Below are 43105 nucleotides of genomic sequence, written 5' to 3'. Positions count from 1 at the left end.
CAGCACCCCAGGGTTTTCCCCACCCCCCCAACCCGCGTATCATCCCCTCACACAAATCTGAATATCCCCACGCCTGCTTCAGACCAAAGGTCTTGCGTTCCCAGCGTGCATAGCAGCTTCAGATAACCAGACGATCATCAGTGTCATAAAACGACCTGCCAGATTCATGGCCAGGCCAGGCATGCCGGCTGTCCGACGGATGGGACGGTGCCCGATGAGATTTGAAGGAATAGGTTTTGATTAAGCGTAGAAAGGTTGCAATCGTTGGCTGTTCGTACCGCTTCCCTGGATCTTCCAATGCCAGCTTCTGGCAAAACCTGATGGAGGGGCGCGACCTGGTCACCCAGGTCGACCCTTCTCGGTGGGAGAAATCTGAGTTTCTGCACCCGGACAAGGCCAACCCTGCGACCAGCTACACCTTCGCCGCGGGCACTTTGGGCGACATCAGCGCGTTCGACGCGGGGTTCTTCAATATTTCGCCGCGTGAAGCGGGGATGATGGACCCCCAGCAGCGCATGCTGCTGGAAATGTGCTGGGAAACCTTCGAAAACGCCGGGGTCAAGCCGTCAAGCCTGCGCGGCAGCAACTGTGGCGTGTACCTGGGCATCGCCGGTGTCGAGCAGTCCTACCGGCTGGTCGAAGACCTGGCGTCGATCGATGGTGCAACCGCCACCGGCAACACCATGAGCATTGCCGCCAACCGCCTGTCGTTCTTCTACGACCTGCGTGGGCCGAGCATGGCCATCGATACCGCCTGTTCCTCTTCGCTGGTGGCCTTCCACCAGGCGTGCCAGGCCATCCTCAGCGGTGATGTCGACCAGGCGCTGACCGGCGGCATCAGCCTGCACATGCACCCGTTCGGCTTCATGATCTTTGCCAAGGCAACCATGTTGTCGCGCACCGGGCGCTGCCAGTCGTTCGATGAGAATGGCGATGGCTATGCGCGTTCGGAAGGCGGTGGGTTGTTCCTGCTCAAGGACTACGACCAGGCCGTGGCCGATGGCAATACGATTTTGGCCGTGGTCGCGGCCAGTGCGGTGAACACCGACGGGCGCAAGTCCAGCCTGACCCTGCCCAACGCCGAAGCCCAGGCTGCGCTGCTCAAGCAGACCTACGCCAAGGCGGGCATCAGCCCCGACCAGCTCGATTACCTGGAAGCCCATGGTACCGGTACCTCGGTCGGTGACCCGATCGAAACCCGTGCCATCGGTGAAGCACTGGCCCAGGCGCGTGGCAATGGCAACCCGTTGCCGATTGGCTCGGTCAAAAGCAACCTTGGCCACCTGGAAGCCGCGTCCGGTGTGGCGGGCCTGATGAAGGCGCTCAACTGCCTGACCGAACGCACCGTGCCGGCCACCATCGGGGTCAAGGCGCTTAACCCGAATATCGCGTTCGGCGACCTGAACCTGCAGGTGGTCACCGAGCCGCTGCCGCTCAAGCCTGAAGGCCAACTGACGGTCGGCGTCAACTCGTTCGGCTTTGGCGGTGCCAACGCGCACGTCATCCTGCAGAGCCCCGAGCCGCAGGCTGCGCCGGCTAAAGCTGCCGAGGCGCGACGCGTACCGTTGCTGCTCAGCGGCAAGACCGAACAAGGCCTGCGCGCCACCGCCGAGCGCTTTGCCGCGTACCTGGCCGCCCACCCGGAGCTGGATTATTACGACGTGGCCTATCAGGCCATGTACCGCCGGGACGCTCACAGCCATCGCCTGCTGCTGGTCAGCGACAATGCCGCCGAAGCCGCCCAGGCCCTGGACGACTATGCCCAGGACCCAACCCTCAGTGAACTGAGCGCGGTGCTCGAAGCCGGCCAGGCACTGGAAGCCGCCTCGGCGCCGGTGTTCGTCTACTCCGGTAACGGCTCGCAGTGGCAAGGCATGGGCCGGGCGATGCTCGGTCAACCGCTGTTTGCTGCTGCGGTGGATGAAGTGGATGCGTTGTTCCAGCCACTGGCGGGCTATTCGTTGCGCGCCGAGCTGCTGGGTGACAACGGCGAAGGCCGTTATGCCCGCACCGAAATCGCCCAGCCGGCGCTGTTTGCCTTGCAAGTGGCGGTGACCCGTGTGCTGGCCGCCGAAGGCATCCACCCTGTCGCGGTGATCGGCCATAGCGTCGGCGAAGTGGCCGCGGCCTGGGCCAGTGGTGCCCTGAGCCTGGAAGACGCCACCCAAGTGATCTACCACCGCAGCCGCCTGCAAGGGCTGACCCGCGGTACCGGGCAGATGACCGCCGTGGGCCTGTCGGGTGAAGCCGCTGGCGAGCTGATCACTGAACTGAAGCTGGACGGCCGCCTGGTCGTCGCCGGTGAAAACAGTGCCCGTGGCGCCACCCTGGCAGGTGAGGTCGACGCCCTGACGCTGCTGGAAGAAACCCTTGCCGAGCGCCAGGTGTTCGCCCGCCGCCTGGACCTGGACTACGCCTTCCACTCGCCAGCAATGAACCCGATTGAACAGGCCGTCATCGACGACCTGGCGCACATCCGCCCGCGCGCCACGCAGATCCCGTTCTACTCCACGGTGGTCGGCGGCGAGCTGGATGGCGAGCGCCTGGGCAACCACTACTGGTGGCAGAACATCCGCTTCCCGGTGCTGTTCCAGGGCGCCTTGGACGCGCTGGTGCGCAACGGCCATAACCTGTTCGTCGAGATCGGCCCGCACGCGATTCTGCGCAGCTACGTCACCGATGTGCTGAACCAGTGCGAGCAGCCTGGCCAAGTGGTCGGCACGCTCAAGCGCAACGACCACAGCCCGCTGCTGCTGGAGCGCACCGTGGCCCGCCTGCTGATTGCCGGCGTCGAGCCGCAGTGGGCAACGCGCTTCCCGGTTGCCGGGCGCCAGGTACGCCTGCCGAACTATGCCTGGCAGCGTGATCACTTCAGCTTGCCGGTGAGTGCCGAGTCGCACAGCCCCTTGAACCGCAAGCGCGTGCACCCGTTGCTGGGTTACCCCGTCGTCGACCAGCCGCTGACCTGGGAAAACCGCCTGGACACGCAACTGTTCCCGACCCTGGCCGACCACAAAGTGGGCGAGTCGGTGCTGTTCCCCGGTGCCGGTTTCACCGAGTTGGCCCTGGCGGCGGCGCAGTTGCACCAGCCAGGTGAGTTCGTTGACATCGAAGAGCTGGAAATCCACAACCCGCTGCTGCTGAGCAGCGAGGGCAGCAAAAAAGTCCGCGTGCACATCGAAGAGGCCGACGGCACGCTGCGCATCATTTCGCGCAATCTGGCGCAGCATGAAGACTGGGTGCAGCACGTGGTCGCGCGCCTGCCGGGCGAAGCCCGTGGGGTCATGCTGGACACCCGTGCGCCGGCGCTGCCACAGCGCCCGGCGGACTTCAGCGGCGAGCAGCACCTGGCACTGACCTGTGCGGTTGGCCTGAACTACGGCCCGGCCTACCAGACCGTCGCCGCGGCTTGGGTAGAAGAAGACCGGGTGCTGGCGCAACTGGCCGTGCCTGCCGCCATCGAGCACGAACTGGACGCGCTGCACCTGCACCCGGCGCTGCTGGACGGTGCCTTCCAGCTGATTACCGAACTGCTGGCCAGCCGCCCGGGCCGCAACAACGGGCTGGCCTTCATCCCCGTCAAGCTGGGGCGTATCGCCTTCAGCACGGCAGGTGCTGTGCCGGTGCTGGCCGAAGTACGCCAGCGCAAGCGCACCGCGCATTCGCTGTTGGTCGATTTCACCCTGTTCGATGCCAGCGGCGCTGCCGTGCTGGCGATCAAGGATGCGCGCATGCGCGCCGTGCGCCTGCAGTACGACCGCAGTGGCGATATCAAGCGCCTCGGCCACGTCGGCCTGGCGGCACCGGGCAATGCCGTTGCCGTGCAACGCCACGCCGTGGCCGGTACGCCGGTGGCCGACGCGCTGCACAGCCTGGCCGACGAGCCGGCGCAGTTGCGCTACCTCAATGAAGTCGAACCGCTGCTGGATGTGCTGTGTGCCAGCTTTGTGCTCGACCTGGTCGAGCAGGCCGGTGGCCAGCTGAGCGCCGAACAGGTCGCGCTGTGGTCCCAGGGCCAGGGCGATTACCTGGCAACCCTGCTGCGCCATGCCGAGCAGGACGGCAGTGTGCTGCACAACGCCGATGGCAGCTGGCAGTTGGTCGGCAGCGACGAGCGCCCGTCGTCGGAGGCCATCTGGCAGGAACTGTTCCAGAGCTACCCCGAGTACTTCCAGATCATTCATTCGGTGGGGCGTATTGGCCGCCACCTGCCGACCTTGCTGACGGGCGAGCAAACGCTCGAAAGCCTGTTGCCGCGCGAAACCAGCGGCAGCAGCCTGGCGCGCCTGGTGCTCGGTGCGGCCGGCCAGCAGCGCCTGCTCACCGGTATCAGCCAAACTTTGGCCTTGCGCCTTGAGCAATTGCCTGCCGGGCAGCGCCTGCGTGTGCTGGAAATCGGCTTTGGCGGCGCATCGTTTGCCGAGCTGTTGTACGCAGGGCTCGACTTCGACCGCATCGATTATGTCTACGCTGTGGCCGAGCCCGAGCTGCAGCAACGCCTGCATGACGATTGCCCTGCGCTGAGCGTGCTGAGCCTGGAGCAATTGGCCGACGCCGGCCGCTTTGACTGGGCACTGGTGCCGACCGACCTCGCCGCACTTGGCGCAGTGGGCGATGCCTTGCGCCAGGCCAGCGCGCAGCTTAACCCCCATGGCCAACTGGCGCTGCTGGGGCAATACCCGGCGCGTTGGGCTGACTTTGTCTTCGGTGGCGAGCCTGACTGGTGGCTGGCTGGCCCGCAGCACGCGCTTTCGCGTCAGCAGGCCCCGGCCTTCTGGAGCCATGAACTGCAACGCCACGGCCTTGGCCCGCTGCACACCGTCGATGCCTTGCCTGGCAGCGCGTGCGGTAGCTACGTGCTGCTGGCCGACAAGCCTGCGGGCGCTGTGCACGCCTCGGCAGAGGTGCCTGTGCAACACTGGGCGTTGCTTGCCGAAGCCGGGCAGGGCGCTGCCGAGTGCTTGGCTGCGCAACTGCGTGCCCAAGGCCAGCTCGTCAGCCTGCTGCTGCCTGGCGATGCGCAGGCGCTGGCTGCCCAGCTCAGCGCGTTGGACCAGGCGCCAGCGCATGTGCTGCACCTGGCAGGCTTCGACAGCGCCGCCGGCCTAGACAGCCAGGCTGAGCGCTGCCTGCAGGCAGCCGCACTGGTACAGGCCTGCGAAGCCCTGGCGTTGGCGCCGCAATGCTGGCTGCTGACCCGCGGCGCTGCCGAACACCTGTACGGCACCGACACCGCCGCCGACGTCGCGGCCATCGCTGACGCGGCGTTCTGGGGCTTTGGCCGCACCCTGGCCAACGAATCGGTCAATTGCCGCATTCGCCTGCTGGACCTGGCCCACGCGGCACCGATCGACCACGTGCTGCCCTCGTTGCTGCACGCCGACAGCGAAACCGAGTTGGCGCTGGACGCCGAAGGCCGCCGCTATGTGCCGCGCCTGCGTGTATTGGCAGACCAGCCCGCCAGCGCCGACAGCGCAGCGCAGTGGGTGTGCCTGGGCTTCGACCTGCCTGGCCAGCTTCGTAACCTGCGTTGGGAGCTGCGCGAGCCGCGCCAACCGGCGGCGGACGAGCTGGACATCGCCGTACGGGCCACCGGCCTGAACTTCCGCGACGTGATGTTCGCCCTCGGCCTGCTGTCTGATGAGGCGATCGAGAACGGCTTCTCTGGCCCAACCCTGGGCTTCGAGTTTGCCGGTGTGGTGCAAGGCAAGGGCGCTGACGTGCTTGGCGATTTCGCCCCGGGCGACCGCGTGGTGGGCTTTGGCCCGTGCAGCTTCGCCAACCGCCTGGTGACCAACGCCAACGCCGTGGCACGCATCCCAGAGGGCATGTCGTTCGAAGCGGCAGCGACCATTCCGAGCACCTTCTTCACCGTGTACTACGCGCTGCACCACCTGGCACGCGTAGAGCCGGGTGAGAAAGTGCTGATCCACGGCGCAGCGGGCGGCGTGGGCATCGCAGCGATCCAGATCGCCAAGTGGCTGGGTGCCGAGATCCACGCCACCGCCGGCAGCGACGAGAAGCGCGACTTCCTGCGCCTGCTGGGCGTGGACAACGTCTACGACTCGCGTTCGCTGGCCTATGCCGACCAGGTACTGGCCGCAACCGGCGGGCGTGGCGTCGATGTGGTGCTGAACTCGCTGGCAGGGGAGGCGATCAACCGCAACCTGCGTGTGCTGAAGCCGTTTGGCCGCTTCCTCGAACTGGGCAAGCGCGACTTCTACCAGAACACCCGCATCGGCTTGCGCCCGTTCCGCAACAACATCAGCTACTTCGGCATCGACGCCGACCAGCTGATGAGCGAACGCCCGCAACTGACCCGTCGCCTGTTCGCCGAAATGATGGCGCTGTTTGCCCAAGGCATCCTGCACCCGCTGCCATTCCGCGAGTTCGACGCCAACCAGGTGGTCGAAGCCTACCGCTACATGCAGCAGGCGCGGCAGATCGGCAAGGTCGTGATCACCTACGCCAACCCGATCGAACGCACGGTCGATACCCGCGATCAACCGCTGCGTAACGTGCAATTGGCAGCCGATGCCAGTTACCTGGTCACCGGTGGCCTGGGTGGCTTCGGCCTGCGCACGGCGCAATGGTTGATCGACAAGGGCGCCCGCCATCTGGTGTTGCTGGGCCGCCGTGGCCCGGCCAGTGCCGAGGCCCAGCCGCAGCTGGCGCTGTGGCAGGCTCAAGGTATCGATGTGCAGGCAGTGGCTTGCGATATCACGGATGCCGGCCAGCTGCGCGCGGTGTTCGAGCGCATCGCAGCCAGCCCATGGCCGCTGCGAGGCCTGGTGCATGCGGCGACAGTGATCGACGACAGCCTGATCCGCAACCTTGATGGCGACCAGCTGCGTCGCGTGCTTGAGCCCAAGGCCAAGGGCGCGCAGTACCTGCATGAACTGACCCAAGCGTTGCCGCTGGACTTCTTCGTGATGTTCTCGTCGGCCACCACCCTGTTCGGCAACCCCGGCCAGGCTAACTACGTCGCCGCCAACCACTGGCTCGAAGCCTTGGCGCGCCACCGTCGTGCCCAAGGGCTGGCGGCCACTGCAGTGCTGTGGGGCGCGATTGACGACGTCGGCTTCCTGGCCCGCAACAGCCAGATCAAGGATGCCCTGCAAAGCCGCATGGGCGGTGCTGCCCTGCGCGCCGAGGCGGCCTTGGCGCAGCTCGAAGCCATGCTGCTGAGCGGTGACAACGGCCAAGGCGTGCTCGAGCTGGACTTCAAAGCCCTGTCGCGCTTCCTGCCGACCGCCACCTCGCCACGCTTCAGCGAACTGGCCCGTGCCCACGGCGGTGACCAGGAAGACGACAACGGCGGTGAAGACATCCAGCGTATGCTGGCCGAGCTTGACGATGCCGAATTGCTCGAGCGCTTTGCCGAGATGCTCAAGCACGAGGTGTGCGAGATTCTGCGCCTGCCGCCCGCGCGCCTGGATGCACAGCGCCCGCTGCAGGAACTGGGGCTGGACTCGCTGATGAGTGTCGAGTTGGTGGTGGCGTTGGAAGAGCGCTTCGGCATTCGCCTGCCGGTCATGGAACTCAGTGACAGTTCCAGCATCGATAAGCTCAGCGTGCGCTTGCTTGAGCTGTTGCGCGGTGAAGCCGGCACTGGCGAAGACCAGCTGGCGCAAAACGTGCTCGCCCGTCATGGCAGCGAACTCAGCGCCGAACAAGTGGCTGAACTGAATGCAGAACTGGCCGAGACCAGTGTGGCACCTAACCGATTGATTGACTAAGAGCTCAGATGACAGCCAAAACCCCGACCGGCCTTGGTGGCGACGCCAAGCAACGCCTGATCCAGCAAGCCCTTGCGCGGCGCCGTAACACAGGCGCCGAAGGCGCGGAAGGTGCCACCCTGGAGCAGGTGCAGCAGGCTGCATTGAAGGTGCCTGAAGCGTTTTACCGTTTCGACCAGCACCCGGGTTACCAGCACCTGCGGGTGATGCAACAAACCGCGCAGCGGCTGGGGCTGAGCAACCCGTTTTTCCGCTTGCACCAAGGCACCGCCGGCGCGCAAACCCAGATTGGCGAGCGTGAGTACCTGAACTTCGCCAGTTACAACTACCTGGGGTATTCCGGCCACCCCAACGTTGCCGAGGCGGCCAAGGCGGCGATCGACCGCTACGGCACCTCGGTGTCTGCCAGCCGCCCGGTATCGGGTGATCGCCCGCTGCACCGTGAGCTGGAGCAGGGGTTGGCCAGGCTGTACGAGGTGGACGACGCCGTGGTGATGGTCAGCGGCCATGCCACCAACGTCACCACCATCGGCTACCTGTTCGGGCCGCGCGACTTGGTGGTGCATGACGAGCTGATTCATAACAGCGTCCTGCAGGGCATTCAGTTGTCCGGTGCACGGCGTTTGAGCTTTGCGCATAACGACTGGCAGGCGCTGGACCGCCTGTTGAGCGAGCAGCGCCAGCACTTTGAGCGGGTGCTGGTGGTGGTCGAAGGCATCTACAGCATGGACGGCGACTACCCTGAGCTGCCCCGGTTCGTCGACATCAAGCGCAAGCACAAAGCGTTTCTGATGGTGGATGAAGCGCATTCGCTGGGCGTGATGGGGGCCACGGGTAAAGGTATCCGTGAGCACTTTGGCCTGGCGGGTGATGACGTCGACATCTGGATGGGCACCTTGAGCAAGACCTTGGCCAGTTGCGGCGGGTATATCGCTGGCAGCACGGCGCTGATCGAGCACCTTAAGTTTCTGGCCCCGGGCTTTTTGTACAGCGTCGGCATGCCGCCGGCTGTCGCAGCGTCGGCCTTGGCGGCGTTGCAGCTGCTGGCGGCGGATAACGGGCGGGTTGCCCAGGTGCAGGCGCGGGGCGAGTTGTTCTTGCGCCTGGCGCGTGAAGCGGGCCTGGACACCGCCACCAGCACGGGGCTTGCGGTGATCCCGGTGATTACCGGCAGTTCGTTCAAGGCGGGGCGGTTGTCCAGTGCCCTGTTCGAGCGGGGCATCAATGCCCAGCCCATCGTCTACCCGGCCGTGCCGGAGCAGGCGGCGCGGGTGCGCTTCTTTGTCTCGTGCGAGCATACGCCCGAGCAGATCCAGCACACCGTGGCGGTGGTCGCTGAAGAGATGGCGCGGCTGGGGTGATGGGGTAAGGTCTGAGGGGCTGCTTGGCAGCCCTTTTGGCGTGCTATCAATGAGCCATCAATGATAGCTGGAATCTGGCCACTGCAAAGCGGCTAATCATATTAAATCGAAGCAAGAAAAGCCGAACTTACTTCGAGCGCTCTAGTGTTAAACATCTAAATAATTCCTCTTTAAAGCGACGCGAAAAAGTGTCTGTGTAAAGTTTGTGTAACGCCTGCAACTTTAAAAAATACGACTATCGTGATCATTAACCGGGCCACCCCCTGGGCCCGTCGTGTATCCGATGGAGTACTTATGAGCAGAGTGACTCTTGCTGCTGTTGTATCGGTGTGCGTCTGCGCCGTGCCAACCGTTTGCGATGCGACTTCTCACACTGCACCGGCTTTTGCGTTTGGCTTACAGGGAAGCTACACCGAACAGGAATTCACCGGGCACGGTAAAACCGACACGGAACATATGCCAGAAGCCGGCGCATTCATTAACTTCGGCAATAAAATGACGTCAACCGACGGGTTCATTTATCAGGCAGAACTCAGCGGCCTCTATAGCAAGCACCAGAACCAGAAGGTCAAGGACGCGCAGGCCGACCTCGACTTGGGCTGGCGTATTGCGCTGGCTGAGCGCCATTCCGTCGACCTGCTGGTGGGCGGCGGTTACAAATGGAACCGCCTGCAGCCGAACAACCGCAAGTACGACATCGACCTCACCAACCGCACGCCTTTTGCCAAGGTGGCGTTGGGTTACAACTACCGGTTCAATACCGCGACCCTACGTTTCGAAGCTGGCGTGCGTAAGCTGATCAATGGTGATTCGCAATTGGAAATCCATGGCATCAGCAACGAGAAAGTGGACTTGAAAGACGGCACTCACCCATTTGCCGAAATGAGCCTGCTGTTTAATCAGGATGGCGTGGTACCGGTGATTGCCTCGTTGTATTACAGCCGCTTTGAATATGAGTTGGACGGGCAGTTTGTAATGACCTCAACGGATACGCAGGTGCAGGATGAATACGGTATAAAACTCGGCGTCAGTTTTTAATCTTGCACAAACAAGGGCTTCCGTCAGGCGCAGCCACTTGTAGGAGCAGCCTTGTGCTGCGAAGAGGCCGGTGCTAGCACAATCAATCTTCGTTGCTGCCACTGGCCTCTTCGCAGCACAAGGCTGCTCCTACAGGTCCGTGCTGACCGACGGGATAACTGAGCACACGCAAAGGCTTTCGCCAGGCGCAGCCACTTGTAGGAGCAGCCTTGCGCTGCGAAGAGGCCGGTGCCAGCACAATCAATCTTCGTTGCTGCCACTGGCGTCTTCGCAGCGCAAGGCTGCTCCTACAGGTGTCTGTGCTGACCGAAGGAATAACTGAGCACACGCAAAGGCTTTCGCCAGGCGCAGCCACTTGTAGGAGCAGCCTTGCGCTGCGAAGAGGCCGGTGCCAGCACAATCAATCTTCGCTGCTGCCACTGGCGTCTTCGCAGCACAAGGCTGCTCCTACCGGTCCGTGCTGACCGACGGGATAACCGCCTCAAATATGCGGCGGCTCATAGGCATTCAGCTGCTCCACAAACCGCCAATGGCTCTTCTTGTCAAACCCCATCCAGCGCTTCAGGCGGATGTCCCAGCGCATGTGATGGTTGGCAATCCACGGCAGGGCAAACAGGTGCGCCCCGCGCCAAGGGATGAACGGGTTGCGCCGCAAGCTGGCGTAAATTTCTACTCGGTGGCTGGCCTGGTGGCTGGCGCAGCGGGCGTGGAAGCCGGATGTATCGGCCACCACCAAGGTATTGGCGGGCACCGCAAAGCGGCGCGGCTGCGGCAGGCCCAGGGCAGCGAGGTCGGGGGTGTCGATACGGAACGAGCCCTCGCGGTGCATCTGTTCGGTCGAGCGGGCAGCGCCCAGGCTTTGCTGATACTCCCAGGCCAGGCGCTCGGGCGTCAGGCGGTGCGACCCCGGCACATAGCTGAACGGCCCCTGGTCGTCGGCCACGTCATCCAGGAATAACCACGCCTTGGCGGTGGGGTGGAAGGTGTCTGCGTGCAGGCGGGTTTGCGGGTCTTGGTCGGCATTGGCAGCATCGATGATGATCGACTGCAGCTGATAGGTAATGCCGCCCGTGTTGGACGATGCATAGGCAATCAGGTCCCGTACCCCACGGTCTGCCACAAACGCCGCACTGGCTGGGTTGCTGGCCAGCACATCCTGGTCAAGGCTGACCCGGCGGGTAACCGCACGCCCTTGGCGCATCTCCCAACCCGTGCTGCGCAAGGCACCCAACTCTGCGCGCAACGCCGCGAACTGCTCAGCGGGCAGGGCGTTTTCGCGAATGAAAAACCCGTTTTCCTCAAAATGCGCACGCTCGCCGGCATCCAGGCGCGGTGCCAGGGCCTGGCGACGGTAGCTGGCCATGGCCATCGCCAATTGGCGACGCTGCACATGCAGGCCAAGGGCGTTGAGCCGCGCACTGCCGAGCACCGGGTTGTTCTCGAACGATTTCGCGTGGGTGGCCAGTTGCATGCAATGCCAGGGGAGCGCCGCATAGCGGCCGATGTCCTTGATCGATACGGGCATGTTCTAGTCCTTTGATGGGGCCAGTGGCCGGCCGCAGCCGAGCATGGTCCGGGAGTAATTGAGCAGCGGCGCCACGCGCCGGTGTTCGGCCAACCGCGCAGGGCGCGGCATCGACAGGCAAGCGAGGGCGTGCCAGGCATCGCAGGGCAAGTCTTGCTGAACGTCGGCATAGCTCGCATAGCGCATCAAGGCGCCGGCTACCAACTGGTCCAGGGTCAGGCGCCGGGTGCGGCGCGGCAGCGGCTGGTGGTCGTGGGTCAACCCCCAGCCGGCATAGAACGGTGTGCCGTAAGTCACCACCGGCACGCCGCGCAGCAGCGCTTCGAAGCCAGCGGTGGAGCTCAAGGTGTGCAGCGCATCGACCTGGCCGTAGAGGCTGGCGATATCGACACCGCCCAACACCTGGTCGGCCAGGCCCGTCAGTAGCGCCGGGGCAACCTGGCCCTGGCGCTTGCCGGCCTCAACGTCCGGGTGGGGTTTGTAGATGATCCAGGCGTCCGGCAACTGCGCGCGCACCCGTTGCAGCAGGCGCAGGTTGCAGCCTGCGCCGCCGCCACTGCACAGCGCCGAAGCGTCATCTTCGACCTGGCCGACCACCAGCACCCGTGTTTGGCCCGGTTGGCCTAGCAACGGCGGAATCGGCCCGCTGCGCAGGTTGAACTTGCTGGTGCCGCTGGCGACGATCTGCGCCCTTAACTGCGCGGCTTCGGCCAGGCTGGCGTCATCGAAGTCGGTATTGAGCAGCAGCCATTCCAGGTCACTGTCCGACGCGGCGTCATAGTGAATGCCGCCACGGTCCAGCACCAACGACAGGGCCGGGCTGTTACTCACCCCCAACCCCGTGGACCGCATGAAGCCGTCCTCGACCCGCCAGATCGGCACCCCCTGCTGGCGGGCGCGTTCAGCCAGGCTGGCGGGCTCCCGCGCCGCCCACACCAGCAGCCGGCCGTTTTCTGCCGCCACCTGCTGCACCAGTTGCGGGCTATCCACGGTAAAGCGCAGCTGGCCCCAGCGGCTGGCAAAGAAGCGGCGAATGTTGTGCTGCTTGTGGCGCTTGACCCCCAGCACCGTGGTAGGCCCGGCAAATTCAGTGTCGCGTGCCTTTTTGCGCGCCAGCTGGCGAGCGACGGTCAGCGCATCGGTCAGCTGGCCGGTGAGCGGGTCGACATAGCGGCAATAACGGATGTACGCCGCCGCCACCAATTGCTCCAGGCTCGGCCGCGCCTGGCGGCGGGGGATGGGCATGCGGTCGTCGGTCAGGCCCCAGCCAGCGTAAAACGGCAGCCCGAAGCAGGTCACCGCCACGCCCTGAATCAACGCCTCGAGCCCAGCCTGGCTGGTGCCCACATACACCCGCTGCGCCCGCTTGGCCAACGACGCCCACGCCACTGGCCGTGCCTCCAGCGGCACGCCCCGGGCTTGCGCTGCGGCCAGCAGGCAGCTGGGTTTCTGCCCGCCCAGGCAGTCCGGGTGAATACGCACCCGCACATCGGCATCAGGGTGCTCGGCCAAGGCGACATCGAGCATGCGCACGTAGTCCGCTTCGCACAAACCGCCACCGGGGATTGAATAGTCGCCCGCCGTCTGGTCAACCACCAGCACCAACGGCCGCTCACGGCCCAGCGGGTCGTCTGCGGGCAGGTCCTGGGCATTGTTGTACTTGCCGATGCCCGTGCTGCGCATCAGCGAGATCAGCGCGTGCGCGCACTCCAACTCGTGCTCGGTCAGCGCCTCAGGCTGTTGCAGGATGTTCTCGAGCAGCGAAGGCCGGTCTGCCAGGTAGTGAATGCCTATCGGGTCGACCACCATCGACATCGGCGTGTCGCCTTCGATGCCCAGCGACGAAGACCGTAAAAAACCGTCCTCCAGCGCGATATAAGGCAGCCCCCAGCGCTGGCACAACACGCGCGCCTGCGCAGAAGACTGCTTGTAGCCGATGCCGGCAATCGCCTTGAGCCCCTTCGGCGCCTTGCTACCCCGGCGCCACAGCCAGAAGGGCGGGCCCTCGGGCCCAAGAAACTGCGGCAGGTGCAGCACCTTCCAGGCAACCCACTGCGACATGATGCCGACCCAACCCGGGCCGTCCACCAGTGCTTGCAAGGCCACCGCTGCCGGCGCTTCAATACGGTTCATGGCACCCCCCGCCACATGCCACGCACCGGCGGGAACGGCACCCAACGCTTGCGGCGCAGGGCAAAGCCATTGTGCAGGTACAGCCGTTTGGCCCGCGGGTTGTTCAGCGGCACTTCTAGTTCGACCTCGGTAAAGCCTAGCTTGGCCGCATGCGCACAGCACGCCTGCACCAACGCCGCCCCCATGCCTTGCTGGCGAGCCGCCTTGCTCACGCGCAGCCCATACAACAAGAACGGGTAACGCCACTCGCGCAGCTCGCTCAGGCAAAACCCGGCAAAGCGCACCCAGCCACTGATTAGCCCGAACTCGCGAATGAACGGCCGCCAGTGCAGCGCAAATGGCCCACGCCCGTCATGCTTCAAGGCGGCAAAGCCCAGCGCCTGCTCGCCCTCGAAGGCCAGCAGCACGCGGTCCCAGTGGATGGCCCCGCCCAGCAGGCGATAGCGGCTAGCAGGGTTACCGATCAGAAACGCCAGCGAACCGCGCCCCTGGGTCAGCAACTGGGCCAAGGCAGGGTCTGCGGCACGCTCCGGCGCCAGATCCGATCCCAGAACGATGCGCACCACGTCGTCAGGCTACCCCAGCCACGGCACTGTGCGCCGCCTGGCCCTGTGCGGGCGCCTGGGCGTGTGCCAGCAGTGCGCTGGACAGCTTGTGCACAGCGATGGGGCACGCTTGGCTGCCAGGCTGGCGCCGGTTGGACCAGATCAGGTAGTCGGTGTCGCCGGCCGGCGCGCCGACCGCCTGGTAAACCTCGGGCAGGATCGGTACATGGTCACCAAAGAAGCACAGCAGCGCTTCGTTGGGCTGGCTCAGTAGCGTTTCGCGCAGCATGCCAAGCATGCGATCGGCATTGCCGATATGCCGCAGGTAAGGCGCCAGGTCTTGCATGCCCGGTTGCAACGGGCGGTCGAACCAGGCCGGCAGCTCGTGCTCGGCCACGCTTTCCAGGTGCAGCGGCCCGTGGTTTTCCATGGTGACCGCGTGGATGAACAACGGCTGAGTACGCCCAGGCGCCTCCAGCAGTTCGCGAATCTTCTGCGCAACCGCGCAATCGCCAATGAAAGGCCCGGCCTTTTGCGACGCGTCGAATGCGCGCACATCGATGAACTCATCGAAGCCCAACGCCGGCAGCACTTTATTGCGGCCGTAGAACCCACCGTCATACGGGTGAATGCACACCGTGCGATAGCCCAGCGCCTTCAGCCGCGAAGCGATGCTCGGCAAGCCCCGGCGCGCCAGTACGCGATAAGGGTTGAAACGGTGCACGCCAAGCCGCTCGGACGGGATGCCCGTGAGGTAGGCGAACTCGGTACGTACCGTGTTGGCCCCCCACGCCGCCACCTGCAGCTTGCCGCGCGCAAGCGCCTGGCTGGCCAGCACGTCATACTCGCCCAGCACCTCAGCCCGCACGCCAGGCCACAAGCCACGCACATCAAAGAACGACTCGCTCTGCACCGACACCAAGTCCGCCAGCCCATTCCCTGTGGGAGCGGGTTTACCCGCGAATGCACCAGCCGCCCTGACACTACCCTCACAGTCAACCGGCGACCCCACCCCACCCCCATCCCCTGTGGGAGCGGGTTTACCCGCGAATGCGCCAGCCGCCCTGACACTACCCTCACAAGCAAACGGCGACCCCAACCCAGCCTGATCAACCGGTGCCCGCGCCGCCCAAAAATACCGCCACAAACTAGCCGCCAACCCCCAGCCCCGCACATCGCGCTCGGCATCAAAGCTCGGCACCACCCGACGATGCCCCAACCGCAGCAATCCCAGGCCAATCACCACCGGCAGCAACGCCTCAACCCGCGCCCCCGGCACCTCGAAGCGCAAGCCCGCCCACAGGTAAACCAGAAACCCGACCGCCAGCACTGCCGCCTTGCCAAACCCAAAGAACGGCAAATACAACCGCGGAAACTTCACCGCATCGCTGAAGTACTCGAAATCCGCACACACAAACGGTTCGCGCAGCGAGTGGTACTTCGAGTTACTCACCAGCACGATCAGCACCCACAGCAACAGCAGGTTCACGCCACTGAACAGCGGCCGCGCGGTCAGCGCATACAGCAACCCAAACCCCACGCACCACAAACCCACATGCAGCATCCAGCAGTCAGCCGGGCGGCGCAGGGCAGGGCGGGGTATCAACAAGCGTTCGACCAGCACGGTCAGCATCAGGCCGATCAACGCAACCGGCAGCAGAGAAACATCAATCACTGTACTTCAGCCCACGCAGGATCATCGAAGAAAGCCACTGCGGGATCAGCCCCAGCAGCCAGGTGCCCAGGTTGAGCGGGAACGGAAAACTGATACGCGCCTGGTTAGCAGCCAGCCCACGCTTGATGCGCTTGGCCGCTTTTTCGGCGGTCCACAAAAACGGCTTGGGCCCCGGCATTTCGAAGCACATCTTCGACTCCACGTAGCCCGGCACGATCACATTCACCTTCACCCCTTCCGGCGCCAGCCAATCGCGGATCGCTTCGCCATACACCCGAATCGCCGCCTTGCTGGCACTGTAGGTTGGCGTCACCGGCAACCCACGCCAGCCCGCCAGCGAGCTGAACAGCGCAATCTGCCCATGGCCCCGGCTGCGCATGGCCGGCAGCGCCGCTTCCACGGTGGCCAGCGCCGCCATCACATTCACCTCGAGCAACGCCCGGCTGTCGTCCCAGCACTCGGCCTCGCCATTGGCGCCCACTGCCGTGTTAAGCCCGGCACCGACCAGCACCAAGTCTGGCTGATGCGCCTCGCTGACCCGCCGCACCATCGCCCGCAGGCCATCCAGGTCGCGCACGTCGATGGCTTCCAGCAGTACCTCGGCGCCCAAGGCGCGGCACTGCTCGGCCATCTCATCCAGGCGGTCCAGGCGCCGGCCTTGCAGAATCAGCGTCACGCCCGGCGCGGCATAGGCAGGCGCCAGCGCGCCGCCGATGCCGCCGGTGGCGCCGGTGATGAGGATGCAGCGGGGTGAAGCGGTGTGGTTCATAGGTATTTTTCGATTCTTGAAGTTTTCGCCATCAGCACTTCGAGGCAATTGGTGACCGCCATGTCGATGCCGCAGCCGGTGTAGAAACCGCCGTTGACCTGGGTGGTGTGGATGACTGTGTTGCGAAAACGCTGGAACAACGTGTTGTCGGGCGCCTCGGGGTTCTGCCAGAAGTCGTCCAGTCCGCCTTGGTGCGTCAGGCCCGGTATGGCATATATCGGCTCGGCCAGTGTACAGGTCGGGCGATGGTGCAGCAGCGCCGAAGCCCCCGCCGTGCTGTTAACGGTGATCATCCCGGTGATGTGCGAGAGCAGGGTGGGCATATGCCCGCTTTCGAGATAATCGACGCGTTCGGCCACATCGTATTTGCGGGCCAATTTCTCGGTGACCTTGCGGTAGTTGATCAGCCCAGGCGTCAGCGGGTGGTTCTTGACCAGCAGGCGTGCATCGAACGGTGCGTTGAGCGAGAACGAGTCGATGACGTGCTCGATCACCTCAGTCATGTTCTGAAAGGGCGAGTGGTCGCGAATTTGCGCGTCGCTATCCAGTTGCAAGGGCAATAGGAAGGTGGGGTGACGCTCGCGTGCCACCTCTGCGACCAAGGCATCATCGTGCACGCGGGCACGCAGCAGGCGAATGCCCTGGCGGATGAATCCCGCGTATTCCACTGCAGCGTTGAAGGGTGCGTGGGTGCGATAGCGCGGGTAACACAGCGCGTTCAGTGCCCCACCGGCGTGGTACAGCACATCATGGGTGGCGCGGGCAGCGAATGACAGCTTGAACGCATTACCGTTCTGGTAGCGCGGTATGTGCTTGCCTACATCGCGGTACCACTGCGGATCACGTGGCAGGCGTGAATTGTTGTTCACGCCATCACGCTCCAAGGTCACCCAGTAGGGTCGGAAATAGCCTTCTTCGAATACATGCACGCGGATGCCCAACAATCGCGCCAGTTTTACCGCTGGGCGGTGCACCGGACGGCAGTCGCCGAACAGGACCAGGTCAGTGATGTCGAGCCGGCGAAACGTATCGGCATACCAGGCGTCCATGTCCTCTGCGCGGTGCGGGCAAGTCAGCTGCCCACCGCTAGGTCCATAGAAGGTATCGCCAACGTTGTAGCGCACGCTGTGCACACGCTGGCCGATATCGCGCAGGCCTTTCGCCAGGCGGCTGAAAAAGGGCGAACTAACCCCCTGCAGAAACAGAAAATGGTTAGAGGGGGCGCGCAGCAGCGGACCACGCGTCGCCCTTGCATTCAGTTGGTCGGGCGCTTCATGCCCAACAAACTGCTCAAGCGTCGAATCAAGTCCTGCCATCGGGAGGTTGCTCCAGGCTGCGGTATCGCGTGCCAGTTTTGTAATTCGTAAAGGGTCTGTTCAGCAGTGGTGAACCGATTGGTGACCAGGCTTACATAGGTGGGGTAGAGCAGCAGTGTGCCGGCTACCAGCTCATCCAGCGTCAACTGGCGGCTACGCCGCGCCTGCACTTGTGGCTGCAGGTCCAGATCGCGGGTCAGCCCCCACCCGGCATAAAAAGGTTGGCCGTAGGTGGTAACCGGTACCCCACGCAGCAAGGCTTCGAAGCCGGACTGCGAGGTCAGTACATGCAATTCGTCGACCACTTCCAGCAACTGCTGCAGAGGCGTATCGCCGATCACTTCGTCGCACCAGTGCACGGTCTGTGCTTCGTCATCGCCGCGGGCTCGGGTACCAGCAAGCACTTCCGGATGAGGCTTGTACAGAATCCAGGCTTCGGGGTTTTGCTTGCGTACAGTGCGCAGCAGCTGCAGGTTGTTGCGGATACGGTTGCCGCCGAAGCGAATCGATGCGTCGCCCTCGACTTGGCCGGCGACCAGAATTATTCGCTTAGCGTGCGCAGGACGATCCCAGCTGCCCCCCGGCAGGTTGTATTTGGTCAGCCCAGCAGCGCAGATGGCCTGACGCAATGCTTCCGCGCGAGCTATCAGACGCGGGGTGAACGGTTCGTTGGCCAAAATTCGCTCCAGCCTGGAAGGCCGGGTAGCGTCGTAATAAATGCCGATGTCGTCGATCACCCACGACAACGGGCGAGCTTTACCTGCACCTAGGCCGACCGAACGCAGAAAGCCATCTTCTACCCTGTTGACCGGCAGCGGGTGGGTGCTAAGTTCTGCGTCGTGCTTGCAACCCCAGGAGACCACCGGCAAGTTTTCTGCCAGCCGCTGCTTTGGCTTGACGAAGCGGATGGCCGCACCGTTGAAGAACAGGTTTGCCAGTGGCTCCTTCCAGCGACTGAAACCTAGCATTTGCACGCTACCTGGCAGCACGCTGCGATGACGCCGCTGCAGGCCCAGCCAGCTGATCAGCACTTCTGGCGTGCATGGTTCGCCCCGCTCAGGGCATACATAGCGGGGGTAATCCACCAGGCTGGCGTGGATCAACTGAGCCAACGTTACGGATCTACGTCGCGAGGGTGCCGGCAAGCGGTCATCAGTAAGGCCCCAGCCTGCATAAAAAGGCATGCCCCAGGTGTGTACCGGCACATTCCAAAGCAGGGCATCGAAGCCCAGTTGCGATGTCATCACGAACACCGCACGCATGCGCGGCAGCAGATCGGCCGGGTGGATGTTGCGTGTCAGCACCAATACCCGAGGATTACTAGCTAGTTCCGCTAGGTCGAAATGTCCAGCCTTACGACCGGCCACTACGTCGGGATGTACCTTGAGCACGATGGTGCTGTGCGGGTAGCGCGCTAACGCTGTATCGAGCATTGCCCGGAAATCGCCCACCCCCGCGCCCTGTAGTGAGGCATCACCACAAGTCTGGTCTGCTACCAGTACGCAATCTGTCGGCAGGTCTGGCTGTTCAATACGTGCGTCATTGTACTTGGAGACCCGTTGTTGCTGCCAAAGGGTGCGCAGCTCCAGAGCCCGCTGGGTTGCTTCAGTGCTGAGGGGGGTGGCAATCAATTGTTCCAGCCGTGATGGCTGAGTGGCGTCGTAGTACACACCGACATTGTCGACTATCAGCGACAGCGGAGGCTCATCGGCACCCAGGCCTACGGAACGAAGAAAGCCATCCTCCAGAGTCAGTACAGGCTTGCCTGCTTTGTTCGCCTCGGCCATTGCTTTGATGGCGCTCGGCTTGCGACCCCAAGCCATTACCCAATCAGCAAGCTCGACATCGCGCACAGCTCCGTTTTGCAGCGCGAAGTCGGGCAGCAATGCAGGCAACGTAGTGATGCGCTGGGCTCCCTTTGACAGGACCAGCAGGCGAGGGCGGGGCGAAGCGTCGTCCATAAACGTGGAGCGGCATCCATTCAGCAAAGGGGCGGCAGGGGCCAGTAGCCCTGCAGGTCCGGTGGAAACAAAGGATGGCGAATATTAATACAAATTCAGTTTGGTAGGCGCGCCGCTGGTAAAAAATCGCAAAAAGAAATTAGACAATCTGCGCAAAATGCTGACGTATAGCATCAAAATGATATCTATTCGTAGCAGACTCCTCGGTTCAAGGTGGTGATATCTAGCGGGGGGTTAGGTCTCTCATATCTGTGGGCAAGCTTACAAATTGGCCGATCAGCAAACCCTAGGCTTGCCTAAAGGCCCTCAATTAGCCCCAGCAAATATGCGTATTTTTCTCTCAGGAGTGCCATTCGATCACGATCTCTGTATTCCCCAATTGTCTCAGGACGCAGGCAATGGAATAGCGCTGTGAGCAGAAACACGTAGCGGAGGTTCTCTAGGGCTTGCTCAATGTTAAATCGGCCCGGCAGCGCGGTGCGATAGGTGTCGATAAACTCCGCCTGTGCGGCCAGGAACACCTTCATCTCTTTGCGCCGGAACAAGCTGCCTAGATAGGCCCCACCGTCGAAGCCCAGTCGGCCGACTTTCACCTCGCTCCAGTCGATCAGGTGCAGTTGCCCCTGGTCGACGAAAAGGTTCTTACGCAGATAATCCATGTGGCTGATGCAGCGTGGGCTGTGACGAGCTTTAGCCGCCATTTTTTGAGTCAGCGGGACGAAGGCTTTGAAGCGTTCTGCTAAGCCGCCAAATCGTTCATCTTGAATTCCAAGCTCCTCAAGGGCTGGCAAGCAGCGGACAAAATTGAAGCGAGGGCGGAGCAGGAACCATGGTCTGAAGAAGTCCATACTCCAATACAAGGGAGCTTTGGCAAGAGGCTGAGATTGCAGGTAGTCATGACTCAGGGTCTCAAGCTCGGCTATCCCGTACGCCAATTGCTTGGAAATTGCGTGCATACGCGGAGGCTTGCCGCACACAAACTCGGTGAAAATCAAGCTTTCCCACGGTGTTTCGATTACGCCTAGGCAGGCGGGGTATTGGAAGTGCGTGCTTCCCACTAACATTCCAGTGGCACGATGAAACCGCGCCTCCTGGCTTCCGATGAACGCCATCTTGCGGATTGACTTTTCCACAATCTCCACGGGTTGCCCTGTGCAAGGGTCCAACAGGCGGTGGTGGCGTACGTAGTTAACGAACGATGCATTCGCGCCCAAAACCTCGGTCGTGATCTCCAGTCTTCTTTTGTCCCATTGGGGAACAAGGGCATGGAGATGGCGCTCGAGTGAGGTGCGTTGCCAGCGGTACAGCGTCTTGCTGTTTACGTGCGAGTGTGTAGGAGGATTCATAACATCCATGTTGGCAACGCCATACGTCCAAATTCAAGCATTCAAAGGGTCTATGCTGCTGTATGAGAGGCACTTTCACAACGAAAAGTTGCAACAAGGCATTGATTTGGAAGGTATCGGGCTAGGACGTGAGCTGTAGGAGGGCTATTCAGGTCCGTTAAATTTCCCACGTTGACTGCTGCACCGAGCAACCTAGGTAGAGATTTCGGCCTTTCATGCAGCAATGGTCATCCCACCCATTCAGTTTCGGAATTTCTACCTCCTGTAGCGGAACCGTAAGTGAAGGAAAAAGTCTCAAGGTCGGTTTTTTAGGTCCGGTCAGTCAAGTTTCGGCTTAGGTCTTGGGTGCTTCCGGAGGCCGATATCACAGGGCCGAAGACACGCGAAAGCGCCAAATTCAATAGGGGAGCATTGGTTCAGTGGTGGTAGCTCTATGATATCACTGAGGGGGTGGGTAGCTCATCGTTAACTGTCAAGTTAGAGGCTACGCCGGTCAGATTGCTTGTGGATTACCGCCCCTATGCTTTGCTTCCCGTTCCAAAAACCTTAACATTCGCGGCTTCGCACATATTCAGCTGTCGTCAGGGACGAAAATGAATCACCTCAGCATCGCCAAAGAAGCTCTCATTGCCCAGGCCCAAGCCGTTACTCATTTGGCAGACCGCCTCGACGGCGAGTTCCAGAGTGCCGTTGAACTAATCCTCGGCTGCCAAGGCCGCACCGTCGTGTGTGGTATGGGCAAGTCCGGTTTGATCGGCCAGAAGATGGTCGCCACCTTCGCCTCCACGGGCACACCCAGCTTCTTCCTACACCCAGCCGAAGCTTTCCACGGCGACCTGGGCATGCTCAAACCCATCGATGTGCTGATTCTCATCAGCTATAGCGGCGAGACCGAAGAGCTGATCAAGCTGATCCCAAGCCTGAAGTCATTTGGTAACAAGATCATCGCTATGACTGGGAATGGCAAGTCAACGCTCGCCAAACATGCAGATATCTGGCTCGACATATCGGTTGAGCGCGAAGTCTGCCCGAACAACCTAGCTCCCACCACTTCTACCCTGGCAACCATGGCTATGGGCGATGCGTTGGCAGTAGCGCTTATCGAAGCTATCCAATTCAAGCCAATGGACTTCGCTCGCTACCACCCCGGTGGCAGCTTGGGCCGTAAGCTGCTAACTCGTGTTTGCGATGTCATGCACTCTCCAGCTCCGGTCGTTACTCCTTCTACCAGCTTCCATGATTGTTTGTTGGTCATGACTCGTAGCCGTCTGGGCATGACAGTTGTAATGGACAATGAAAAATTGGTTGGCATCGTCACTGACGGGGATTTGCGTCGAGCACTGCTGGAGGATGAAAGCATTACTCAATCCTCTGTTGATCAATTCATGACTGCTAGCCCGCACACCATTCGCGAGGATTCGCAGCTTTCAGAGGCTGAGGCCTACATGCTGGATAATAAAATCCGGGCATTGGCTGTGACTGACGCGGAAGGGGCAGTTGTCGGTGTCGTAGAGATTTTTGATTAAAGTGACTTCTGTGAAAAAGCCGGTATGCGATGCATGCCGGCTTTTTTTTGTGCGAGGATAAATGGCTGGCTAGCTTTTCGCCTAATGGAGTGTGGTTAAATTAGTCTGATCCTTAGGGGCTATACTCACGCTAACTTGTTGGCTTTTGATGGGGTGACTCGATGAGAAGTAGCAATGTTTATGTGTTTCTATCTCAACTGGTTTTCCTTTGTATTTGCTCTACCGGTTTGAGGGTTGCGGTCGCAAATGAAGAGGGTTCAGCTTGTAAATTGCCAGGGGGAGGGGTGTTGCGTGGCGAAGTTAAACTTGAAAGAGGGTGCACTTATAATGAGTCGGTTAACATAGTTTCCTCTAATGTGAGACTTGACTGTGATGGTGCGACACTGGATGGTTTGGGTAGGCTAAAATATGGGATAACGATTTCGAGCGAAGGTAAGCACTTAAGTGGTGTTTCTGTATTGAATTGTAATGTGAGAAACTTTGTAGTAAATGGGGTTGCTGTTCGTTCTGGTGTGCCAGACTTTAAGCGCTCAGGCAATCGTGAGATGAATTACAATATCAGTCCGAGTGATATAAGTTTGTCTCACTTGCATGTTGATAGTAGTGGTGGTGTGGGGGTTTATCTCTACAGTTATGTCACAAATGTGACGCTGCGAGAGTCGGTGGTTAGTGGGTCAAGAGGGGTTGGTGTGTACCTAGAGCATAGCTCTAAGAATATTAAATTAATAAATAATACCATTAAAAACAATGGTGTGATGGGTGGGCCGGGAACCGGGCAGAGAGAGGGTGTTGCTGTAGATTCTTCTGCAAATAATCTGATCCAGGGGAATACCTTTGTTGGTAATTCCGCTGGAGGTATTTTTCTCTACAAGAATTGCGGGGAAAACTTCAGTAAAGGGATGGCAGTTCTTCGTTGGCAGTCCAGTAACAATAATGTAATTAAATCTAATGTTTTTGTTGGTGAGGATGTAGGGGTTTGGATCGCGTCGCGCCAAGGGAGAGATTTGTCTCATAGAGATTGTGGGGATGACTCGCTAGACGGCAGCGGTAAGTATTACCGAGATTATGCGAATCACAATACTGTGGAAGGAAATAAATTCTGTGGTGGCAGAGCCAGTGTGAAGGTTGATGGGGATTTTAATTTGGTGAAAGGAAATAGATCAAATATTCGGGGTGATAATTTTATTGTGCAGTCGGTGAATATGACAACACGTATCACTGGAAAACAAAGTGAAGGTAATGTGATTGAGGATAATGTCTACGAAGTTTGTGACTGATCGGTTTCTTTCTTGGTGGCGTTTTTTGTGTTGGTTCTTATTGGGACGAAATTCGAGTGGTCAGAGGGGTATTTGGGATGCAACTGGTGCTGCTCAATAAGGAGGGGCCGGTAGGGGGCAGATATCATTGTAGGGGAGGAGTCATTCGCACCCAGTTGCGTGAACTGTAAGCCAATGTTTGTGGGCTTTACTAAGCTATTAATCAAGCGGCAGGCATATATGAGGCCTGCCGCTTAATATCCTACTGCGCCATTTTTGCCATGACGTTTGCGTAGCCTTCTGCGGTACCTAATACTGCCTCTTTGTTCTGGGCAAACAATATGGCGTCAGCGACTTCTCGGAATGCGCCGGTGCCGCCGAGTTTGATTAAGGTCTCTGTGGCTGCGGCTTTAACGTAGCTCGGCGCATCGGCTACGGCAAAGGAGACTCCGCAAACGGCAAATGCCGGGAGGTCAATGCTGTCGTCACCGATACATGCAGTTTGCGCTGCAGTTACACCGGCTTCTGCCATTAGTTGCTGGCAGGCTTTCTTCTTGTCTTTCACGCCAAACTGGCAAAGCGTGATCCCTAAGTCAGCAACACGCTTACGTAATGTTGCAGAGTCTCGTCCTGAAAGTACAGCAACTCTTACCCCGCTTTCTTCGAGTAAACGCATCCCCATACCGTCTCGTACATGGAAACGTTTTATACATTCTCCGCTAGCATCATAGTAAATGCCACCATCCGTGAGTACTCCATCTACATCAGTGATTACTAATTTAATCTCACCTAGTGTGGGCTTGGCTGGGAGTGGAAGGCCAGCAATTATTGCTCGCACTTGCTCTAAGCACTCAGGTGTATCAACGCCGGGTCCAGTAGGCTCCACCTCATAGGCACGGATACAATAACCAGCTGAAAGTAGTCGCAGCTGTTCTAGCTTTTCAGCATGCTCCATCATGGGTTGACTCAATTTGGAGTAATCAGCTAAGACCTCTCTGCGGTAGGCGTATACGCCTACGTGCTTCAAATAACTCGCACTTTCACCGTCGCGCGCATAGGGAATGAGGGAGCGGCTAAAATAAAGAGCATTTCCATTAGATGCGAGTACAACTTTAACAGTGTTAGGGTTTTCTGCTTCGTCTGAACCGATTGAGTGGCAAAGGGTGCCAATATTCACACCCTTGTTGGTTAGCATTCCTGATGCCAGTTTTTCAATGTCAGATGGGCGTACGAGTGGTTCGTCGCCTTGCAGGTTTATATATATATCTGCATCGATTTCGCCCATGACTTCGGCGAGTCGATCAGTGCCTGATGGGTGGTCGGGCGAGGTCATTACGCACTTGCCTCCAAATGCGCGCACAGCAGTTGCTACGCGTTCGTCGTCGGTAGCAACAACCACTATGTGTGCATTTGAAACCTCTTCGGCGCGTTCATAAACATGCTGCACCATCGGCTTACCGGCAATGTCTGCTAGAGGCTTGCCTGGCAGACGGGTAGAACCATACCGCGCCGGAATGACGATCGCGACCCGTTGTTCGCAAATTGCCATGTTCACAATCCTTGTTACGTTAAGTCGAACTTACGAAATTGTCAGTGGTGCAAAAGATTTTACTAGATCGTCCAGAGCTTTAATCTGTGCAAGGAAAGGTTCGAGTTTTGCCAGTGGCAGCGCGCTCGGGCCATCACATTTAGCTTTATCGGGATTGGGATGCGCCTCAAGGAACAATCCTGCTAGGCCAACACCCATGCCTGCACGTGCGAGGTCGACAACTTGTTCACGGCGCCCGCCAGACGCAGCACCCGATGGATCACGGTTCTGCAAGGCATGAGTAACATCGAAGATAATCGGCAGATCATCACAAGTACGCTTCATAACGCCAAAGCCCAGCATATCTACGACCAAATTGTCATAACCCATGCAGGAGCCACGGTCGCACAAAATCAACTGGTCGTTTCCAGCTTCTTTGAATTTATGAACGATGTTTTGCACCTGTGATGGGCTGAGGAACTGCGGTTTTTTTATATTGACTGGCTTGCCTGTTTTTGCAAGGGCTACAACTAAGTCGGTCTGACGGGCTAAAAAGGCGGGCAGCTGAAGTACGTCGACTACTTCGGCAACCGGCGCTGCTTGATAGATCTCATGGACGTCCGTGATAATTGGTACGCCAAATTCAGCTTTAACCTTCTCAAAAATTCGCAGGCCTTCTTCCATGCCTGGGCCACGATAGGAATGGATGGACGAGCGGTTGGCCTTGTCGAAACTGGCTTTGAATACGTAGGGAATACCCAGTTTTTCGGTTACCCGGACATACTCTGCGCAAGCGGTCAGTGCAAGGTCTTCAGACTCCAAGACATTGATCCCGCCGAAGAGGACGAACGGCGAGGAGTTAGAGCATTCGATAGAAGAGGTCAGTTTCAAGATATCAGTCCATTATGTGTTGAATACTTCGGTAGCTACTTTAATGTTTTTTTCTCTTTCGGTCTATATTCATGTGTATTCAAAATCAGCATAATTATGTGTTTTTTGTTGATTTTTTGGTGATTTTGGTGTATTTGTGGTGGTCGATTGCAATCCGATTTTGCTCGCGGGCTGCCTATGGATTGTAGACTTTTACTAGGTGTGGCGTCGCAAGGCTGGCGTGGTCATCGACGTTGAAAAAGATTGTATTGGTGGGGGCTGAGTGTGTCGACAGAGCTGGAAGTTGATCTGGAATATAAGAAAGTCGTTGCGGAACACATTAAGGTTATTAAGGGCGAGGAAGTCGTCTATATAGACCGAGGCAAGGGTAAGGATAAGCTTTTGGTTGGCTTGGCAACCTTAATGAATAAGGGGGTCTATGCGGGTGTTAAGAGTTACTATAAGGACTTTCCTGGCGATGTGCTTTGCTTGATTGATCCGGATAACACTTACTACTTGCGAGGTGATCGTGGCTTGCATGTAAGAAGTGTAGTGTCCGAGATTGTGAAAGACTATAAGCCGGAGAATGTGGTGTTCTGCGGTGCATCTATGGCGGGTTTTGCTGCTATAGATTTGGCGTTATTTTTTGATGCTAACGCGGTAGTGAATAATCCTCAGGTCAACCTTGATAGTACTTATGAAACTGCTTGGCCCAAGCTGCGGGAAGTCATAGATCAAATTGAACAAAAGTATAATATTGATGATCTTTCTTTTCGCTCTAGATCGTCGGTAATTGGTGCGGCTTTTGGTCAGCATCCGATGGATCTTGTTAATAGAGATGCATTGTTTAGTCTCTGTGCACGAACTCCTGGGGTGGGGTTGATTTTTGGGAATTCCCATGATGTTGAGCATAAATATTATTATCAGGGGATTAATGGCTTTCTGAAAATGGTGAGTATGGTGTTTTCTCATCGAGAGCTAATGATGGGAATACACTCAAAGTTTCCGAGAGCTTGAGTGAAAGAAAAAAGGGGCTGCGATTGCAGCCCCTTTTTTTATGCTACTGGGTAGAAATATTCGTCTACGTAGTACTCGTTTGGGCCAAGGTTTTTTGGCTTTTTTGCCGTTTTAGACGGAGTAATTACAATTTTCAAAGTGTCGTTATCAGCTGAGGTGTGATCATTACTGCTCGAAATGTATAGTTCTGCTTTAGTGGACTTTGCAAAGTGGCTCTGAATTAGCTCGTTTGTAAATACTGGACGAGTATTACCATTGAGCCAAAGTCTTGCCTCTGGCTCCAGGGTGTTACAGATGAATATTTTTTTGGCGCCAATGATGGCTTGGTTAAAGGATTTATGTTGTTGCATGTAGCGTGCAGCGAGCTGCGGTGGCTTTGGCTCGGGAAGCGAGCTGTTCACTATAATTCCATTCTTAAGCAGCGTATTCGCCAGCATGCTCTTGTTCGACTCCGAGTCGTTGAGTCGAATTAGGCTATTGTTGAACAGCTGGTGTACTAATGCTTCAGTGCGCAGGGCGGTACCCGATTTGTCGAAGTCAGAGTCAATTATCTTCCTGACCGCCACTTCGATATGATCTCTATGGAATGCGTCAAGGGTGATTCCCTTGCCTGAGTACACGCTGTGACCAAGTGCGATTGTAGGTTTGCCAAGCAGAATTGACTCAAGGCCAACAGTGGAGTTGATCACTACGTTTGCAACGGCATGCTTTAACATCGTGTGAAGATGCAGGGAGTTATCGAAAACGACTCCTGGGTGCAGTGCCTTGAGCTCTTCAGGAGTCAGAGAGTATTCAGGGTGCGGCCTGCATATAACTTTCAGCCCTGTATGATTTGCTACTTGCTTCAAATCCTCGATAACATCCGCCATTTTTTTATAGATTGGCGAGTTTATGATGATGTTGGAGTCACCTTCGATTTGCATCGGGAAGAAGATGAATTTGGCCCTTGATGGAAGCCCGATCTTCCGATTCACCTCTTCACTCGTCAGTTCGCGATCGAGATTCTTGCCGACAATAGTCTTACCTTGAGTCGAAAAATCTTTGATGTATGCGCGTGCAATCTTGCGTTCTTCGTCGGTAATGAGGGGGAGATAACTGCCAGCAATATAACTCTTGAAGTTCACACCCTGCGGATCAAATACCAAGGTGTCCGGCAGTAGGCCGCGCTCAACATGGAAAACCGGCACATTGGCGATTTTTGCAGCAACCTTCATCAGGAAAATGAAGTGGGGGCCGTTGCCATTCCAGCCAACCAAGAAATCTGGCGCCGTTTTGGAAATTCGACGAAGTATCGAGTCAAGAATAAGGATCGCGTGAGCGATCACGTCAATCACTTTCTTTCCTTCGAAATGTTCAGGGAACATATCTCTGTAAGTCGTGATTTCGTCGCTAATATTCACGCCTTTGAGGGTGATTTCAATGCGATCACTTGCCTCGAATTGCTTGCGCAGTTCGGCTTTTATTTCTTCTCTTTTCTTCTTCTCCAGGTCGGGCCTGGTAGGGTGTGCTAGGTAGCCTTCCGAAAGAAAGCGGTTGCATCGGGCCGAATCCATGGTGACAAATTCGGAATAGATACCCAGCTTCTTAAAACTTTCGGCAAGCGAGAGCTTATAGCCAATAAGGTAGTCAGCGTCTGAGCTGTAGATAAGTGCTTTGGTTCGTTTGGTGTTTGCACCCACTGCGGCTGCTATGTGTTTCGCAGTGCTGGTTGCAATGATTTCTGGACGATATGTGAAATCATTGTTAATGATTGCGTTGTAGCTGCGTGCAGCAGTAGTCCGACTGTAGTAGGTTTTAGCTAGCATGTATGCGTTATGCGAAATCTTCTTTCGCAATTCAGCATCTTTAAGCAAGTCGATTACGGCTTTAGCAAACTCGGCATTGTCGTCTTTAATAAAGCAATTTGTGCCGTCTTTCCCTTCAATGCCGTCCATTGAAAAGGCGGTGGCTACTATCGGCATGCCATGCGAAAACGCTTCGATATTTTTGACCTTCATTCCCGCGCCGCTCATGATCGGGGAAACCACGATCTTGGATTGAGCGTACGTTTTAGTCAGGTCGTCAACGCGGCCAAGATAAACGATGTTATCGTTCTTCAGGGCTTTCACGGATGCGATATTGCTGACTTCGCCTGCGATCGCAAGTTTAACCTTGGGGAAGGCTTTGCGTACGGCGGGGAAGGAGTGCCGAATGAAGTGCTTGATGCCCTCAGAGTTAAACGGTGACGCCGAGCCTACGAACAAAATGTCATAGATTTCCTTGCCAGTAACGTGTTCTGTCTGGAAATCGTTAAAAGCTGGTAGCGTCAGGATCTTCTGGTTGGGCAGTCGTTTCTGAATTTCCCGGGTTTCATTCGGATTGATCGAAATGATGAAGTCGTAGGTGGAGAGAAGCTTGAACTCGTCCTGCTCAAAGCTGACCAAGTCGACTTTCTTTTTATAGGTTCCGCTTTGGATAGCGGCCGAGATAATGCTAGTTTGAATGTCGTGAGTGTCGACAATTCTCACGCCTTTGTATGAGCGCGGAATGGCCCGGTCGAGCTTTACATAGTTAACGAGGACGTGCGTCGGGCGCAGTTGAGCGACCATCTGGTGGACAAGCTTCTTGTATGCGTCCGGGCATGCATCAATATTTGAAACCTGATTCTTATCTGACAGCTTAGCCAGCTTTTGAAGTAGGCTTGGTTTTGCGTCTTTGTTGAAGCGCGGGTGACGGCGAACCTCTACTTCCCGAATGTTCGGGTAGTGCGCTTTCAGTTCTTGCTGGACGTGCGCAGATGTTCTGGCTTCTTGGTTGAAGTTCAGGACAGCAAGAGATACATCGTGACCCTCCGCGAGGAGCACCTTGATGGTCTGGTCAATGCGGCTCTGATTACCTTTAAATACCGGATACGGGATCTCTGGCGTCAGGATAAGAATGTGTTTTTTCTGATCCATTTCAGTGGCTTGCTGGTTCATTGTTCAGTACTTTGCATCAAGATTTGTTGGGGGGCGCGGCCGTATCTGTCTTCAAAACGAACAATGTCGTCTTCGCCGAGGTACGTTCCCGATTGAACCTCAATCATCTCCAGGGGGATTTTCCCCGGATTTTCAAGGGCATGTACAACACCAATCGGGATGTAGGTGGACTGGTTTTCAGTCAGCAGGATATCTTTGTCGCCAATCGTTACTTTTGCAGTCCCGGTTACAACAATCCAGTGTTCGGCACGGTGGTGGTGCATTTGTACCGACAGCTTCTGTCCCGGAGCAACAGTGATGCGCTTAACCTGGTAGCGCGGGCCGTTGTCAATCGAGTCATACGCTCCCCAAGGGCGGTAGACTTTTCGATGATTTGTGGCTTCGCTACGCTTGGCGTGCTTGATGCGATCAACCAGCAGCTTTACGTCCTGGGCTTTGTCTTTCGATGCGACCATCACTGCGTCAGCGGTTTCTACCACGACGACTTCATCCAGGCCCAGTACCGAGACCATGCGATGCTCCGCATGAACATAAGCATTGCTGGTTGCTTCAAGGATTACATCACCTTGAGTAGCGTTGCCTTGTGCGTCTTTATCCGTAATTTCCCAAACGGCAGACCAAGATCCGACATCGTTCCAGCCTGCATCCAGAGGGACTACGGCTACTTTGTCAGAGCGTTCCATGACGGCGTAGTCAATGGAAATATTCTCGGCGGTGCTGAAAGCAGTGGCATCAAGGCGAGTGAAGTCGAGGTCGCTTTTTGCTGATTCCAACGCGTCTTCAACAGCTTGTGCTACCTGTGGGGCATGGGCTCGCAGTTGCTCAAGCATCACCGAGGCTTTGAACAGGAACATACCGCTGTTCCAGTAGTAGCGGCCGTCTTCCAGGTACTCCTGTGCCTTGGCTAGGTCAGGTTTTTCAACGAACGCTTCTACAGGTTGCGCTGCATGACCTTTCTCAGCGACCCGAATATACCCGTAGCCCGTTTCTGCTTTATTTGGGACGATCCCGAAGGTGACGATACTTCCGTCTCGCGCTGCAACGGCGCCAGTCTCGAATGCGCTTTGCAGGGCAGCGATATCTTCAATTGCGTGATCAGCTGGTAGTACCAGAAGCAATTCATCTTTGCCGGTGCTTAGCGACTGCAGAACTGCAGCGGCGATGGCAGGCGCTGTATTGCGACCGCAAGGCTCCAGCAGGATTGCGCTTGGGGTCACGCCCAGGGCTCTGCATTGTTCTGCAACAAGGAAACGATGGTCCTCATTGCTCACAATAATTGGAGTCAGGGCATCACCCTGAATTTTGGCCAGACGCCGCAGCGTTGACTGAAACAGAGAGTATTCGCCACCAATGGCGAGGAACTGCTTGGGGTGCATGGCGCGCGATAGTGGCCATAGGCGAGAGCCGGAGCCACCGGAGAGTACGACGGGGATCATTTGATTTCCCTATGCCTGATCAAGTTAAAATTTATTTGTAAGCGCCGGTGGCGCGGCCCAGGAGCATGGTTTGAACGATTGGCGAGATGACCTTCTGCCATTCGTATACAGCTGCGTTGGTGACGTAGATCGTGTCGTCTGGTTTAACGGCTATCTGACGAGCATAAAAAACAGCGGCGGGATCACGCATGTTTAGACGAAGCACCGTTGGCTTCACATTTGCACCACTTGCCATCCGAAACACGAACACGCCTTCTGGGTTAGCATTCGCTTCACGCAGACCCCCTACACTGCCCAACGCATCAAGCAAAGTTGTGTTCTGGCTAGGAAGATCTTTCAGGCCTGGCTCCGCCACTGCACCCATCGCTACAAAGCGCTGGCGTGCGCGGTCAAGCACCACTTCCGAATTGGGGCGCAGCACCATGTTGTTGCCGGCCAGGACATCTTCATAATTGAACTGTTGCACTTCTGTGCCGGTGCGTACGGTCACGTTGACCAAGTGGGGCTCAAGTACAGGGCCGCCAGCCTGATTAACGGCATCCAGCAGGGTAAGTGGCCCCTGTAGTGTGCTGAAACGGCCCGGTGTCTTGACGGCACCGGCAACCAGCACTGAGCCGGAAAGGTCACCAACCAGCTCCACATGGGTTTGCACGTCAGTGGTAATGCCCTTGAGCTCTCGACGAATCATTGTCTCGACCTGATTGAGAGTCATACCAGCCACAAACTGCCGTCCTACATATGGCAGCGACAACATGCCCTGGGAGTCGATACGTGACTTTAGCTGAGTGCCGCCAGTTGCCAAGGGGGCAAACAGGGCGGAGTCTGCCGGTGCGGTATCGGCAATCAGTACATTTAATGTATCGCCTGCGGCGAGACGTACTTCAGGTGGCTGAGGCTTGGTAATCGAGGCCAGCGAAGTGCGTGGGGCACCTGCTAGGTATGGGCCGATGGTATTGGCGTTGATGTCCACGAGGTTATACGCCTCGTTCTTGCTCTCAATCGTACCCTTGTATGGACCGGCACCAGACATGGTGCCGCCACAGCCAGCCAGGCCCAATGTCGCGAGCGCCAAAGCTGCCACTTTCAAATTGAACGTCTTAGAGACAGCCACGGAATTAATCACGATGATCCTCGATCGAAGCCAGAATGAAGCGAGTGATGCCATAGAGCATTAGTAGACCAAGCAAGATAGTTGCCAGGTTGTACCAGCGCTCTGGGTAGAGAGCGAGTTGGGGTGTGTTAGGGCTGACTACGGTTACTAGGGTGCGAATCTTTTTGCTTGCTTCTACACGCGCATTGTCGAGCGCAGCAACGGCAGTCTTGTAGGTTTCTTCGGCAATGCCCGCGTCCAGGGTCAGCTGCTGGAAGCGCGAAGCGACCACGTTGAGCTGCGACCCTTGGGGTGACGAAACCAGCAAACGCTTCTCTTTGGCCAGTTGCTGGGTGATGGCTTCGACCTTCTGCTTCTGTTGGCGAACCTGTGGTGCATCTGCTCGCAGCTTGAACGAGATCTCGGTGAGAACAGCCTGTTCCTTGGTGTGTTGGCCTTCAAGGTCGGCAATGATCGTGGCTCGGCTTTGCGCAGTGTTACCACCGTCCAGTACTTTGTTCTCGTTCTGGAAGTTCATCAACTGGGTCTTACGCTTCGAGTAGTTGACGCGCGCGGTTTCCAGTTCGCCTTGGGCGAATTTCATTTGTTCGCGGGCAATATTGTGGCTGACCTCGTTGACGAAGTGCTCACTGGCCTGGAGGATAACCCGAAGCATTTTCTCGGACAGCTCAGGAGTGAATGCCTGAACCTCAACGCGTAGCAGGCCGGTTGTTTCGTCATAGTGAGCAGATACCATTCGCTGGTAATACTTGAGCAAAGCTTCGCGTGGGGCCTCTTTGTCAAGCCAGAAGAAAACATCGCCGCGCTGTGCTGCGTATTGCTCTATCCACTGAACTCGATCTTCGAGTAGCAACATCATGTCCATCGACGTGATGTACTCACGGAGGTAAAGGGTTTCTTCTCGTGAAGCCGGGTTAGTGCCAGTCAGCAGGGTCGCCAGCCCTGGCATCTGTGCACCTTGATTATTACCGTCCTGGCGTACCACCACCTGGGCGGAGCTTACGAAACGGTCCACGGCGAATATGCCGTAGTACACGCCTGCCAGGATCATCGGCAAAACCACCATGGCCATTGCCAGGCGCCAGCCCTTTTTTTTACCCGTACTGCTCATAGTTGGATGCATCCTTGAAGTCGGCGGTGCTGCTTTAAATTGGGAATGGGTTGATCAACTGCTGTAGGCCTTGATGCCTTCAGATACGTCGTCGTAGATCTCGATTTCGCCATTACGTACCAGCAGGACCACGTCACAGAGCTTTTCGACTTCGGACATGGTGTGGGTAACCAAGACGACGTTGGACTTCTGCAATTTGTCCTGGAAAACCTCGTTACACTTACGTTTGAACTGCGCATCGCCCACCGACATGACTTCGTCGATGAGGTAGTAATCGAAGTCGAATGCCATGCTCAGGCCAAACGCCACCCGTGACCTCATACCTGACGAGTAGGTCTTGATCGGCTCGTCGATCCAGTCTCCGATTTCGGCGAATTCCTGGACGTAGCGAATCTTTTCGCGCATGGCGTCGCCGGTTGCACCGTAGATGCGGCAGACGAACTTGATGTTGTCGCGCCCGGTCATGCTGCCTTGGAAGCCTCCCGTCAAGCCGACCGGCCAGGAGATGCTGCGGTCGGTGATGATGGTGCCCGAGTCGGGTACGTCTGCACCGCCGAGTAGTCGCATTAGAGTGGACTTACCAGCTCCGTTCCGGCCGATAAGTCCGATATTTTTCCCTGGCGGAATGGCCAGCGACAGGTTGCGGAAGACATACCGCCGACCGTTGGGCGTAAGGTACGACTTGGTTACGTTTCTGAGCTCGAACACGTTTGGCCTGTACTTAACCGTTCTTGGTGGAAATCAGGTGCATCCTGCGGGCGCGGTAGGCACCCAGGGATAGGAACAGCAATACCAGGGTGAAGCTGATGACATAGGTCTCGGACACACCGTCAACCGGGGTGTAGTGCGGCAGTACCTCGGCCCGGATCAGTTCGAGGATATGCAGGAAAGGGTTGAGCAGCAGCACCGGCATCATGGTAGGTGGTAGATAGGATGCGGGAATGAGCACTCCAGATATGAAGTACAGGGGGAAGAAGGCCATGCGAATGACGATTTTTACGCTAGGGAGGGCGTGAGTGATCAAGGCTAAGAGCATGCCCAGACCAAAGGCGAAGAACAGACCCAGCAGCAGGGTGGCGACCCATTGCAGTGGGCTATGAATCGACATGTCGAAACCGTACCAAGCAAAACCGAATATCAAGATGGCGTACACCGTAGCCGCAATGCAGCTTTCGACAATGACGCGGGCGATGTAGGTGTCCAACGGCTTGATCTGCTTGTAGCCGAATAGCGACCGATTTTCACGAAGGCTGTCCATAAGGCGCAGTGCGGTATTGCGGTAGAGCAGGAAAGGCGCCATGCCAACCAGGATAAAAACCGGGTAATCAACGCCGGAGACGGTCCGGCCACGTAGCATTGCGAACAGCAGTGAGAAGAGGAGAAGGTGGACCAGTGGCTCCAGCAGCATCCACAGGGCCCCCAGTCGGGTATCGCCAACACGTGCACGCGCTTCGCGCAGAACAAGGGCGAAGATGACAGATTTCTGAATCTGCAAAGATGAACGAGGTTTCAAGATGGCGACCGCAAAGCAATGCAGCGCGCCTAAGCACGCCGGAATTCATCTTCAGGAAAGCCTCGCCCAGAGGCGATTTAGACGGATATTCCGCAAACTTCCCTGTTCTAAGGGGCGGAAGGTTAAGCGTGCGAGGGCATAAGCGTCAAGGGAAGTGCAGCAATTGCAGTCGAAAGTTCTAATTCATTGTGGATATTCGAGACGAATGGCAGTGAAATCGATGATATCACTTTGATGTCATTTTGAGCATGAAATATCAGCTGCTCCTAGCCCAAGGCCTTCCAGAGATTACTCTGGGTATAGTTTTTTTGAGGTGAACGGGTTCACATTGTGGGGGGGGACCCTGCTTGGTTCATGTCGTCAGGCGTGGTCGCAATCGGATGGTGCATCGCTCGAGCGTTTCGGTCACCCGCCCCGGCATCAAGCGCCTACAGCAGGTTACAAATGGAGGGCGGAGGTGGAGGGCCAAATTGGAAGCAGAGGCTTAAGACTAGGGACTGCCATGCAGTCCCTAGATGCCGATGCCTATACGCTGCGCATGCTCTCGCTCACGTAGAGTCCCAGAGGGATCGGAGCATGCGGGCATAATTATCCTTGGATCATGCGGGCGATTTCACCCACACGTTGGGCTACCAGCGCTTCATCGGCACGGCTCTCGACGTTCAGGCGCAGCAGTGGTTCTGTATTGGAGCCCCTCAAGCTGAAACGCCAGTCAGCAAACTCGACGCTGATCCCATCGGTGCGATCGATGCTTGGGTCTTGCGGCAGATAGAAGGCCAAAATTTTCTCGATCGTGCCCTTAACATCCGCCACTTCGTAGTTGATCTCACCACTGCAAGGGAATGCGGCGATACGTTCGTCTACGAGTTGGTCCAGGCTCTTACCAGTGACACTCATCAACGCAGCCACTAGCAGCCACGGGATGTTGCCGCTGTCGCAGTAGGCGAAATCGCGGAAGTAGTGGTGAGCGCTCATCTCGCCACCGTACACCGCGTCTTCGGCGCGCATACGCTCCTTGATGAAGGCGTGGCCAGTCTTGCTCTGAATGGCCTGGCCGCCAGCGTCACGTACTTGCTCAATCGTGTTCCAGGTCAGGCGCGGGTCGTGGATGATCTTGCTGCCTGGGTGCTTGGCCAGCAACATCTCGGCCAGCAGGCCGACAACGTAGTAACCCTCAATGAAGCGGCCTTGGTTGTCGAAGAAGAAGCAGCGGTCGAAGTCACCGTCGAACGCAATGCCCATGTCGGCACCGATGTCGAGTACAGCCTGGCGCGTAAGGTCGCGATTCTCCGGCAGCAGCGGATTGGGAATGCCATTAGGGAAATTGCCGTCCGGCTCGCCGTTGATGATAGTGAGGTCGAGCGGCAGGCGGGCCTTGAGCAACTCCAGTACCGGGCCGACCGCGCCATTGCCTGGGTCGGCCAGTACCTTCAGCGGCTTGAGGGTGGCTAGATCGATGTAGGTCAAGAGGTGGTCGATATAGGCGGTCTTGTCGAACGCTTCACGCACGCTACCGGGATTGGCTGCCTGTGTGCCCAGTTCACCGGTTTCGACGCGCTGGCGGATGTCGTTGAGCCCGGTGTCACCGCTAATTGGGCGTGACTGCTCGCGCACCAGTTTCATACCGTTGTAACCCTTGGGGTTATGGCTGGCGGTAACCATGATACCGCCGTCGGCCTGGTAATGGCTGGTAGCGAAGTAAACTTCCTCGGTGCCACACAGGCCGATGTCGATTACGTCGGCGCCGCCTTCGGTGAGCCCTTTCATCAAGGCACTGGACAGATGCGGGCTTTCGAGGCGCATGTCGCGGCCCACTACGTAGCTGCGTCCGCCGAGCTGGGCCACAAGGGCGCGGCCGATACGGTAGGCAATATCATCGTTAAGGTCGGTCGGCACTTGGCCGCGAATATCATAGGCTTTGAAGCAACGAGTCTGGATAGGTGCGTACATACATCTCTCAATTCGGCGCCGCCTTGGGGCAGCGTCTAGAAGGGGATGGTGGGCAAATAAAGCCGCATGAATAGTGGCGCGGTACCTCGCTAAGGTAACCGGGGCCGATGAGAAAGACCTGGGCTCAAGCTTCAGAACGATTGTGCTTGCATTTGAAGCGGGCGATTGCATCTGCGCCGAGACAGTTGCCGTTCTGCTCTTCGGTCAGGCCCGCCGCCATGATAACTGGACTTTTCCGACGATGCTCGAAGCCGACGCCAATGGGCTTGGATTCAGTAGTTTTCAGCACAGGTTCCTAAAGCTGAACAACCAAAAGCTAGTGTTGCTTGCAGTGACCGTAGATTCGAAGCCGCAAAGTTGCTGGGCTCTTACGGCGTGGGTTGTAGGAGCTATAGAAGGCTCAGGTCGGAATAGCGCTTCACAGAGGTGAGGTTTGGATTACAGGCTCTGGGCTATGTGCGCATGCGGTTGGCGTTGAGCCGTTTTGGCCGCGATGGTCAATTTTTTGGGTCGCCAATGGTGAGAGCTTTCTCGACTGATTCAGTTACTTATCCCCGCTGTTATTGGCTTTTTCGATGCGTGGTTAGACGCTAAGGTTGTTGGTGTAGCCGAAGGAAATCGGCTGTTTGAATGACCAACCCAAGGAGTGATCACCATGCGCAATACCGTTCTGTCCTACCTGTTGCTGCCCCTCTTCGCCAGCATGTCCTTCTCGGTCAGCGCCGCCCCCGCCAGCACCACCGCCGTGCAGGAACCAGTGCCAATCGTCACCCACATGGAAGCTCAGGCCACCCGCCTAGACCTGAACAAGGCCGATGCCCCAACCCTGCAAAAAGAACTGAACGGCATCGGCAAGGCCAAGGCTGAAGCGATCGTCGCCTACCGGGAAGCCAATGGCCCATTCGCGTCAGTGGATGAGCTGCTGGAGATCAAGGGAATCGGCAATGCGTTGCTGGAGCGTAATCGGGACAAGGTAATGGTGGAGTAATCAGCAGTCGGGCTGGGCAGGCGATGCTTGGCTCAGCCCGCTTATGGACGTATGCATCAATTGGCCATGGAGAGGTATAGATAAAGCCAGCTGGAGCTCGAGCGAAGAGTGTGTTGGATTCTTCGCGGGCAAGCCCGCTCCCACAGGTTAGAGAAGGGGCGGACTAAGGCCTTTTCATTTGGCATGACAGCGACGTCGAATGGACGTTGCTGTCTTCTACAGGGAATGGGGCAGGGGATTTAGCGGTCCTGCGCGTCCTTCGCATCAGCCTCAGCATTGCGCTCATGCACCTTGCGCAGTTGCTCATCCGTCAACGGCAGTTTCTTCGCCGTATCTCGCAGCATCATCAAGCCGCCGACAATCGAGCCGAGGGCTATGATGAGTATCAGCCAGGCATACCAGGGCATTGTCGTTCTCCTTTGATCATCATGGGGCGGCGCTTGTATGAAATTTGAGCAATTGCCGGTTCCTTTGGTTCAATTATAGAAGTCAGGCCTTGCAGGGCCAATTCCATGACCCGCGGCCCCCAAAGCCTGCGTCACTTCGTTTACAATGCGCGCCGTTTTCGACTTGCCAAGAGACCCTGACCATGTCCGCCTGCCAGACGCCCCTGATCGTCGCCCTCGACTTCCCTACCCGTGAGGCCGCTCTGAAGCTGGCTGACCAGCTTGACCCTGCGCTGTGCCGGGTAAAGGTTGGCAAGGAGCTGTTCACCAGCAGTGCCTCGGGCATCGTCGAAACCTTGTGTGCCAAGGGCTTCGAAGTATTCCTCGACCTCAAGTTCCACGACATCCCCAACACCACGGCCATGGCCGTCAAGGCTGCCGCCGAGATGGGCGTGTGGATGGTCAATGTGCATTGCTCCGGTGGCCTGCGCATGATGTCGGCCTGCCGTGAAGTGCTGGCCAAGCGCAGCGGCCCGCAGCCGTTGCTGATTGGCGTGACCGTGCTGACCAGCATGGAGCGTGAAGACCTGGCGGGTATCGGCCTGGATGTTGATCCGCAAGAACAAGTGCTGCGCCTGGCGGCCTTGGCCGAGAAGGCGGGCATGGACGGGCTGGTGTGCTCGGCGCTGGAGGCGACCGCGCTGAAGGCTGCGCACCCTTCGCTGCAACTGGTGACCCCGGGTATTCGCCCGGCAGGTAGTGCCCAGGATGACCAGCGCCGCATTTTGACCCCACGTCAGGCGTTGGATGCTGGTTCGGATTACTTGGTGATCGGGCGGCCGATCAGCCAGGCGGCGGATCCGGCACAGGCATTGGCTGCGGTTGTAGCTGAAATTCGCGGTTAAAACGTGAATCGTAGGGGCTGCAGTGCGGCCCCTAGGCTTTAGTGCGCAATATCCATGGGGCTTGAAGCGGTCGCACGGATGACTGCGACATCCACATGGTATGTGGCGTACTCATTTGAGCGCACGTCGGTACGTAGCGTCGCGTTCAGCATTACGTCTTGCTGTCGTTTGATGTCTTGCAGGGTGTTAGAGAATTGATGCTCATGCACTGACAGCAGCAGTACGCAATCAGCACCCTCCAAGAGCTTCTGCTTGACCTCAGGGAGACTGAAGGCAAGCGCTACGCCACGACGGTATGAATCGACAAGATCGCGCGTAGCGGCATTGTCAAATACGGGCACGCCATTAGCATCTCGACGCGTTGAGACCTTGGCCTGTGTTAGCACGTGACCACATACTTGCAAAAACAGCGATTCATACCACTCCACAGCGTTCTCCTTTCTGAAAGCGCGACATGAATACATGACTTGAACGCATCACGCCAGCCCTGAGAAGTAGATAGCGGTGAGAGGTGTGATACGCCATGCTGAAGGGTGCGATGTGTAGAGAATAGAGGTGGGAAAAGGCCAGCATATGTGTGCTGGCCTTCTTCGTTCAAGTGCGTCTAATTAGATAGTTCGCTGCAACTAGCAGTTTATGGTCATCCGATGCTTGGTGCTCGGCGCTGGAGGCGACCGCTATTAAGGCTGCGCACCCCTTCGCTGCAACTGGTGACCCCGGGTATTCGCCCGGCAGGTAGTGCCCAGGATGACCAGCGCCGCATTTTGACCCCGCGCCAGGCGTTGGATGCTGGCTCGGATTACTTGGTGATCGGGCGGCCGATCAGCCAGGCGGCGGACCCGGCACAGGCTTTGGCTGCGGTTGTAGCTGAAATTCGCGGGTAAGGGGCTGGGTTGCGTTTGCGTTTGCGTTTGCGTCGGTAGGGGTTCGCCACAGCAGTTTTGGTGCCTGTGAGATCGAGCGCCGCGCGGGCGGCGCTCGATTTACGCCCCGACACAACAATCGAGACAGGCACTGAAATCCAGGGCCTACGCTGTCAGACCTTCAACACCAACTTGCCAAAATTCTCGCCGCTGAACAGCTTGAGCAGCGTCTCTGGGAAGGTTTCCAACCCTTCCACCACATCTTCCTTACTCTTCACTTTGCCAGCGGCCAGCCAGCCGGCGATTTCCTGCGCGGCTTTGCCGTAATCCTTGGCATGGTCAAACACCACAAAGCCTTCCATGCGCGCGCGGTTCACCAGCAGCGACAGGTAGTTGGCCGGGCCTTTGACGGCTTCTTTGTTGTTGTACTGGCTGATGGCGCCGCAGATGACGATGCGGGCCTTGAGGTTGATGCGGGTGAGCACGGCATCGAGGATCTCGCCGCCAACGTTGTCAAAGTACACGTCTACCCCTTTCGGGCATTCGCGCTTGAGGCCGGCCAGTACGTCTTCGGCCTTGTAGTCGATGACGCCGTCGAAGCCGAGTTCGTCCTTGAGGTATTGGCATTTTTCGGCGCCGCCGGCGATGCCGACCACATGGCAGCCTTTGAGCTTGGCGATCTGCCCGACGATGCTGCCGACTGCGCCGGCGGCGCCGGAGATGACCACGGTGTCACCGGCTTTGGGTTGGCCGACTTCGAGCAGGGCGAAGTAGGCGGTCATGCCGGTCATGCCCAGGGCCGAGAGGTAGCGGGGCAGGGGGGCGAGGCTGGGGTCGATCTTGTGCAGGCCTTGGGGCTCGCCGGTGAAGTAGTCCTGCACGCCGAGCGGGCCGCTGACGTGGTCGCCGGGTTTGTAGTCGGGGTGGTTGGAGGCCACCACTTCGCCAACGCCGAGGGCGCGCATCACTTGGCCGAGGGCGACCGGGGGGATATAGGACTTGCCTTCGTTCATCCAGCCGCGCATGGCGGGGTCGAGGGACAGGTAAAGGTTGCGCACCAGAATCTGGCCTTCGCCGGGCTGTTCGGCGGGTACTGCCTCGAAGCTGAAGTCGTCACGGCGCACGGCGCCGACCGGGCGTTTGGCAAGCAGGAAGCGGCGGTTGGTCTGGGTCATGGCGGGTCCTTGTGGGCAGTTGATCGGTGTAGGGGCAATTTACCTTGCTGATGCAGGTTGTAGCGCAAAATCACTGGTAGGCATGGTAGCTCAACCGTGGGTGTGATGATGCTGCACTGGAGGGGAGGGGGTGACTATGCTCTGGGGCAGAGGGTGGGGAGGTGTATGGCGAGGGGTTTGGTGATGGTTGGTGGGTGTTTGGCAGGGCATTTGGGGTGGCTTTGAGATCGAGCGCCGCCCTCTCCAGCCCTGCACCTAGCGGCCCTGATGCAATCCCCCAAACAACAACCAGGAGCAAACGATGAGCATGACCTTTTCCGGCCAGGTAGCCCTGGTCACCGGTGGCGCCGCAGGTATCGGCCGGGCAACGGCGCTGGCCTTCGCCCGTGAAGGCTTGAAGGTGGTGGTGGCCGACCTCGACCCGGTCGGCGGTGAGGCCACGGTGGCGTTGATTCACGAGGCTGGCGGTGACGCGATGCTCATCGCCTGCGACGTCACCCGGGAGGCGGATGTGCGCCAGCTGCATGAGCAGCTCATCGCCGCCTATGGCCGCTTGGACTATGCCTACAACAATGCCGGTATCGAGATCGAGCAGGGCCGCTTGGCCGAGGGCAGCGAGGCGCAGTTCGACGCCATCATGGGCGTCAACGTCAAAGGGGTGTGGCTGTGCATGAAGTATCAGTTGCCATTGCTGCTGGCCCAGGGCGGTGGGGCGATCGTCAATACTGCGTCGGTGGCGGGGCTGGGGGCGGCGCCGAAGATGAGCATCTACAGTGCCTCCAAGCACGCGGTCATCGGCCTGACCAAGTCGGCGGCCATCGAGTATGCGAAGAAGGGCATCCGGGTTAACGCGGTGTGCCCGGCGGTGATCGATACCGACATGTTCCGCCGTGCCTATGAAGCGGACCCGCGCAAGGCGGAATTCGCGGCGGCGATGCACCCGGTGGGGCGTATCGGCAAGGTGGAGGAGATTGCCAGTGCGGTGCTGTACCTGTGCAGCGATGGGGCAGCCTTCACCACGGGGCACAGCTTGACAGTGGATGGTGGGGCTACGGCGATCTGACAAGTCCGGGGCATGTGATCTTTTTTGTAGGAGCGGCCTTGC

At 58.3% G+C, this 43105-nt stretch carries 29 protein-coding genes and 1 pseudogene; 10 read left to right on the top strand and 20 right to left on the bottom strand.

Annotation, left to right across the window (positions count from 1 at the left end):
• Nucleotides 1-236 precede the first annotated feature (236 nt).
• The 3 genes from MFF34_RS15650 (at nucleotide 237) to MFF34_RS15640 (ending at nucleotide 10138) form a co-directional block, all read left to right on the top strand.
• Nucleotides 237-7739: a type I polyketide synthase gene (locus MFF34_RS15650; RefSeq protein WP_238215141.1), complete on the top strand. Its 7503-nt coding sequence runs from the start codon at nucleotides 237-239 to the stop codon at nucleotides 7737-7739.
• 8 nt (nucleotides 7740-7747) lie between these two features.
• A complete protein-coding gene (locus MFF34_RS15645; RefSeq protein WP_238215131.1) occupies nucleotides 7748-9100 on the top strand; it encodes an aminotransferase class I/II-fold pyridoxal phosphate-dependent enzyme in 1353 nt (450 codons plus the stop codon).
• 294 nt (nucleotides 9101-9394) lie between these two features.
• A complete protein-coding gene (locus MFF34_RS15640; protein WP_238215130.1) occupies nucleotides 9395-10138 on the top strand; it encodes a hypothetical protein in 744 nt (247 codons plus the stop codon).
• Between the two features lie 481 nt (nucleotides 10139-10619).
• Here the strand turns inward: MFF34_RS15640 and MFF34_RS15635 are convergent, their stop codons facing one another.
• The 8 genes from MFF34_RS15635 to MFF34_RS15600 form a co-directional block, all read right to left on the bottom strand.
• Nucleotides 10620-11663 (bottom strand): phytanoyl-CoA dioxygenase family protein, encoded by a 1044-nt coding sequence (locus MFF34_RS15635; RefSeq protein ID WP_238215127.1) that lies wholly within the window; start codon nucleotides 11661-11663, stop codon nucleotides 10620-10622.
• 3 nt (nucleotides 11664-11666) lie between these two features.
• Complete coding sequence (locus MFF34_RS15630; protein ID WP_238215126.1) at nucleotides 11667-13796, bottom strand: capsular polysaccharide biosynthesis protein; 2130 nt, start codon at nucleotides 13794-13796, stop codon at nucleotides 11667-11669.
• The gene (locus tag MFF34_RS15625; protein ID WP_308445364.1) at nucleotides 13793-14362 is read right to left on the bottom strand and encodes a GNAT family N-acetyltransferase; all 570 of its coding nucleotides are present in this window, start codon (nucleotides 14360-14362) and stop codon (nucleotides 13793-13795) included. The genes MFF34_RS15630 and MFF34_RS15625 overlap by 4 nt, the downstream gene beginning before the upstream one ends.
• A 4-nt stretch (nucleotides 14363-14366) precedes the next feature.
• The gene (locus MFF34_RS15620) at nucleotides 14367-16001 is read right to left on the bottom strand and encodes an LTA synthase family protein (RefSeq protein WP_238215269.1); all 1635 of its coding nucleotides are present in this window, start codon (nucleotides 15999-16001) and stop codon (nucleotides 14367-14369) included.
• A gap of 7 nt (nucleotides 16002-16008) precedes the next feature.
• Nucleotides 16009-16785 (bottom strand): SDR family oxidoreductase, encoded by a 777-nt coding sequence (locus MFF34_RS15615; RefSeq protein WP_027595982.1) that lies wholly within the window; start codon nucleotides 16783-16785, stop codon nucleotides 16009-16011.
• Complete coding sequence (locus tag MFF34_RS15610) at nucleotides 16782-18101, bottom strand: capsule biosynthesis protein (protein ID WP_238215121.1); 1320 nt, start codon at nucleotides 18099-18101, stop codon at nucleotides 16782-16784. The genes MFF34_RS15615 and MFF34_RS15610 overlap by 4 nt, the downstream gene beginning before the upstream one ends.
• Nucleotides 18041-20062: a capsular polysaccharide biosynthesis protein gene (locus tag MFF34_RS15605; RefSeq protein ID WP_238215119.1), complete on the bottom strand. Its 2022-nt coding sequence runs from the start codon at nucleotides 20060-20062 to the stop codon at nucleotides 18041-18043. The genes MFF34_RS15610 and MFF34_RS15605 overlap by 61 nt, the downstream gene beginning before the upstream one ends.
• A gap of 296 nt (nucleotides 20063-20358) precedes the next feature.
• Nucleotides 20359-21417, bottom strand: coding sequence for a phosphotransferase family protein (locus MFF34_RS15600; protein ID WP_238215118.1), 1059 nt, complete (start codon nucleotides 21415-21417; stop codon nucleotides 20359-20361).
• 584 nt (nucleotides 21418-22001) lie between these two features.
• On the opposite strand from MFF34_RS15600, the gene MFF34_RS15595 reads away from it, so the two are divergent.
• Nucleotides 22002-22934, top strand: coding sequence for an SIS domain-containing protein (locus tag MFF34_RS15595; RefSeq protein WP_238215117.1), 933 nt, complete (start codon nucleotides 22002-22004; stop codon nucleotides 22932-22934).
• 161 nt (nucleotides 22935-23095) lie between these two features.
• The gene (locus tag MFF34_RS15590) at nucleotides 23096-24211 is read left to right on the top strand and encodes a NosD domain-containing protein (RefSeq protein ID WP_238215116.1); all 1116 of its coding nucleotides are present in this window, start codon (nucleotides 23096-23098) and stop codon (nucleotides 24209-24211) included.
• Between the two features lie 241 nt (nucleotides 24212-24452).
• Here the strand turns inward: MFF34_RS15590 and kdsB are convergent, their stop codons facing one another.
• Both kdsB and kdsA read right to left on the bottom strand, forming a co-directional pair.
• Nucleotides 24453-25739: a 3-deoxy-manno-octulosonate cytidylyltransferase gene (gene kdsB, locus MFF34_RS15585; protein ID WP_238215115.1), complete on the bottom strand. Its 1287-nt coding sequence runs from the start codon at nucleotides 25737-25739 to the stop codon at nucleotides 24453-24455.
• Nucleotides 25740-25769: 30 nt separating this feature from the next.
• On the bottom strand, nucleotides 25770-26609 hold the full coding sequence (gene kdsA, locus MFF34_RS15580) for a 3-deoxy-8-phosphooctulonate synthase (RefSeq protein WP_374707409.1): 840 nt from the start codon (nucleotides 26607-26609) through the stop codon (nucleotides 25770-25772).
• 264 nt (nucleotides 26610-26873) lie between these two features.
• Between kdsA and MFF34_RS15575 the strand changes: the two genes are divergently transcribed.
• Nucleotides 26874-27605 (top strand): YqiA/YcfP family alpha/beta fold hydrolase, encoded by a 732-nt coding sequence (locus MFF34_RS15575; protein WP_238215114.1) that lies wholly within the window; start codon nucleotides 26874-26876, stop codon nucleotides 27603-27605.
• Between the two features lie 38 nt (nucleotides 27606-27643).
• Here MFF34_RS15575 and MFF34_RS15570 read toward each other — a convergent pair whose 3' ends face one another.
• From MFF34_RS15570 to MFF34_RS15540, 7 genes are all read right to left on the bottom strand, one after another.
• Nucleotides 27644-30562, bottom strand: coding sequence for a glycosyltransferase (locus tag MFF34_RS15570; RefSeq protein WP_238215113.1), 2919 nt, complete (start codon nucleotides 30560-30562; stop codon nucleotides 27644-27646).
• The gene (locus MFF34_RS15565) at nucleotides 30559-31998 is read right to left on the bottom strand and encodes a mannose-1-phosphate guanylyltransferase/mannose-6-phosphate isomerase (protein ID WP_238215112.1); all 1440 of its coding nucleotides are present in this window, start codon (nucleotides 31996-31998) and stop codon (nucleotides 30559-30561) included. The genes MFF34_RS15570 and MFF34_RS15565 overlap by 4 nt, the downstream gene beginning before the upstream one ends.
• A gap of 31 nt (nucleotides 31999-32029) precedes the next feature.
• Nucleotides 32030-33121 (bottom strand): polysaccharide biosynthesis/export family protein, encoded by a 1092-nt coding sequence (locus tag MFF34_RS15560; protein ID WP_238215111.1) that lies wholly within the window; start codon nucleotides 33119-33121, stop codon nucleotides 32030-32032.
• On the bottom strand, nucleotides 33114-34220 hold the full coding sequence (locus MFF34_RS15555; RefSeq protein WP_238215106.1) for an ABC transporter permease: 1107 nt from the start codon (nucleotides 34218-34220) through the stop codon (nucleotides 33114-33116). Before MFF34_RS15555 ends, MFF34_RS15560 begins: the two co-directional genes overlap by 8 nt.
• 54 nt (nucleotides 34221-34274) lie before the next feature.
• On the bottom strand, nucleotides 34275-34928 hold the full coding sequence (locus MFF34_RS15550) for an ABC transporter ATP-binding protein (protein ID WP_238215104.1): 654 nt from the start codon (nucleotides 34926-34928) through the stop codon (nucleotides 34275-34277).
• Nucleotides 34929-34941: 13 nt separating this feature from the next.
• Nucleotides 34942-35733 carry an ABC transporter permease gene (locus tag MFF34_RS15545; protein ID WP_238215102.1) on the bottom strand — a complete coding sequence of 264 codons (792 nt, stop codon included), beginning with the start codon at nucleotides 35731-35733 and terminating at the stop codon, nucleotides 34942-34944.
• Nucleotides 35734-36321: 588 nt separating this feature from the next.
• Nucleotides 36322-37683 (bottom strand): phosphomannomutase, encoded by a 1362-nt coding sequence (locus MFF34_RS15540; RefSeq protein WP_238215101.1) that lies wholly within the window; start codon nucleotides 37681-37683, stop codon nucleotides 36322-36324.
• Between the two features lie 655 nt (nucleotides 37684-38338).
• Between MFF34_RS15540 and MFF34_RS15535 the strand changes: the two genes are divergently transcribed.
• Entirely contained in the window at nucleotides 38339-38671 is a 333-nt protein-coding gene (locus tag MFF34_RS15535; RefSeq protein ID WP_238215099.1) for a helix-hairpin-helix domain-containing protein, read from the top strand.
• Between the two features lie 239 nt (nucleotides 38672-38910).
• Here MFF34_RS15535 and MFF34_RS15530 read toward each other — a convergent pair whose 3' ends face one another.
• Nucleotides 38911-39078 (bottom strand): DUF2897 family protein, encoded by a 168-nt coding sequence (locus MFF34_RS15530; protein ID WP_016500979.1) that lies wholly within the window; start codon nucleotides 39076-39078, stop codon nucleotides 38911-38913.
• A 182-nt stretch (nucleotides 39079-39260) separates the two neighbouring features.
• Between MFF34_RS15530 and pyrF the strand changes: the two genes are divergently transcribed.
• The gene (gene pyrF / locus MFF34_RS15525; protein WP_027595997.1) at nucleotides 39261-39962 is read left to right on the top strand and encodes an orotidine-5'-phosphate decarboxylase; all 702 of its coding nucleotides are present in this window, start codon (nucleotides 39261-39263) and stop codon (nucleotides 39960-39962) included.
• A 38-nt stretch (nucleotides 39963-40000) separates the two neighbouring features.
• Here the strand turns inward: pyrF and MFF34_RS15520 are convergent, their stop codons facing one another.
• Entirely contained in the window at nucleotides 40001-40390 is a 390-nt protein-coding gene (locus tag MFF34_RS15520; RefSeq protein ID WP_238215098.1) for a hypothetical protein, read from the bottom strand.
• A 227-nt stretch (nucleotides 40391-40617) separates the two neighbouring features.
• Between MFF34_RS15520 and MFF34_RS15515 the strand changes: the two are divergent.
• Nucleotides 40618-40846: pseudogene (locus MFF34_RS15515) on the top strand (orotidine 5'-phosphate decarboxylase / HUMPS family protein); the annotation flags it as partial.
• A 152-nt stretch (nucleotides 40847-40998) separates the two neighbouring features.
• Here MFF34_RS15515 and MFF34_RS15510 read toward each other — a convergent pair.
• Entirely contained in the window at nucleotides 40999-42000 is a 1002-nt protein-coding gene (locus tag MFF34_RS15510; RefSeq protein WP_099428572.1) for an NADP-dependent oxidoreductase, read from the bottom strand.
• 301 nt (nucleotides 42001-42301) lie between these two features.
• Here MFF34_RS15510 and MFF34_RS15505 point away from each other — a divergent pair, with 301 nt between their 5' ends.
• Nucleotides 42302-43063 carry an SDR family oxidoreductase gene (locus MFF34_RS15505; protein WP_238215097.1) on the top strand — a complete coding sequence of 254 codons (762 nt, stop codon included), beginning with the start codon at nucleotides 42302-42304 and terminating at the stop codon, nucleotides 43061-43063.
• Nucleotides 43064-43105 lie beyond the last annotated feature (42 nt).

This window comes from Pseudomonas sp. PAGU 2196, from assembly GCF_022179005.1.
Classification (GTDB): domain Bacteria; phylum Pseudomonadota; class Gammaproteobacteria; order Pseudomonadales; family Pseudomonadaceae; genus Aquipseudomonas; species Aquipseudomonas kermanshahensis.
Note: the sequence above shows the minus strand (reverse complement) of the source record. Positions and strands in the feature narration are given on the sequence as shown.

Coding starts and splice junctions, on each gene's coding strand:
- MFF34_RS15645 (WP_238215131.1), top strand. CDS start 7,748: ATGACAGCCAAAACCCCGACCGGCCTTGGTGGCGACGCCAAGCAACGC.
- MFF34_RS15640 (WP_238215130.1), top strand. CDS start 9,395: ATGAGCAGAGTGACTCTTGCTGCTGTTGTATCGGTGTGCGTCTGCGCC.
- MFF34_RS15635 (WP_238215127.1), bottom strand. CDS start 11,663: ATGCCCGTATCGATCAAGGACATCGGCCGCTATGCGGCGCTCCCCTGG.
- MFF34_RS15630 (WP_238215126.1), bottom strand. CDS start 13,796: ATGAACCGTATTGAAGCGCCGGCAGCGGTGGCCTTGCAAGCACTGGTG.
- MFF34_RS15615 (WP_027595982.1), bottom strand. CDS start 16,785: ATGAACCACACCGCTTCACCCCGCTGCATCCTCATCACCGGCGCCACC.
- MFF34_RS15610 (WP_238215121.1), bottom strand. CDS start 18,101: ATGGCAGGACTTGATTCGACGCTTGAGCAGTTTGTTGGGCATGAAGCG.
- MFF34_RS15605 (WP_238215119.1), bottom strand. CDS start 20,062: ATGGACGACGCTTCGCCCCGCCCTCGCCTGCTGGTCCTGTCAAAGGGA.
- MFF34_RS15600 (WP_238215118.1), bottom strand. CDS start 21,417: ATGGATGTTATGAATCCTCCTACACACTCGCACGTAAACAGCAAGACG.
- MFF34_RS15595 (WP_238215117.1), top strand. CDS start 22,002: ATGAATCACCTCAGCATCGCCAAAGAAGCTCTCATTGCCCAGGCCCAA.
- MFF34_RS15590 (WP_238215116.1), top strand. CDS start 23,096: ATGAGAAGTAGCAATGTTTATGTGTTTCTATCTCAACTGGTTTTCCTT.
- kdsB (WP_238215115.1), bottom strand. CDS start 25,739: ATGGCAATTTGCGAACAACGGGTCGCGATCGTCATTCCGGCGCGGTAT.
- MFF34_RS15570 (WP_238215113.1), bottom strand. CDS start 30,562: ATGAACCAGCAAGCCACTGAAATGGATCAGAAAAAACACATTCTTATC.
- MFF34_RS15565 (WP_238215112.1), bottom strand. CDS start 31,998: ATGATCCCCGTCGTACTCTCCGGTGGCTCCGGCTCTCGCCTATGGCCA.
- MFF34_RS15555 (WP_238215106.1), bottom strand. CDS start 34,220: ATGAGCAGTACGGGTAAAAAAAAGGGCTGGCGCCTGGCAATGGCCATG.
- MFF34_RS15540 (WP_238215101.1), bottom strand. CDS start 37,683: ATGTACGCACCTATCCAGACTCGTTGCTTCAAAGCCTATGATATTCGC.
- MFF34_RS15535 (WP_238215099.1), top strand. CDS start 38,339: ATGCGCAATACCGTTCTGTCCTACCTGTTGCTGCCCCTCTTCGCCAGC.
- MFF34_RS15530 (WP_016500979.1), bottom strand. CDS start 39,078: ATGCCCTGGTATGCCTGGCTGATACTCATCATAGCCCTCGGCTCGATT.
- pyrF (WP_027595997.1), top strand. CDS start 39,261: ATGTCCGCCTGCCAGACGCCCCTGATCGTCGCCCTCGACTTCCCTACC.
- MFF34_RS15510 (WP_099428572.1), bottom strand. CDS start 42,000: ATGACCCAGACCAACCGCCGCTTCCTGCTTGCCAAACGCCCGGTCGGC.
- MFF34_RS15505 (WP_238215097.1), top strand. CDS start 42,302: ATGAGCATGACCTTTTCCGGCCAGGTAGCCCTGGTCACCGGTGGCGCC.